At 73.3% G+C, this 56,193-nt stretch carries 56 protein-coding genes (1 of these 56 only partly in view); 15 read left to right on the forward strand and 41 right to left on the reverse strand.

Annotated features, from left to right (window positions below; genetic code table 11):
- On the forward strand, positions 1-1,075 hold a 1,075-nt coding region (locus D7044_RS31505; RefSeq protein ID WP_147434751.1), incomplete at its 5' end, for a glycosyltransferase family 4 protein.
- 524 nt (positions 1,076-1,599) lie between these two features.
- On the opposite strand, the gene D7044_RS31510 is transcribed toward D7044_RS31505, so the two are convergent.
- The 4 genes from D7044_RS31510 to D7044_RS32780 form a co-directional block, all read right to left on the reverse strand.
- Complete coding sequence (locus D7044_RS31510; protein WP_120682365.1) at positions 1,600-2,883, reverse strand: citrate synthase; 1,284 nt, start codon at positions 2,881-2,883, stop codon at positions 1,600-1,602.
- A gap of 158 nt (positions 2,884-3,041) precedes the next feature.
- Positions 3,042-5,087, reverse strand: a complete 2,046-nt coding sequence (locus D7044_RS31515; protein WP_407663390.1) for a sulfatase-like hydrolase/transferase — start codon at positions 5,085-5,087, stop codon at positions 3,042-3,044.
- Positions 5,080-6,504, reverse strand: coding sequence for a class I SAM-dependent methyltransferase (locus D7044_RS31520; protein WP_120682367.1), 1,425 nt, complete (start codon positions 6,502-6,504; stop codon positions 5,080-5,082). Before D7044_RS31520 ends, D7044_RS31515 begins: the two co-directional genes overlap by 8 nt.
- Positions 6,505-6,516: 12 nt before the next feature.
- On the reverse strand, positions 6,517-6,666 hold the full coding sequence (locus tag D7044_RS32780) for a hypothetical protein (RefSeq protein ID WP_187399016.1): 150 nt from the start codon (positions 6,664-6,666) through the stop codon (positions 6,517-6,519).
- A gap of 188 nt (positions 6,667-6,854) precedes the next feature.
- On the opposite strand from D7044_RS32780, the gene D7044_RS31525 reads away from it, so the two are divergent.
- Positions 6,855-7,256, forward strand: a complete 402-nt coding sequence (locus D7044_RS31525) for a VOC family protein (RefSeq protein ID WP_120682368.1) — start codon at positions 6,855-6,857, stop codon at positions 7,254-7,256.
- A 23-nt stretch (positions 7,257-7,279) separates the two neighbouring features.
- Here the strand turns inward: D7044_RS31525 and D7044_RS31530 are convergent, their stop codons facing one another.
- Positions 7,280-7,969, reverse strand: a complete 690-nt coding sequence (locus tag D7044_RS31530) for a helix-turn-helix domain-containing protein (protein ID WP_120682370.1) — start codon at positions 7,967-7,969, stop codon at positions 7,280-7,282.
- Positions 7,970-8,046: 77 nt separating this feature from the next.
- Between D7044_RS31530 and D7044_RS31535 the strand changes: the two genes are divergently transcribed.
- The gene (locus tag D7044_RS31535) at positions 8,047-8,901 is read left to right on the forward strand and encodes an arginase family protein (RefSeq protein ID WP_147434752.1); all 855 of its coding nucleotides are present in this window, start codon (positions 8,047-8,049) and stop codon (positions 8,899-8,901) included.
- A 43-nt stretch (positions 8,902-8,944) separates the two neighbouring features.
- Here D7044_RS31535 and D7044_RS31540 read toward each other — a convergent pair whose 3' ends face one another.
- From D7044_RS31540 to D7044_RS31550, 3 genes are all read right to left on the reverse strand, one after another.
- Positions 8,945-10,450: a sensor histidine kinase gene (locus tag D7044_RS31540; RefSeq protein ID WP_120691077.1), complete on the reverse strand. Its 1,506-nt coding sequence runs from the start codon at positions 10,448-10,450 to the stop codon at positions 8,945-8,947.
- Complete coding sequence (locus D7044_RS31545; protein WP_305069456.1) at positions 10,428-11,174, reverse strand: response regulator transcription factor; 747 nt, start codon at positions 11,172-11,174, stop codon at positions 10,428-10,430. Before D7044_RS31545 ends, D7044_RS31540 begins: the two co-directional genes overlap by 23 nt.
- 72 nt (positions 11,175-11,246) lie before the next feature.
- Positions 11,247-11,477 (reverse strand): hypothetical protein, encoded by a 231-nt coding sequence (locus D7044_RS31550; protein ID WP_120682376.1) that lies wholly within the window; start codon positions 11,475-11,477, stop codon positions 11,247-11,249.
- A 200-nt stretch (positions 11,478-11,677) separates the two neighbouring features.
- On the opposite strand from D7044_RS31550, the gene D7044_RS31555 reads away from it, so the two are divergent.
- Both D7044_RS31555 and D7044_RS31560 read left to right on the forward strand, forming a co-directional pair.
- Positions 11,678-12,622 (forward strand): serine/threonine-protein kinase, encoded by a 945-nt coding sequence (locus D7044_RS31555; protein WP_120682378.1) that lies wholly within the window; start codon positions 11,678-11,680, stop codon positions 12,620-12,622.
- A gap of 181 nt (positions 12,623-12,803) precedes the next feature.
- Positions 12,804-13,229, forward strand: coding sequence for an OsmC family protein (locus tag D7044_RS31560; RefSeq protein ID WP_120682380.1), 426 nt, complete (start codon positions 12,804-12,806; stop codon positions 13,227-13,229).
- Between the two features lie 11 nt (positions 13,230-13,240).
- Here the strand turns inward: D7044_RS31560 and D7044_RS31565 are convergent, their stop codons facing one another.
- A complete protein-coding gene (locus D7044_RS31565; RefSeq protein ID WP_233563481.1) occupies positions 13,241-14,185 on the reverse strand; it encodes an endonuclease/exonuclease/phosphatase family protein in 945 nt (314 codons plus the stop codon).
- 261 nt (positions 14,186-14,446) lie between these two features.
- Here D7044_RS31565 and D7044_RS31570 point away from each other — a divergent pair, with 261 nt between their 5' ends.
- A complete protein-coding gene (locus D7044_RS31570) occupies positions 14,447-15,295 on the forward strand; it encodes a hypothetical protein (RefSeq protein ID WP_120682384.1) in 849 nt (282 codons plus the stop codon).
- 5 nt (positions 15,296-15,300) lie between these two features.
- Here D7044_RS31570 and D7044_RS31575 read toward each other — a convergent pair whose 3' ends face one another.
- The 3 genes from D7044_RS31575 to D7044_RS31585 all read right to left on the reverse strand — a co-directional run bounded on the left by D7044_RS31575 (position 15,301) and on the right by D7044_RS31585 (position 17,040).
- Positions 15,301-15,825, reverse strand: coding sequence for an ATPase (locus tag D7044_RS31575; protein ID WP_120691078.1), 525 nt, complete (start codon positions 15,823-15,825; stop codon positions 15,301-15,303).
- A gap of 145 nt (positions 15,826-15,970) precedes the next feature.
- On the reverse strand, positions 15,971-16,417 hold the full coding sequence (locus D7044_RS31580; protein WP_120682388.1) for a response regulator: 447 nt from the start codon (positions 16,415-16,417) through the stop codon (positions 15,971-15,973).
- A 305-nt stretch (positions 16,418-16,722) separates the two neighbouring features.
- Positions 16,723-17,040, reverse strand: a complete 318-nt coding sequence (locus D7044_RS31585; protein ID WP_120682390.1) for a hypothetical protein — start codon at positions 17,038-17,040, stop codon at positions 16,723-16,725.
- Between the two features lie 204 nt (positions 17,041-17,244).
- On the opposite strand from D7044_RS31585, the gene D7044_RS31590 reads away from it, so the two are divergent.
- The 3 genes from D7044_RS31590 (at position 17,245) to D7044_RS31600 (ending at position 20,235) form a co-directional block, all read left to right on the forward strand.
- Positions 17,245-18,225: a DUF2267 domain-containing protein gene (locus D7044_RS31590; RefSeq protein ID WP_120691079.1), complete on the forward strand. Its 981-nt coding sequence runs from the start codon at positions 17,245-17,247 to the stop codon at positions 18,223-18,225.
- A gap of 78 nt (positions 18,226-18,303) precedes the next feature.
- The gene (locus D7044_RS31595; RefSeq protein WP_120691080.1) at positions 18,304-19,080 is read left to right on the forward strand and encodes a spermidine synthase; all 777 of its coding nucleotides are present in this window, start codon (positions 18,304-18,306) and stop codon (positions 19,078-19,080) included.
- A 90-nt stretch (positions 19,081-19,170) separates the two neighbouring features.
- Positions 19,171-20,235, forward strand: coding sequence for an AI-2E family transporter (locus tag D7044_RS31600; protein WP_120691081.1), 1,065 nt, complete (start codon positions 19,171-19,173; stop codon positions 20,233-20,235).
- A gap of 109 nt (positions 20,236-20,344) precedes the next feature.
- Here D7044_RS31600 and D7044_RS31605 read toward each other — a convergent pair whose 3' ends face one another.
- On the reverse strand, positions 20,345-21,646 hold the full coding sequence (locus D7044_RS31605) for an NAD(P)/FAD-dependent oxidoreductase (protein WP_120682399.1): 1,302 nt from the start codon (positions 21,644-21,646) through the stop codon (positions 20,345-20,347).
- Between the two features lie 135 nt (positions 21,647-21,781).
- Between D7044_RS31605 and D7044_RS31610 the strand changes: the two genes are divergently transcribed.
- Positions 21,782-23,227, forward strand: coding sequence for a M20/M25/M40 family metallo-hydrolase (locus D7044_RS31610; RefSeq protein WP_120691082.1), 1,446 nt, complete (start codon positions 21,782-21,784; stop codon positions 23,225-23,227).
- A 109-nt stretch (positions 23,228-23,336) separates the two neighbouring features.
- The gene (locus tag D7044_RS32520) at positions 23,337-23,498 is read left to right on the forward strand and encodes a hypothetical protein (protein ID WP_158609395.1); all 162 of its coding nucleotides are present in this window, start codon (positions 23,337-23,339) and stop codon (positions 23,496-23,498) included.
- Between the two features lie 59 nt (positions 23,499-23,557).
- Here the strand turns inward: D7044_RS32520 and D7044_RS31615 are convergent, their stop codons facing one another.
- The 6 genes from D7044_RS31615 to D7044_RS31640 all read right to left on the reverse strand — a co-directional run bounded on the left by D7044_RS31615 (position 23,558) and on the right by D7044_RS31640 (position 27,654).
- Entirely contained in the window at positions 23,558-24,079 is a 522-nt protein-coding gene (locus D7044_RS31615; RefSeq protein ID WP_120682403.1) for a GNAT family N-acetyltransferase, read from the reverse strand.
- A 146-nt stretch (positions 24,080-24,225) separates the two neighbouring features.
- Positions 24,226-24,519, reverse strand: a complete 294-nt coding sequence (locus tag D7044_RS31620; RefSeq protein WP_120682405.1) for a DUF6510 family protein — start codon at positions 24,517-24,519, stop codon at positions 24,226-24,228.
- 16 nt (positions 24,520-24,535) lie between these two features.
- Positions 24,536-25,315 (reverse strand): ferredoxin reductase, encoded by a 780-nt coding sequence (locus D7044_RS31625; RefSeq protein ID WP_120682408.1) that lies wholly within the window; start codon positions 25,313-25,315, stop codon positions 24,536-24,538.
- The gene (locus tag D7044_RS31630; protein WP_199716855.1) at positions 25,308-25,898 is read right to left on the reverse strand and encodes a sulfite oxidase-like oxidoreductase; all 591 of its coding nucleotides are present in this window, start codon (positions 25,896-25,898) and stop codon (positions 25,308-25,310) included. The genes D7044_RS31625 and D7044_RS31630 overlap by 8 nt, the downstream gene beginning before the upstream one ends.
- A gap of 94 nt (positions 25,899-25,992) precedes the next feature.
- Positions 25,993-27,009 carry a TerC family protein gene (locus D7044_RS31635; protein WP_120682413.1) on the reverse strand — a complete coding sequence of 339 codons (1,017 nt, stop codon included), beginning with the start codon at positions 27,007-27,009 and terminating at the stop codon, positions 25,993-25,995.
- Between the two features lie 228 nt (positions 27,010-27,237).
- A complete protein-coding gene (locus tag D7044_RS31640) occupies positions 27,238-27,654 on the reverse strand; it encodes a DUF2267 domain-containing protein (protein ID WP_120682415.1) in 417 nt (138 codons plus the stop codon).
- Between the two features lie 256 nt (positions 27,655-27,910).
- On the opposite strand from D7044_RS31640, the gene D7044_RS31645 reads away from it, so the two are divergent.
- Positions 27,911-28,180 carry a DUF2795 domain-containing protein gene (locus tag D7044_RS31645; protein WP_120691083.1) on the forward strand — a complete coding sequence of 90 codons (270 nt, stop codon included), beginning with the start codon at positions 27,911-27,913 and terminating at the stop codon, positions 28,178-28,180.
- A 271-nt stretch (positions 28,181-28,451) separates the two neighbouring features.
- Here D7044_RS31645 and D7044_RS31650 read toward each other — a convergent pair whose 3' ends face one another.
- The 6 genes from D7044_RS31650 to D7044_RS31680 form a co-directional block, all read right to left on the reverse strand.
- A complete protein-coding gene (locus D7044_RS31650; protein WP_120682419.1) occupies positions 28,452-29,108 on the reverse strand; it encodes a hypothetical protein in 657 nt (218 codons plus the stop codon).
- 149 nt (positions 29,109-29,257) lie between these two features.
- Positions 29,258-30,229, reverse strand: coding sequence for a pirin family protein (locus D7044_RS31655; RefSeq protein ID WP_120691084.1), 972 nt, complete (start codon positions 30,227-30,229; stop codon positions 29,258-29,260).
- 249 nt (positions 30,230-30,478) lie between these two features.
- Positions 30,479-31,072, reverse strand: coding sequence for a hypothetical protein (locus D7044_RS31660; RefSeq protein ID WP_120691085.1), 594 nt, complete (start codon positions 31,070-31,072; stop codon positions 30,479-30,481).
- A 1,081-nt stretch (positions 31,073-32,153) separates the two neighbouring features.
- Complete coding sequence (locus D7044_RS31670) at positions 32,154-32,786, reverse strand: hypothetical protein (RefSeq protein ID WP_120691087.1); 633 nt, start codon at positions 32,784-32,786, stop codon at positions 32,154-32,156.
- A 13-nt stretch (positions 32,787-32,799) separates the two neighbouring features.
- Positions 32,800-34,587, reverse strand: a complete 1,788-nt coding sequence (locus tag D7044_RS31675; RefSeq protein ID WP_233563471.1) for a DUF4012 domain-containing protein — start codon at positions 34,585-34,587, stop codon at positions 32,800-32,802.
- Between the two features lie 124 nt (positions 34,588-34,711).
- On the reverse strand, positions 34,712-35,929 hold the full coding sequence (locus tag D7044_RS31680) for a glycosyltransferase family 4 protein (protein WP_120682255.1): 1,218 nt from the start codon (positions 35,927-35,929) through the stop codon (positions 34,712-34,714).
- A 165-nt stretch (positions 35,930-36,094) separates the two neighbouring features.
- On the opposite strand from D7044_RS31680, the gene D7044_RS31685 reads away from it, so the two are divergent.
- The gene (locus tag D7044_RS31685) at positions 36,095-36,649 is read left to right on the forward strand and encodes an arsenate reductase/protein-tyrosine-phosphatase family protein (RefSeq protein WP_120682253.1); all 555 of its coding nucleotides are present in this window, start codon (positions 36,095-36,097) and stop codon (positions 36,647-36,649) included.
- On the opposite strand, the gene D7044_RS31690 is transcribed toward D7044_RS31685, so the two are convergent.
- The 11 genes from D7044_RS31690 to D7044_RS31740 form a co-directional block, all read right to left on the reverse strand.
- Positions 36,630-38,090 (reverse strand): tyrosine-protein kinase domain-containing protein, encoded by a 1,461-nt coding sequence (locus D7044_RS31690; RefSeq protein ID WP_120682251.1) that lies wholly within the window; start codon positions 38,088-38,090, stop codon positions 36,630-36,632. The genes D7044_RS31685 and D7044_RS31690 overlap by 20 nt on opposite strands.
- A 673-nt stretch (positions 38,091-38,763) precedes the next feature.
- A complete protein-coding gene (locus D7044_RS31695; RefSeq protein WP_120682249.1) occupies positions 38,764-38,961 on the reverse strand; it encodes a hypothetical protein in 198 nt (65 codons plus the stop codon).
- Between the two features lie 4 nt (positions 38,962-38,965).
- On the reverse strand, positions 38,966-39,289 hold the full coding sequence (locus D7044_RS31700; protein WP_199716852.1) for a hypothetical protein: 324 nt from the start codon (positions 39,287-39,289) through the stop codon (positions 38,966-38,968).
- On the reverse strand, positions 39,286-39,645 hold the full coding sequence (locus D7044_RS31705) for a DUF1622 domain-containing protein (protein ID WP_120691088.1): 360 nt from the start codon (positions 39,643-39,645) through the stop codon (positions 39,286-39,288). The genes D7044_RS31700 and D7044_RS31705 overlap by 4 nt, the downstream gene beginning before the upstream one ends.
- 39 nt (positions 39,646-39,684) lie before the next feature.
- Positions 39,685-40,272, reverse strand: coding sequence for a TMEM165/GDT1 family protein (locus D7044_RS31710; RefSeq protein ID WP_120682245.1), 588 nt, complete (start codon positions 40,270-40,272; stop codon positions 39,685-39,687).
- Between the two features lie 316 nt (positions 40,273-40,588).
- Positions 40,589-41,560 carry an L-histidine N(alpha)-methyltransferase gene (gene egtD, locus D7044_RS31715; RefSeq protein WP_120691089.1) on the reverse strand — a complete coding sequence of 324 codons (972 nt, stop codon included), beginning with the start codon at positions 41,558-41,560 and terminating at the stop codon, positions 40,589-40,591.
- 54 nt (positions 41,561-41,614) lie between these two features.
- Positions 41,615-42,355, reverse strand: a complete 741-nt coding sequence (gene egtC, locus D7044_RS31720; protein ID WP_120682241.1) for an ergothioneine biosynthesis protein EgtC — start codon at positions 42,353-42,355, stop codon at positions 41,615-41,617.
- Positions 42,356-42,476: 121 nt separating this feature from the next.
- Entirely contained in the window at positions 42,477-43,814 is a 1,338-nt protein-coding gene (gene egtB, locus D7044_RS31725; protein ID WP_120682239.1) for an ergothioneine biosynthesis protein EgtB, read from the reverse strand.
- Positions 43,811-45,046 (reverse strand): ergothioneine biosynthesis glutamate--cysteine ligase EgtA, encoded by a 1,236-nt coding sequence (gene egtA, locus D7044_RS31730; protein ID WP_120691090.1) that lies wholly within the window; start codon positions 45,044-45,046, stop codon positions 43,811-43,813. Before egtA ends, egtB begins: the two co-directional genes overlap by 4 nt.
- A 251-nt stretch (positions 45,047-45,297) precedes the next feature.
- Positions 45,298-46,158: a hypothetical protein gene (locus D7044_RS31735; RefSeq protein WP_199716853.1), complete on the reverse strand. Its 861-nt coding sequence runs from the start codon at positions 46,156-46,158 to the stop codon at positions 45,298-45,300.
- A 16-nt stretch (positions 46,159-46,174) separates the two neighbouring features.
- Complete coding sequence (locus D7044_RS31740; RefSeq protein WP_120682235.1) at positions 46,175-46,807, reverse strand: RNA polymerase sigma factor; 633 nt, start codon at positions 46,805-46,807, stop codon at positions 46,175-46,177.
- 518 nt (positions 46,808-47,325) lie between these two features.
- On the opposite strand from D7044_RS31740, the gene D7044_RS31745 reads away from it, so the two are divergent.
- Complete coding sequence (locus D7044_RS31745; protein ID WP_199716854.1) at positions 47,326-48,687, forward strand: serine/threonine-protein kinase; 1,362 nt, start codon at positions 47,326-47,328, stop codon at positions 48,685-48,687.
- A 155-nt stretch (positions 48,688-48,842) separates the two neighbouring features.
- The gene (locus D7044_RS31750) at positions 48,843-50,105 is read left to right on the forward strand and encodes a nucleotide sugar dehydrogenase (protein ID WP_120682231.1); all 1,263 of its coding nucleotides are present in this window, start codon (positions 48,843-48,845) and stop codon (positions 50,103-50,105) included.
- 54 nt (positions 50,106-50,159) lie between these two features.
- On the opposite strand, the gene D7044_RS31755 is transcribed toward D7044_RS31750, so the two are convergent.
- The 5 genes from D7044_RS31755 to D7044_RS31775 all read right to left on the reverse strand — a co-directional run.
- Entirely contained in the window at positions 50,160-52,634 is a 2,475-nt protein-coding gene (locus D7044_RS31755; RefSeq protein ID WP_120691095.1) for an ABC transporter permease, read from the reverse strand.
- A gap of 5 nt (positions 52,635-52,639) precedes the next feature.
- The gene (locus D7044_RS31760; RefSeq protein ID WP_120691091.1) at positions 52,640-53,449 is read right to left on the reverse strand and encodes an ABC transporter ATP-binding protein; all 810 of its coding nucleotides are present in this window, start codon (positions 53,447-53,449) and stop codon (positions 52,640-52,642) included.
- Positions 53,450-53,580: 131 nt separating this feature from the next.
- Positions 53,581-54,261: a response regulator gene (locus tag D7044_RS31765; protein WP_120682225.1), complete on the reverse strand. Its 681-nt coding sequence runs from the start codon at positions 54,259-54,261 to the stop codon at positions 53,581-53,583.
- A complete protein-coding gene (locus tag D7044_RS31770; RefSeq protein WP_120682223.1) occupies positions 54,258-55,502 on the reverse strand; it encodes a sensor histidine kinase in 1,245 nt (414 codons plus the stop codon). Before D7044_RS31770 ends, D7044_RS31765 begins: the two co-directional genes overlap by 4 nt.
- A 55-nt stretch (positions 55,503-55,557) precedes the next feature.
- Positions 55,558-56,193, reverse strand: partial view of a DUF305 domain-containing protein gene (locus D7044_RS31775; RefSeq protein ID WP_120691092.1) — the 3' portion only. Its footprint extends 60 nt past the window's final position; the window shows 636 of its 696 coding nt (coding positions 61-696); the start codon falls outside the window, past its right edge; the stop codon is at positions 55,558-55,560.

Raw genomic sequence — 56,193 nt, forward strand, 5'->3', positions numbered from 1 at the left:
CACCAACAGCCTCCTCGCCTGGACCATGGCCTTCAACCACACCCTCACCCGCGCCGCCCTACGCGCCACCGAAGCCGGCGACTACGACGTCATCCACGCCCACGACTGGCTCGTCGCCCACACCGCGATCACGCTGCGCGAGCACCTCGACATCCCACTGGTCGCCACCATCCACGCCACCGAGGCCGGCCGACACCAGGGCTGGCTCCCCGAGGAGATGAACCGCACCATCCACGGCGTCGAACAGTGGCTGGCGAGCGAGTCCGGCCGGGTGATCGTCTGCTCGGGGTACATGTCAAACGAGGTGAATGCGCTCTTCGGGGTGCCGTCCGCCCGGGTCGACGTGGTGGCCAACGGGGTCGAGCCGCACCGCTGGCGGGCGCCGCGCACCGCGGTCGCCGCGGCGCGAGCCCGGTTCGCCGGGGACGGGCCGCTCGTCACCTTCGCCGGCCGGCTGGTCTACGAGAAGGGCGTGCAGCACCTGCTCGCCGGGGTTCCCCGGCTGCGGGAGCGGCACCCGGGGCTGCGGGTGGTGATCGCCGGCGACGGCCCCTACCGCGCCGAGCTGGAGGCCGACGTGCACCGGCTGGGGCTGGCCGGCGTGGTGCAGATGCCGGGCTTCCTCGGCGGCGGGGAGCTGCCGGCGCTGATGGCCGCGTCGGACTGCTTCGTGGTGCCGAGCATCTACGAGCCGTTCGGCATGGTGGCCCTGGAGGGCGCGGCGGCCGGGGCGCCGATCGCGGTCTCGGCCACCGGCGGGCTCGCCGAGATCGTCGAGCCGGGCGTCACCGGCATGACGTTCCGGCCGCACGACCCGGACGGACTGGTCGAGGCGGTGCATGCGCTGCTCGCCGACCCGGACACTGCGCGTGCCCTGGCCCGGCGGGCCGGCACCCTGGTGCGCGAGCAGTACGGCTGGTCGGCGATCGCCCGGCGCACCGCCGCCTCGTACGCGGCCGCGATCTCCGGCGCTCCGGCGTTCGCCGCCGAGCGGGCCGAGCAGCGCATGGCGGCGGGCCGCGCGCTGCCGCCGGTCGCCGCCGGCAACCTGCTCGCCGCCGCCGGCCTGCGCTGAGACCCACCCGACCCGACGCCGCGACCGCCCCGACCCCGATCTGACCCCAGCCCGGCCACCCGGTTGCGAGTGGCGGGCGGGGCCTGCGGCGGCGCGGGGGCGTGCGGCAACCTACCGCTGCGGCATGCGGCATGCGGCGACGGGCGGTGGCCGGCGGTCGGCATGCGGTGGGGTCTGGCGGCCTGCTGCGGTGCGCGGCGTGGAGCGGCGTGCGGCGGCGTGTCTCCGGGGTCTCGGTACCGCTGCGCGGCCCCTTTGGAGCTGAGTCGCTTACGACATCGGAGCCGATGCGTTTACGACATCAGCTCTAAAGGCTGCCGACCCCGAACCCCGAACCCGGCGGATCCCCGCCGGCCGCACGAAGTCCAGCGCCGCGCCCAAGGTCCGGGTCCAGCCCCGCGACCGAGGCCCAGGCACTGCGCGGCGCCCGAGGTCCCGCACCGCGACCGTGGTCCGGTACGACAGGCGACAGGCCGCCGACCCCTCGCGGGGTCGGCGGCCTGTCGGTGGTGCCGGCGGGCGGATCAGCGCTCGGTGAGCGGTACGAACGCGCGCTCGGGAGAGCCGGTGTAGACCTGCCGCGGACGGCCGATCTTGGTCTCCGGGTCGTTGATCATCTCGCGCCACTGGGCGATCCAGCCGGGGAGGCGGCCCAGGGCGAAGAGCACCGTGAACATCTTGGTCGGGAAACCCATGGCCTTGTAGATCAGGCCGGTGTAGAAGTCCACGTTCGGGTACAGCCGGCGCGACACGAAGAAGTCGTCGGCGAGGGCGATCTCCTCCAGCTGCATCGCGATGTCCAGCAGCGGGTCCGGCTTGGCCATCCGGCCGAGCACGTCCTGGGCGGCCTTCTTCACGATGGCGGCGCGCGGGTCGTAGTTCTTGTAGACCCGGTGACCGAAGCCCATCAGCTTCACGCCGTCCTGCTTGTCCTTGACCTTCTGCACGAAGGAGCGGACGTCGCCACCGTCGGCCTTGATCTTCTGGAGCATCTCCAGCACGGCCTGGTTGGCGCCGCCGTGCAGCGGGCCGAAGAGGGCGTTCACGCCGGCCGAGACCGAGGCGAACAGGTTGGCGTTGCTGGAGCCCACCAGCCGGACCGTCGACGTCGAGCAGTTCTGCTCGTGGTCGGCGTGCAGGATGAAGAGCATGTCCAGCACGCGGGCCATCACCGGGTCGACCTCGTACTGCTCCGCCGGCACGCCGAAGGTCATCCGCAGGAAGTTCTCCACGTAGCCCAGCGAGTTGTCCGGGTAGAGCAGCGGCTGCCCGATCGACTTCTTGTAGGCGTACGAGGCGATGGTCGGCACCTTCGCCATCAGCCGGACCGTCGAGATCTCCACGTGCTCGGAGTCGAACGGGTCCAGGCTGTCCTGGTAGAAGGTCGAGATCGCGCTCACCGCGGAGGAGAGCACGGCCATCGGGTGTGCGTCACGCGGGAAGCCGTCGAAGAACCGACGCATCTCCTCGTGCAGCAGCGAGTGCCGCCGGATCCACTCGGTGAACTCGGTCAGCTGCTGCTCGGTCGGCAGCTCGCCGTAGATCAGCAGGTAGGAGACCTCCAGGAAGGAGGACTTCTCGGCCAGCTGCTCGATCGGGTAGCCGCGGTAACGCAGGATCCCCGCGTCGCCGTCGATGTAGGTGATCTCGGACGAGCACGCCGCGGTGTTCACGAAACCGGGGTCGTACGTGGTCAACCCGGTCTCTTTCAACAGCTTGCTCACCCCGATACCGGCGGGGCCTTCGACCGCGGTGTGCACCGGCATCGACAGCTGCCCGCCGGGGTGATCGAGCTTGACTTCCGTCATCTGGTTCCTCGCTTCGCCGGCAGATCTTCTTTGAATTGCCTTCGCTTTTACCGTAATCGCGGTTCCGGGGACACCACCTGCGGTGGTTCTGCGGTGAGGTATGCGTCACCCGATTCCCGACCGTCCGGATCGGGAAACCGTCGAAACGAGCGGGCGGATCAGGAGAGGGCGAGCAGGCGCAACCCACCGTCGGTGGTGATCTGGTAGACGTCGAGCCGGTTCTGCCCGGCGTGGAAGAGCTGGTCGTCGGCGAGCAGGGCGGCGAACCGGCGGCCGCCCGGGTCGGGCGGCACCACCGGCACGACCGCCCCTACGCGCCCGTTGACCGCCACCGCTAGCAGCGTGCCGTCGGGTACGCCCTCCGGGACGGTCCCCCAGATCAGCGCCGGCAGCGTACCCGTGTCGGGGTCGATGGCGCGGAACCCGGCCAGGTCGGCGACGCGGGCCGAGCCGCCCGACGGCCGCTCCCCCACCGTCGTGCCGACCAGCGGATGCACCGCCGGCAGGGGTGGCGGCTTCGGCACCCCGTCGGGGATGGGCGTCGGCTCTCCCGGCCGGTCGTAGAAGTGCTTCTGCCCGGCGGCTCTCGGGGTGTCCCGCGCGGAGCGCCCGTCGACCCGCCACGGGATCCGGATGCCCGCCTCGTCGGCCACCGTCGGCAGCAGGTCGACGTGCTCCCAGTTGCGGTCGTCGACCCGGCCGGCGCGCTGGCCGGGCGTCTTCACGAAGAGCGGCACCCAGGCCACCTCGCCGGGCGCCGCCTTGATCGCATCCATGCCGCGCCCCTGGTACCCCTTGCTGAAGCTCACCCCGTGGTCGGCGGTGACCACCACCGTCGCCTGGTCGTAGAGCCCGGTGGCGCGCAGCGTCCGCAGCGTCTCACCGATCAACCGGTCGGTGTAGCCGAGCTGCGCCAGGTGCCGCTGCCGGGCCAGCTCGACCCAGCCGGCGCCCTCGTTCGGCAGATCCTCCGGACCGTCGTAGCGGGCCCCCGACGGGAGGAACTGCCACGGCGAGTGCGGCATCAGCAGGTGCAGGAAGTGCAGGGTGGGGCGGGGCGTCGGCTTCAGACCGGCCAGGAAGCTGGTGAACCGGGCAGGCTGGTTGTCGTCGAGGTTGTCCCACCGGAACTTCGGGTCGTCCGGGATCGGCTCCGCCGCGTCCAGCCCCGCCTCGGCCGCGGTCTGCTCCCGGTAGGAGTCCTCCGGGTCGATCCGGCTCTCGTGCGGCGCGGTGATCTGCCCGAGCAGGCCACGGGTCTCCCGCACCAGCACGCCGAGCCCCTGCTCGGGTGAGACCGGCTGTTCGCAACGGCTGGGCGGGCAGAGCCGGGTGATGCTCTCCTCGGCGCGGATGTCGTACAGCCCACCGAAGGCGGTGAAGAGGTTGTCCGGGTACTGCGCGTAGTGCGGCGCGGCGTCACGGGCCGGATAGCGGCCGGTGAGCATGGCCGGCAGCGCGTACGGCGTCCAGCCGCTGACCCCGGTGGCGTTGCGGTACCAGGTCGAGCCCGCGGCCAGCTCCGCGAAGTGCGGGAAGCGCGTCGCGTCGATCCGGCCGTCCGGACCGAGCAGGGAGACCAGCGGCAGTTCGTCGAGGATCAGCATCACCACCGGCGGGTGCACGGTGGTCGCCGCGGTGCCGGTCGCGCCGTCGGCCGACCGGGGCAGCACCAGCACCGAGCTGGGTGAGAGGAGCAGGAAGATCCCCACGAACGCCAGCGGGCCGGCGGCGGCCACCCGCAGCACCCGGCCCGGCGTGCGCCACCGCCGATGGGCGACCGCCGCGGCGACGCCGACCACCCCGGCCACCAACAGCAGCGGTACGCCCCGCAGCGGTGTGCCGTGCCGGCCGATCTGCACGGCCAGCGCGGCGATCAGCAGCCCGACGAGCAGCGTATGGGTCACCGACCGGGCCATCCGCCCGCCGAGCCGGGTGAGCGCGCCGAGCAGCAGCAGCGCGCCGGTGGGCGCCACCGCGATCAGCCCGACCAGCAGCAGCACCTGCTCCCGGTCGGCGCGGTGGAACAGGAAGAAGTCGGGGCTGCGGCCGAGCACGTCCAGCAGTGGTTGGGTGACCACCAGCCCGACCAGTGCGACGATCTCCAGCATCCGGCCCAGCTCGGATCGCAGGCCCGCCGCCCAGCGGCCCCGACGCGCGCCCGCCCCGGCACCTTCGGCCGTGACGGTCGGCGGCTCAGTCACCCACCACCGCCGTGTAGAGCGTACGGGTGCCCGAGGGCAGTTCCTCCCGCCCGGCGATGTCGCAGCGCGCCGCGAGCAGCCGCTCGAACTCCGCCCGCCGGTAGTCGGGGAAGGTCCCCTCGGGCTTGTTGGCCAGCAGCCGTTGAGCCATCGGGTCCTCGGGGTGGACGAACTCCACGACGATCCGCGCGCCGGGGGCGCAGAGGTCGGCGAGCCAGGCCACCACCTCGGGCAGTGGCACGTTGCGCCCGATCGCCAGGTGGTGCACCACGGCCAGGGCGAGCACCACGTCGGCGGCGGCCCGGTCGGCGAAGGAGGCCCGTTCGACGCCCCGCCACCCGCCGCCGGGCGAGGGGTCGGCGAGGTCCATCACCAGGGGCAGGATCCGCCGCTGGCCCTCCGCCCGCAGCGCCCGGTAGAGCGTGTCCACCACTGCCGGGTCCTGCTCCACGGCGACCACCTGGTCGGCGTGGCGGGCGGCGAGACGCGCGTACCGGCCGTCGTTGGCGCCGAGGTCGAGCACGAGGCGGGGGCGGGGGCCGCCGGCCAACGCGTTCGTGACGAACCGCTCCTTGCCGGCTCGGTCCTGCTCCGTGTAGCCGCAGGTGCGCTGGTAGTCGGCCCAGTGGCTGGTCGCCGGCGGACGGTCCAGCCGGCGGACCAGCTTCTCGATGCCGCGTACGGTGGCCAGGGCGAGTTCGCCGGAGTATCCGGCGGCGCGCAGCTCGGCGCGGACGTCGGTGGTGGTGGCCGCCGCGTGCCGGTTCTGCATGGCGGCGTGCAGGTGCAGGTGGGTCGGTACGCCGGGGGACAGTCGCCGGAAGCCGCGGAACAGCGGCCGCAGCGCGTCGGCCTCGATGCCGTCCACCCGGGCGCGCAACCAGGGTTGGAAGTCCACGCCGAGGTGCGCGCCGAGCAGCAGCGGATAGAGCATCGTCTGGCAGAACTGTCGGTAGCCCGCCCAGGGCTCCCCGTCGCGGACCGGCTCGAACGAGCCCACGTCGATGAAGACCGGCTCGGTGCCGCGCCACTGGAGGTTGTACGCCGACCCGTCCTTGGTGGTGAAGCCGGCGGGCAGCGCCGCGCGCAGGATCTCCAGGTGCAGCAGCGCGGCGTCGCGCAGCATGGTGAAGGACCACTCGTAGGGGTGCGAGACGAACGGGATGCGTTCGTGGCGCAGCACGGTGGCCCAGCGGGTGGCGCCGGGCAGCCGGGCGGGCTCGACCGCCTCGGTGCCGCAGACCTTGCCGGCGGCGAGCAGGGCGGTGAAGAAGTCGCTGGCGGCCAGCGCCCGCCAGTGCTCGGCGGCCTGCGCGTCGAGCCCGCGCAGCACGTCGTCACCGTCGTGGAAGACCCGGTTGGCCGGGTCACGGAACGAGCCGGGTTCGGGCCGGAGGCCCGCCGGGGAGATCGCCATCGTCGGCCGGGGTCAGCTCTGGTCGGTGGGCTGCCGCCGGAACCGGTCGACGAGTCTGCGCCAGTACAGCTTGGCGGCGACGGCCGCGCCGGCCACCCCGCCGACCACCGCCTGCACGATGAGGCTGCCGGATCCCGCGTCCAGATAGGCCAGATGGGACACCAACCGCTCCTTTTCCTCGCCGTCACGAAACCGGCTGTCCCGGAGGAGGCGCCATGGGGCTTTTGATCCGGAAAGCCGCTTTGCAGCCACCGTACGCCGATCATTCATCTCGCGCGGCCACACCGGCTACACCCGGGCGTCCGTTTCGTTCAAGACACCCGACGGGGGGACTCCCTATCGTCGGTGCCATGACGCCTCGCTTCGACCTGATCGGCATGGCCACCACCGACATGGCCCGGACCCTGGACTTCTACCGCCGCCTCGGGCTGGACATCCCGCCCGGCGCCGAATCCCAGCCGCACGTGGAGGTGACCCTGCCCGGTGGGATCCGGCTCGCGTGGGACGACGCGGAGATGGTCCGCTCCTTCGATCCGGACTGGACGCCACCCACCGGCAGCCCCCGACACAGCCTGGCCTTCCGCTGCGCGGACCCGGCCGAGGTCGACAGGTGGTACGCCGAGCTGACCGAGGCCGGCTACGAGGGCCACCTGAAGCCGTGGGACGCGTTCTGGGGGCAGCGCTACGCCGTGCTGCACGACCCGGACGGCAACGGCGTCGACCTCTTCGCCCCGCTACCCGAGGCCGACTGAGCGCACCACCCTGCTCGCCCCGGTCAGCCGGCGGCGAGCAGGGTCGACGGCGGCACCCCGGCGAGGTCCCGTACGTCCCGGGTCAGGTGCGCCTGGTCGGCGTAGCCGCAGACGGCGGCCACCTCGGCCAGCGGCGTACCGGTCCGGGCCACGGCCAGCGCCCGGTGCATCCGCAGGATCCGGGCGAGGGTCTTCGGGCCGTACCCGAACAGGTGTCGGCTGCGGCGGTGCAGGGTTCGCGCGTCGAGCCCGACCTCGGCGGCGATCGCGCCCACCGGCACGCCGCCGGCCGCCGCGGCCGCCACCTGGGCGCCCAGCGGATCGGCTCCGCCGACCTCACGCAGCCGTCGCGCCACGAGTCGCGGCAGCACCGACGCCGGGGCTTCGGCTGCCCGCTGCGCCAGCTCGGCGACGGCCCGGTCACCCCAGAGCGCGGCGAGCGGCACCCGCACGTCGCGCAGCTCGTCCGCGGGCACGCCGAGCACCGCGGGGCCGACACCGGGCGGCAGCCGCAGCCCCACCCACCGGTCCCCCGGCGCGGCCACGCTCAGGAAGGCCGTCCGGTCCGGACCGGCCACGACCAGGCCGGCGCGGCTGGACCAGAGCAGGTCGACGCAGCCGTCCGGAAGCACCCGGCTCGTCCGGGCGTCGCCCGGATTGACGCTGGTCCAGAGGGTGCCGCCGGCGACGCCGGCAGGACGTTCCCGGTACACGGATCCCAGGCTGCCACGCCGTCGGCGTGAGCGGCGAACCGCCGCGCCGGTCGGGCCGGCGCCGGTACCGTGCGGGTGTGCGGTGGACGGTGGTCGACGCGCCGATGGACTCGTCCGGCACCGGGCGGGGCGAGCAACGGGCGCCCGAGGCGTTGCGCCGAGCCGGGCTGTTGGCCGCGCTCGACGCCGACGACGGGGGCGCCGTGGACGCGCGCGTCGAGGACGCCGCCCGGGACCCGGCGAGCGGCCTGATCGGCGCCGAGGCGGTGCGACGGGCCGGCGCGGCCATCGCCGCACGCGTCGCCGACCTGCTCGCCGCCGGGCGGCGCCCGCTCGTGGTCGGCGGCGACTGCGCCATCCTGCCGGGGGTCTGCCGGGCGCTGCCGGCCGGCAGCGACCTGTGGTTCGTCGACGCGCACCCGGATTTCTACGACGGCGCCACCTCCGAGACGGGCGAGGGCGCCGACATGGACCTCAGCGTGGTCACCGGGCACGGACCGGCCGTCGCGGCGGGGGTCGAGGGCGCGCTGGTCGACCCGAACCGGGTTCACCTGCTCGGGCACCGCCCGGCCGTCGAGGAGGCGGGGCGCGTCGAAGCGGCGCGGATCGACCCGCGGATCCACCAGGTGCCCGCCGCCGAGCTGCGCCGACGCGACCCGGGCCGGGTCGGCGCGGCGCTGGCCGAGGAAGGTTCGGCGCCCGCGTGGCTGCACCTCGACCTGGACGCCGTCGACCCGCTCGACCTGCCGGCGGTGACCTACCCCGAGCCGGACGGGCTGCGCCGGCCGGAGCTGGTCGCGTTGGTCGCGCCGCTGAGCCGCGCCGACCGGCTGCTCGGCATGAGCGTGACGGACCTGAACGTCGACCGGGACCCCGACGGGCGGCACGCGCGCCGCGTCGTCGAGCTCCTCGTCGAGCTGCTGCGCCCCTGAGTCATTTCGGCGGCCTCGGTTCGGGGTCAGCCGGGGAGGCCGGCTAGGCGTCCGCCACCGGCAGCCGCACCGCGAAGACGGTCCGGCCCTGGCGGCTCTCCACCGCGACCGTGCCGTGGTGCGCCTCCACCACGGCGGCCACGATGGCCAGGCCGAGGCCAGTGCTGCCGTGGGCGCGCGACCGGGAGCTGTCCCCGCGGGCGAACCGCTCGAAGACCTCCTCCTGCAGCGGCTGCGGAATGCCCGGTCCGTCGTCGGCGACGCTGAGCACCGCCGCGCTCCCCTCGGCCCGCAGCGTGGTGGTGACGGTGGTGCCGGCCGGGGTGTGCACCCGCGCGTTGGCCAGCAGGTTCGCCACCACCTGGTGCAGCCGGGCGGCGTCACCGGTCACCCGGACCACCTCGTCGGGCAGATCGAGCTGCCACCGGTGCTCCGCCCCGGCGACGTGGGCGTCGCTGACCGCGTCCACCACCAACGCGGAGAGGTCCACCGGCTCCACCGCGAGCGGGCGGCCGGAGTCCAGCCGGGCGAGCAGCAACAGGTCCTCGACGAGACTCGTCATCCGGGTGCTCTCGGACTCGACCCGGCCCAGCGCGTGGGCCACGTCGGGCGGCACCTGGGCGTGCCCGCGGCGGGCCAGCTCGGCGTACCCACGGATGGCGGCCAACGGAGTGCGCAGCTCGTGGCTGGCGTCGGCGACGAACTGGCGTACCCGCGTCTCGCTGGCCTGCCGGGCGGCGAGGGCGGCGGCGACGTGACCCAGCATCCGGTCGAGCGCGGCCCCAACCTGCCCCACCTCCGTACGCGGGTCGGTGTCGGCCACCGGGACCCGCACCGACAACGCCACGTCGCCGCGGTCCAGGGGCAGCTCGGTGACCCGCGCGGCGGTCGCAGCGACGCGGTCGAGGGGACGCAGCGCGCCTCGGACGATGAGCACCCCCAGACCGCCGGCGATCAGCAGTCCCGCGGTGACCAGCCCGACCTGGGCGAGCACCATCCACATCACGGCGTGGTTGACCCGGGCGAGCGGGATGGCGACGGCGAGCACGTCCCCGTCCGGGAACTGGCGGGCCACCGCCCGGTGCGCGCCCCGGTCGCCGAGGTCCACGGTGCGTGGCGTGCCGTCGGGACGCAACCGGGCCAGCGCCGCGACCTCACCGGCGGGGAGCTGCTCGGTTCCGCCGCTCACCGTCCGGGTGGACGCGGTGGTGACGCCGTCGGCCACCCGCACCGCGATCGAGCCCGGCGGGAAGCCGCGGGGCGGCTCCGGCACCAGCGGCGTCGCGTCGCGGCCGGCGGTCCAGCCCGGCTCGCCGCCCTGGCGGAACCAGGGTGGCACCTGGTCGGAGCGGCGGTTGCCCTGGGCGAGCTCGTCGTCGACCTCGGCGACGAGGAAGTGGCGCAGCGCGACAGTGGTCACCCCGCCGCTGCCGATGCCGACCACCGCGAGCAGCGCCACCACCGAGACCACCAGCCGGCGACGCAGCGGCCAGCCGGCCAGCCGCCCGGATCGCCGCGGTCGCGGGTCAGTCCGCGGGCCGGAGGACATACCCCGCGCCGCGCAGCGTGTGGATCATCGGCTGCCGACCGACGTCGATCTTCTTCCGGAGGTACGAGATGTAGAGCTCGACGACGTTGGCCTGCCCGCCGAAGTCGTAGTTCCAGACCCGGTCGAGGATCTGCGCCTTGCTCAGCACCCGGCGCGGGTTGCGCATCAGGTAGCGCAGCAGCTCGAACTCGGTCGCGGTGAGGTTGATCGACCGGTCGCCGCGACGTACCTCGTGGCTGTCCTCGTTCAGGCTCAGGTCACCGACGGTGAGCACCGCCGCCTCCCGCGCGGCGACGGCGAGGCCGGCTCGGCGCAGCAGCGCCCGCAGCCGGGCGATCACCTCCTCCAGGCTGAACGGCTTGGTGACGTAGTCGTCCCCGCCGACGGTGAGGCCGGCGATCCGCTCCTCCACGGCGTCGCGCGCGGTGAGGAAGAGCACCGGGACGGTGGGCGCATGCTCCCGCAGCCGGCGCAGCACCTGGAGGCCGTCGAGGTCGGGCAGCATCACGTCGAGGACCACCGCGTCCGGCTCGAACTCGCGGGCGGTGGAGACCGCCGTCATCCCGTTGTTGGCGCTGCGCACCTGCCAGCCCTCGTAGCGCAGCGCCATACCGAGCAGGTCGGTCAGCGTCGGTTCGTCGTCGACCACCAGCACCCGGACCGGCTCGCCGTCCGGGCGGTGCAGCTCGATGCGGCTAGCGGCCGCCTGCCCGTTCATGACCATGCCCCCATCGTGGAGGGGTTTCCTGTGCCCCACTTCTGCGGAACCTGTGTGCCGGCTGTGGGCCACCGGCGGTCACTCGGTGACGCCCAGCGGATCGGTACGCACGTAGCGCATGGTCCACGCGTCGGTGCCGTCGGGCTGCTCGCGTTCGTAGAGGTGGTCCGCGATGCCCTCGACGGGTTCGTCGCCCCGCGGGTGTCGCATGATCCAGCGCTCGGGTGGGCCGCCGTCCGGCCCGGCCGGCAACGCCCGGACCAGGTCGTGGGCGGGTCCGCCGATGAACCGTACGCTCACCTCACCCATCGCCGCTCCCCTCGGTGTCCGTGCCGGCACGCAGGGTGACGCCGGCTCCGGCTCGGAAGCTACCGCAGATGCCACGGCGACCGCAGCCGGCTCGCGGCGGTGAGGGTCGGCTACCGCGGGGCCACGGTTTGCCCCGCTCGGCGGTCGGGTACCGCGATCGGAGGCGCCTACGGGCGGGCAGATACGAGGGCGGGGAGCCGATGCGCACGCTGGACGGGCGGTACGAGCTCGAGCAGCGCATCGGCGTGGGCGGCATGTCCGAGGTGTGGCGCGCCCACGACACGGTGCTGGACCGGCCGGTCGCGGTGAAGGTGATGTCCCCGGGGCAGGACTCCTCGGTGGAGCGGATCCGCGCGGAGGCCCGGTCAGCGGCCCGGCTGGTCCACCCGAACGTGGCGAGCGTGCACGACTTCGGCACCTGCGCGACGCCGCTGGGTCGCCGCACGCCCTACCTCGTGATGGAGCTGGCGGAGGGCGAGACGCTCGCCGCGCACCTGCGCGCGGGCCCGCTGGACTGGCGGATCACCGTCCGGGTCTGCGCGGAGGTCTGCGCCGCGCTGGCGGCCGCGCACGCCCACGGGATCGTGCACCGCGACGTCAAGCCGGCGAACGTCATCCTCACCCCGGCCGGCGCGAAGGTGCTCGACTTCGGCATCGCCACGCCGACGGGAGCGACGGACCCGACGCCCGACGGGATGGTGGTCGGCACGCCCGCGTACCTCGCCCCGGAGCAGCTGGACCGGGCACCGGCCACCCCGGCCGCCGACATGTACGCCCTCGGCGTCCTGCTCTACTACTGCCTCACCGGCCGGTTGCCGTACGACGCGGACAGCGCCACCCAGCTCTTCGACTCGCGGCGCCGCCGGCCACCGAGGCCGCTGCCGGAGATCGAGGGGTTGCCGCCCGAGGTGGCGGAGCTCTGCCGGAGCTGCCTGACCGACGACCCGGCCCAGCGGCCGACCAGTCTCGTCGCCGCGCTGGTCCTGGCCGAGGCGGTGGACGCCCGCGTGTACGTGCCGATGCACCTGTCCCGGGCGCCCGCGCCGCGACACACGGTGGTCTCGCCGTGGAGTGACCGCGCCGCGGCGCAGGTGACCGAGGCGGCCGTGGCGGTCGACCGCACCGGCCAGCTCGCCGAGCACTGAACTCCCGCCAGGCCGGCGCGCCCGACGGCTCGGGCGATCGGCTCGGCGCGCCCGACGGCTCGGGCGATCGGCTCGGGCGGTCGGCTCGCCCGAGCGCTGCCGGTCCGCCCGTCGGCGTGTCAGCAACGGTTTCACCGGTCGAGGGCCGGGTAGCCGGGCGCTGAGGAACGGGAGGAACGCCATGCCGGATCCGAGTTCATGGCTGCACGAAGCCGCCGCGACCGCCGAGGGCGGTCACGTACGCACCGACGACGGCGGGCTCTCGACCGCGCTGGCGTCCCCACTGGCCGCGCACTGCACCGGGCTGCGGCCCGAGCAGCTGCTGGCGGCGGCGTTCGCGTCCTGCCTGCACCACGCGGCGGTGGAGGCGGCCGGCCAGATCACCGACGAGGCGCACACGGTGCAGGTACGGGCCGAGGCGAAGCTCGGACGCGACGACGACGGGCGCTACCGCGCGGACGTCCACGCCTCGATCGCGTCGGCGGGGCTGACCCGCCAGCAGTTGGCCGCCCTGGTCGAGCACGCCGACGAGCTCTGGCCGTTCTCCAGCGGCGACAACAGCCGGCACCGGCTCACCGTCACCCCGGCGGAGAACGGCCGCCACTGAGCCGTCGGGGGTCAGCGGAAGCCGGCCGTCACCGCGCGGTGGTCGCTGTCGGGCGTGCGCAGCACCCCGGCCGCGGTGGCGGTCAGACCCCGGTAGAGGACGTGGTCCGGGCGGGCCACCGGAACGGCGGCGGGCCAGGTGAAGCCGAAGCCGCGGCCGGCGTCGGCCTGCGCGTCGCCGAGCAGCCGGGCGAGCGGGGCGAAGATCCGGTCGGTGCTGGCGGTGTTCAGGTCGCCGAGGACGAGCAGGCGTCGGGCCGGGTCGGCGCGCAGCCGGGTGGCGAGTGCGCTGACCGTCTGGTCCCGGGTCGCGGTGTCTCCGGCCCGTACCGAGCCGAGGTGCGCCACGTAGACCGTCAGGTCACCGCCCGGGGCGGCGACGACGGCCCGTAGCGCCCTGGTCCAGCCGAGGCCGGTGTCGACCCCGACGCGTTCGCGGATCGGGTACCGGCTGTAGAGCGAGACCGTGGAGACTGTCGCCCGGTGCGGGTAGCCCGGGCTCAGGACCTCGTCCACCCGGTCGTCCGAGGTGACCTCCTGGAGCGCGATCAGGTCGGCGCCGGCCGAGGCGAGGGCGCGTACGGTCGCCGCCGGGTCCGGATTGCCGGCCCGTAGGTTCTGGCTGACGACGCGGAGGGTCGTCGCGCTCTGCGCCGGGGTGGGCCGGAGCCAGGCGCCGGCGTAGAGCGCCGCCCAGACGGTGGCGGGCAGCAGCACGGCGAGCAGCGCGATCCGGGAGCGGCGCAGCAGGGCGCCGAGGGCGAGCAGTGGGACGCCCACGCCGAGCAGCGGGGTGACGCTGTCGACGAGGCTGCCGACGCCCCGGATGTTCGGTATCGCCCGATGCCCGATCAGGACGGCGGCGAGCAGGGCCGCCACGCCGGCGAGCAGCCGTCCGCGCCGGCGACCGCGCGACGGCCGGGTTCTCCACCACCGGGTGCCGGATCGTTCCCCCAACCCATCCCCTGATCGGCCGTCCGGGGGATCAGTGCCTCGCCTGTTCAGGGGAGGCGTGGCGGGATCGCGCCCGACTTTGCCAAGATCACCCATCCGCCCTACTTATCTCGCCGTTTCGGTCATAGCCGTAATACCCGGAATAGGTGGTTCATCACCTTCGTGGCCCGCCGACCGCAATGACCCCCCGGAAGGTGGCAAATTGTGGCGCATGCCACCAAGCAGGCAGGTGGCAGCGGAGCCTCGACTTTCTAGCCTCGGCGAGTGCATCCCGACGACCCCTCCGCGCAGGAATTGACCAAGGGCGACCCGGCGACCCGTCCGGCCGATAGCGCATCCACCGAACGGACGAATGGACGACATAGGGTGCCGGAGCTGCCGCGACGCGGCCGCACCCTGCTGGCTTCGATGCCGATGCGGATCGCCCTCGCCACCGGCGTCAGCTGCTGCCTCGGCCTCGCCACGTACGCCGGCACCCGGGTCGAGGTGAACGACCGGAGCGAACCGTCGGCCGAGGCCGTGGCCGAGCGGGCGGCGCTCGCCGACGAGCGCGCCTCCCGATCCCTGGAGCGCACCGCCCCCACCACCCCCGTCAGCCCCACCCCCACCGCGTCGCCCACCCCCACCCCCACCGCCACCGCGAAGAAGGCGCCGAAGAAGCCGGCGAAGCCGCGCCGCCCACGACCCGTCGCCGGGCTGACGCAGGCCCAGATGGACAACGCGAAGATCATCGTAGACGTGGGCCGTAAGCTCGACGTCCCCAAGCGCGGCCTGATCATCGCGGTGGCCACCGCCATGCAGGAGAGCAACCTCTACAACTACGCCAGCGGCGTGTTGCCCGAGTCCCAGAACTACCCGCACCAGGCCATCGGCTGGGACCACGACTCCGTCGGGCTCTTCCAGCAACGGCCCAGCAGCGGCTGGGGCACCGTACGGGAGCTGATGCGCCCCGCGCTCGCGGCCGAGGCGTTCTACCTGGCCCTGCTCAAGGTGCCCGGCTGGCAGGACATGGCGCTCACCTACGCGGCCCAGTCCGTGCAGGTCTCCGGGTTCCCCGACGCCTACGCCCAGCACGAGCAGCGCGCGACGACAGTCGTCAACGCGCTCACCTGAGGGCCTCAGCGCGCCGCGGCACCGCCCGGCGACTCGATCGCACCCACCCGGGTGGCGGGAACCCCGGCACCGGTCGCCCCGGCCGCCGCGGTCGGGGTGTCGACGGGCACCGGCTCCACGCCCGCCCCGTCGAGCAGTTCGTCCACCCGCGTCACCCGCCGCCGGCGGGCGTGCAGCGCGGCCTCGAACTCCCGGCGCGCCCGCACCGCGTCGGCGTACGCCCGCTCGCGCACCTGCCGAGCCTCCTCGCGGGCCGCGTCCAGCTCGGTCCGCGCCAGCGCCAGGATCTCGGCCGCCTCCCGCTGCACCTGCCCGACGGCGAGGCCGACCACCGCCGCGTCGTCCGGATCGAGCCGGCGCAGCAGGGCGCAGAGCCCGCTCGCCTCCTGCCGGATCCGGTCCCACTCCCGACCGGCCCCCGCGGCGCTCTCCGCCCACGCCGCGAGCCGGGTCAGCCGGACGGCCAGCTCGTCGAGGCAGGAGTCCACCTGCCGCTGGTCGTAACCGATCTCAACGACGGGAAACCTCATGCTGTCGCCCCCCAGGCAGCTGGAAATACGTTCCCACCTGGATCCTCGGCGCTGCCGCGCGTCCTCGCGGCGGTTCCGGAAAATTGTTCGGCGGGCGAGGGAGAGCGGCGTACGACCCGCCGCCGACGAAGCCGCCCGAGTGCGGTCAGGGACGCTTGGGCAGCACCACCACCCGGCCGAAGAACTCGTCGATCCGGTGCACCACACCGTTGAAGTCGTCCAGGTCGATCGGCTTCGTGACGTACGCGTTCGCCTGCAGGGTGTAGCTGCCGATCACGTCCGTGTCCGCGTTGGAGGTGGTCAGCACCACGATCGGGATCGTCCGCAGGTCCTCGTCCTGCTTCACCGCGCCGAGCACCTGCCGCCCGTCCATCCGCGGCATGTTCAGGTCCAGCAGGATCACGTCCGGTCGCAGGGCGTCGGGGTGCCGCCCCTCACCCCGGAGGAACTCCATCGCCTCCTCGCCGTCCCCCACCACGTCGATGACCTTCTCGACGTCGGACTCCCGCAGGGCCTCCTCGATCATGAGCACGTCGCCCGGGTCGTCGTCCACCACGAGGATGCGGACCGGGTGCGGGCTGTCTACGCCCATGAGCTACCTGCCTCTGTCTGGCGGGAACGGAAGATCGCGGCCACGCACGTGCTGGCGGGGAAATCTAGCCCATCGCGGGACGATCCACGCCGCCGGGTCGATCGGCTCCGGCTCCCCGCCGGCACAACGCTTGCCACGGGGCAAGCATAGGCGGCGGCCCGGGCGGGCCCGCTCGCCGCGATCGCCGTTCGCGGCGCGCGCGACCGGCGGGCGAGGCCGGCGCGGGCCGCCCCGCTGTGGGGGCGGCCCGCGCGGGGTGGCCCGGCCACCCTGGGACCAAGGGTCGCCGGGCCGGAGGAGGGCTCTCAGGTCGCGGTGACCGGTTGCAGCCGTGGGCCGCCGGATCGTTGCTCGGCAGCGGAGAGCGGTGGCTCGGCGTCCTCGGGTGGGCCGGAATCGGGCGTCTGGAACAGGTAGCGGACGAACTCCGCACCCGCCTCGTTGTCCTCCGCGCCCGGCCACTGGCCGATGCAGTCGACCCCGATGACCTCACGGCCGGTGCCGTCGGCCTCTTCCAGCAGAGCCCACAGGCTCACGGGGTAGCAGCGGGTGGCTTCGGGTGCGAGCTGCCAGCGGGCGTACCAACCCGGCCGGGCCGGGACGATCTCGACGATCCGCTTCATGACGACCTTCCCTTCCGCGTACCTCGGAAGAACTCCAGGTCCTGGCCCGATCGTGCGGCCCGGACGGGTGATCGCCCCTCACCCCCGCCGGATGAAGCCGCCGCCGCGCCGGACCGCGCCGGGCCGGTCGCCTCCGTTTCCTGGTCGGCGGGGCCGGGAAGGCGAGGAGGCGGAACCACGATCCCCAGGGGAAGGGGCATCACCATGCGCAAGCAGATGGAGGGCGACAACCAGCGCCGCCGGACCCTCGCCCGGCAGGCCCGCGAACAGGGCCGACAGCCGAGCGAGACCGGGGTCAGCCTGAGCGCCTCCAAGCAGCTCACCAGCCTCGACCGGGGCAAGCGCGCCGGGCCGCCGCCCGCCGGGAGCCGGCACAAGCAGGACAGCAGCCGGGGCGGTCCTTCGCCGCCGTCGGCCGGCGTGCCGGCGACTCCCCCGGCCCGGCCGGCGACCGGCGTGGACACCGGTGGTACGTCGACGATGGGTTACCACACGCTCGTCGACGATGTCCGCCGGCGGGCCGGCGTCGACTTCCGTACCGCCAAGGTGGGCGCCGAGGCGACCGTCCTGGTGCTGGCGTTCGCCCTGGACGAGGCGGAGCGGCGTCGGCTGCTCGCCGCCGTGCCCGCGTCGCTGCGCGACGTGCTGCCGGTGGACGGGATCGAGCGACACCGCGACCTCTCCGGCTTCCTGGCCGAGGTGGGGCGGATCAGCGGCAACACCCCGGAGGCGGCCCGTTACCAGGCGGAGGCGACGCTCGCCGCGCTCGCCGACGCCGACGGTGACCTGATCGAGTCGTTGCACGTCCCGGACGGCCTACGGGAACTGCTGGAGCCGACTCCGGTCGGCGGTGGGGTGGTCGGCGCGAACACCTCGACGCCTCCGCTCACCGAGGCGGACCTGACCGCGGTGCTCGCCGACATGCCGTACTGGTCGGGCGGGCGCGAGGGGCTGCACCGGGTGGTGGCGCTGCCCGCGGAGAACCTCGACCGCGTGCTGGCGCGCATCGAGCGACTCCAGCAGGAGACCGGGCGCGCGCCGTCGATCGCCCGGCCCGGCCCGACCGCGGCCGTGCTGACCGTGCGGTCCCGGCAGGCCGGCGCGGTGACCGCGCAGGACGTCGATCTCGCCCGGCGGGTCGACGCCGCCATCGACGAGGCGGGCGCCGGGATGGCCACCGGCTGACGGCGTGGACCGGCGGACCGACCCCGGTCCGCCGGTCCCGTCGCCCCCGGTGCTCCGGTCTCGGCTACCGTGCCCCGCATGGACCGCGCCGCCGACCGGCTGGAGTTGGCCGCAGACCCGGTGCGGCGCACCGGACGCCTGCTGCTCGCCGCCGGCGTCGAGCAGTCGTACGTCGACGTCGACGATCCTCGGTACCTGCACTTCGAGTACGTCCGCCGGATGGCCGCGGTGGCGGACGTCGCCGCTCCTGCCGGCGCCACGCTCGACGCGCTGCACCTCGGCGGTGGGGCGCTCACCCTCCCCCGGTACCTGGCCGCCACCCGGCCGGGCTCGACGCAGCTGGTGATCGAGCGGAACCCGGCGGTGGTCGAACTGGTCGCCCGGGAGCTGCCCGCGCTCCCGCCGGAGGTGCGCGTCCGGGTCGACGACGCACGGGCCGCGGTCGCCGCCGAGGCTCCGGCCGGCTACGACCTGGTCTTCGCCGACATCTTCCGGGGCGCCCGGATGCCGGCGCACGTGCGTACCGTCGAGTTCGTCGCCGAGGTGGCCCGGGCCCTGCGTCCGGACGGCATCTACCTCGTCAACGTCACCGACCTGCCGCCGCTGGTGGCGACCCGGGTGCACGTCGCCACGCTGCGCGCGGTCTTCGCCGACGTGTGCCTGATCGCCGACCGCCGGATGATGCGCGGCCGCCGGTACGGCAACCTGGTGCTCGCCGCCGCCGCGCGCCCCGGCCGGCTGCCGGTGGCGAGGCTCTCCGCCGTCGCCGCCCGCGACCCCCTGCCGGGCCTCGTGCTGCACGGCACGGCGCTCGACACCTTCGTCGCGGGGGCCCGGCCCGCCAACGACGACTAGGGTCTGTTTCACAGGACCATGCCCGGGCCTTACGAAACAGACCCTGAGCCTCCCGGGTTTCCGGCTGGCCGGCCCGGGTAGCCGCGCCGGATGAGGGACGCCGACGACCGCAGGACCGCCCGCCGGGCGCTGGTCGTCATCGGGTTGCTGCTGGGCACCACGCTCGCGCTGGCGTTCCTGTGGTCCACCCGCCGGATCCTGATCTGGGCCGTCATCGCGGCCTTCTTCGCGGTGGCGCTCAAGCCCCTCGTCGACCTGGTGCAGCGCCGACTGCTCCGGCGCCGGGCGTTGGCCACGCTGCTGGTCTTCACGATCACCTTCGTCGTCCTCGCCGCGCTGGCGGCGCTGATCGTGGTGCCGCTCGTCGACGACCTGGTCCGGTTCACCGAGCGGGCCCCCGAGCTGCTGCGCGAGGCGCGCGCCGGGCGGGGCGTGGTGGGGCGGATGCTGGACCGCATCGGGCTGCGCGACTACCTGGCCAACCACTCCGACCAGATCCGACAGTACGGCGAACGGCTGCGCCAGCCGGCGGTCGGGGTCATCCGCGGCGTCGCGGAGGGCGTCTTCGGGCTGACCACCGTGATCGTCCTCGCGTACCTCATGGTGCTGGAGGCCCCGCGGATCATCCGCACCACCTTCTCGGCAGCCGGTGACGCGCGCGGCGCGCGGTGGCAGCGCATCGGCCGGGAGGTCTCCCGCACCGTCAGCGGATACCTGACCGGCAACCTGGTGATCAGCCTGATCTGCGGCCTGGCGACGTTCCTGGTGCTGCTGCTGGCCGGCGTGCCGTTCGCCGCGGTGATCGCCCTGCTGGTGGCGATCGCTGACCTCATCCCCCTGGTCGGCGCCACCATCGGCGCGATCATCGCGATCGGCGCGGCGTTCCTGCACTCCACCACCGCCGGCATCATCGTGCTGGTCTTCTTCGTGATCTACCAGCAGATCGAGAACCACCTGCTGCAGCCGGTCATCCTGTCCCGGTCGGTGCGGCTGAACCCGCTGACCGTGCTCATCAGCGTCCTGCTCGCCGCCGAGTTGGCCGGGCTCGTCGGCGCGCTGCTGGCCATCCCCGCCGCCGGCATCGTGCGGATCCTGCTCCGCGAGTACCTGCCCCTGCGCCGGGTCCCGCCGGAGCCCACCCGCCCAGACGGCTGACCCGGCGGCACTCCCTCCCCGCGCCCCCCGCGAGTGCGCCCTCGTTCACGGAAAGAGTGGCCATTCCGCGTGGAACAGCCACTCTTTCCGCGAAAGTGCACCCGCGTCGTCAGCGGGGGCGGGTGGGGACCTCAGGGGTGGTGCTCTCCAGCGGCACGGCGTTCGCCGGGATCAGCCCGAGCTGCACCGCCGGGCGGGGCAGGGTCGCGTCGAGCAGCCAGTCCGCACTGATCCGGGTGCGGTTGGCGGGCATCGCCAGCAGGTGGTAGCCGCGGGTGACGGCCTTCGCCGGCAGGCCGGCCAGGTTGACCTTCAAGGGGTTCGCCGCCGCGTCCTTGCCGCCGAGGTCGACCACCCAGCCGAGATCGTGGTGCCGGTACGGCCGGCGTCGCCCCTGCCCGTACGAGGCGGCGATGTTGTGGGCGACCAGCTTCCCCTGCCGCTGGGCGTGCTGCGCCGTCATGGCGCAGATCTGCCCCGGCTTCGTGATGTCCGGCACCGCCGCCGCGTCCCCGCAGGCGTACACCTCCGGAAAGCCCGGCACGTTGAGGTACTCGTCGGTCACCAGCCGGCCCCGCTCGGTCCGCAGTCCCAGCTCGGCGACGAACGGATCCGGCCGGACCCCGACGCACCAGACCAGCGTGCACGTCGGCACGTACTCGCCGTCGGTGAGCTTCACCCCGTCCGCGGTCGCCTCGGCGACCGAGGTGCCCATCCGCACGTCGACACCGCGACGCTGAAGCACCCGGTGCGCGGTCACCGACATCCGCTTGTCCAGCTCCGGCAGCACGCGCGGGGCCACGTCGAGCAGCATCCACCGGGGGCGTTGGGTGAGCCGGGGGCGCTGGGCGTGCAGCGCGTCGGTGAAGAGCTGGCCGTGGGCGGCCACCTCCGTCCCGGTGTAGCCGGCGCCGACGACCACGAAGGTGGCCCGCGCCAGCTGCTCGGCCGGATCCTCGGCCTGCTCCGCCAGCTCGATCTGCCGGATCACGTGGTCGTGCAGGTAGAGCGCCTCGGGCAGGCCACGGAAGCCGTGCGCGTACTCGGTCACCCCGGGGATCGGCAGAAGCTTGTTGACGCTGCCGACGGCGAGCACCAGCCGGTCGTACGCGACGCGGTTGCGGTCCCCCTCCGGCTGGGTGAACCCCACCCAGCGGTTCTGCAGGTCCACCTCGTCGGCCTCGCCGATGATGACGCGGACGCCGTCGAGGTTGCCGGTGAGCGGCACCGCGATCCGGGTGGGCTCCACCACGCCGGCCGCGACCTCGGGCAGCAGCGGAAGGTAGAGGAAGTAGTCGGTCGAGTTCAGCAACACGATCTCGGCCCGGCTGCCGGCCAGCCGATTCAAGGTCTTCGCCGCGTGGTAACCGGCGAACCCGGCCCCCACGATCACCACACGAGGCTTCGTCATTGCGATCACGTTCCCGCCGACACGCGGGACAAACGTGGCGTGACCCGGGTAGGTCGGACGAGTCCCACCGGAACCCCGGCGCATCCACGCCCGACGATATAGACAGACACCGCCGTCGATGGCGAGGATGCGGTCATGGGAATTGACGACAGCGGCACCCGGTCCACGAGGCCCACCCGCCGCACCTTCCTGTCCGCCGCCACCGCCGCCACCGCCGCCGCCGTGGCCGTACCCGCGCTCGCCGAGCCGGCCGCCGCCTCCGGCGGCGACAATCCGTCCGGTCCGGGGCACCCGGCACGCCCGCAGTCCCCGGACCGCGAGCTGCGCGACCTGCTCCGCGCGGTCGACCAACGTCGGATCGAGGCGATCGTCCGCCGGCTCGCCGAGTTCGGGACCCGGCACACCCTCTCCGCGCAGAACGACCCCGAGCGCGGCATCGGTGCGGCCCGGGACTGGATCTACGACCGGATGCGGGAGTACGCCGCCGCCTCCGGCGGCCGGATGACCGTCGAACTCCAGTCGTACATCCAGCAGCCGGCGTCGCGGATCCCGGTGCCGACCCGGATCACCAACGTGGTGGCGACCCTGCGCGGCGACTCCTCGCCGAACCGGACGTACGTGGTGACCGGCCACTACGACTCTCGGGCCAGCGACGTGATGGACGGGGTCAGTGACGCCCCGGGCGCGGACGACGACGCGTCCGGCGTGGCCGTGGTCATGGAGTTGGCGCGGTTGATGGCGACCCGCCCCACGGCGGCGACGATCGTCTTCGCGGCGGTCGCCGCCGAGGAGCAGGGCCTCTACGGCTCGGCTCACCTGGCGCAGCAGCTCAAGGCGGCCGGGGCGGACGTGCAGGGCATGTTCAGCGACGACATCGTGGGCAGCAGCAGGGCCGACGACGGCACCCGCGACCCGCGCGTCGTACGGCTCTTCGCCGAGGGTGTGCCGACCGCGGAGACGCCGGGCGAGGCGAACACCCGCCGGTCGGTCGGTGGGGAGAACGACTCCGCGTCGCGACAGCTCGCCCGCTTCGTCAAGGACGTCGCCGAGAACAGCGCGACCGGCATGGAGGTCCGGGTCATCTACCGCCGGGACCGTTACCTGCGCGGCAGCGACCACATCTCGTTCCTGGAGCAGGGCTGGCCGGCGGGGCGGTTCACCGAGCCGCACGAGGACTTCGCCCACCAGCACCAGGACGTACGGGTGGTGGACGGCAAGCAGTACGGCGACCTGCCCGAGTTCTGCGACTTCGGCTACATCACCCGGGTGGCCCGGGTGAACGGGGCCGCGCTCTGGTCGCTCGCCCAGGCGCCCGGCACGCCGAAGGGCACGATCATCGTCACCACCGACCTGACCAACAACACCACCCTGCGCTGGCAACGTGGCACCGAGCCCGACCTGGTCGGCTACGAGGTGCTCTGGCGGGAGACCACGGCGGCGGAGTGGCAGAAGGTGATCCCGGTCGGCGACGTCACGCAGGTGACCATCGACCTGTCCAAGGACAACGTCTTCTTCGGGGTACGGGCGGTGGGCCGGGACGGCCTGCGCAGTCCGGTGGCGTTCCCCCGCCCCGGCAGCTGAGCGGCACGCACGCGGCGGGGCCGGCCTCACCCGTTCCGGGTGGGGCCGGCTCACCCGGACGCGCGCGACGATGGTGGTCGCGGACCGGCCGACGGGAAGGGGCGGCGTGATGAGCATGCCGATGTCCAACGACCAGCGGCAGCCGAACTACCTGCGACAGAGCGGACGTAAGCAGCTCACGGCACGGCAGCGGCGACGGGTCGAGCAGAAGCAGGGCCGCTTCGAACGCCTCACCGTGCAGGCGAAGGAGGCACGCGGACCGGGTCGCTGAACCGGCCGACGACCGAGCCGCCCAGGTCGGGCCCACCACGGGCCGGTGGCCGGGGCGGCTCAGCCCTTCGCGGTGATCGCCCAGCGTTCGTGGTCGCGCCACGCCCCTTCGATGAAGAGGTAGTCGGGCGAGTAGCCCTCCATGCGGAAGCCGAGCTTGCGGGCCACCCGCCGGGACGGCTCGTTACCGGGCTGGATGTTCGCCTCGAGCCGGTGCAGGCCGAGCGTCGTGAACGCGTGCTCGATCACCAGCCGGATGCCGGCGGACGCGTGCCCGCTGCCGCTGTACGGCAGGAACGCGGCGTAGCCCAGGTAGCCGCCGCGCAGCGCGCCCAGCACGATTCCGCTGATGTTCGCGTACCCGGCGATCGCGCCGCTGGCCCGGTCGCAGAGCAGGTACCCGTCGTTCTCCCGGCGCCGGTTCTTACGCAGGTACGCCGCGTACTCCTGCGGCGTGTCGGGGGCGGCGAGCCAGGGCCGGTGCAGTCCGCGGCTGCGTCGGGCCGCGGCGATGAACTCCTCCTCGTCGGCGGGCCGGGGCCGGCGGATGCCGACGAGTGGGTCGGTGCGCAGGTATCTCACGGCGGATCACTCTGACGAGCCGCCGTCGCCGCGTCCACCGGTTTCCCCGCGTCGAACGCGACGCTGTGACGGACGTCTCCAGGGCGTCGGGCCGGACGGCGTTCCCGGGCCGCGGCGTACGGCCCGCACGATTCCCGCCGGTCCGGTCACATGGGTCCGGGATGCGGTTGGTCGAGCGGCATGGGCACCTGGAGGAAGGTGGTGCCGCGCAGGTCGAGCCGGGCCCAGGCGGGCGAGCGGACGAACCGGAGCATGACCTGGGAGCAGGTGGGGCAGCGTCCGACCAGCCCGGGTGCGTGGCTGTAGACGCGCAGGCCGCCCACCGGGCCGACCACTCCGCAGTTCTCGCACCGGCCCATGGCCCCGCTGAGGTCGACGGCGAAGAGCTCGCGCAGGGGCGCGTCGAGCATGTTGCCGTCCAGGTAGGACATGTCGGTCATGGTGTCTCCTCGCCGGTCAGCCGGTCGGCCCGAACCGTTCGGTCTTCACGCGCCGCGTCTGGTGTCCCAACCCGACGAGCAGGTCGGCCACGGTCTCCACGAACCCGGTCGGGCCGCAGACGAAGTTCAGCGGTTCCAGGTCGGCCGGCCACCCGTGGTTGTTGACGTCGGCCAACCCGATCCGGTGCGGCTCGCCCCGCCAGCCCTCGGGCGCGCTGCGGGTGTAGACGTACGCCACGTCCAGGCCGAGGTCGTCGCGGCCGCGTCGGCGCAGCTCGTCGGCGTAGATGGCGTCCTCCGGGCTGCGTACGGAGTAGAGCAGCCGGAACGGCACCCGGCTGCCGGCCGCTCGGCGGGCCCGCAGCATCGCCATCAGCGGCACGATCCCCGAGCCGCCGCCGACCAGCAGGACGGGCGCGGTCTCCTGCTGACGCCACACGAACCAGCCGCCGACCGGGCCGCGTACCTCCACCGGGTCGCCCTCGCCGTAGACGTCGATGAGGTACGGGGACACCTCGCCGTCGTGGACCCGCTGCACGGTCAGCTCGATGCGGGGCCCGCCCGGGCCGTCGACGACGGGCCCGGCGATCGAGTACGAGCGGGCGGTCTGATAGCCGTCGGCGGCGGTGAGCCGGACGTCGAGGTGCTGGCCCGGCAGGTGCCCCGGCCAGCCCGGCACCTCGAGCACGATGGTGTGCGCGGTCGGGGTCTCCACCCGACGCTCGACCAGCCGGGCGATCCGCCAGGTGAGCGGCGTGCGGGCGGGCGCGCTGACCGCGGCGTCGCGCTCAGTCACCCTGGTACCGCTGTTCGCGCCACGGGTCGCCGTAGTCGTGGTAGCCGGCGGTCTCCCAGAAGCCCTGCTGGTCCGTGGACATCAGCCGCAGGCCGCGCACCCACTTCGCGGACTTCCAGAAGTAGAGGTGGGGCACGAGCAGCCGGGCCGGCCCGCCGTGCTCCGCCGGCAGGTCCCCGCCCTCGAAGGTGTGCGCGACCCAGGCGCGCCCGCCGCGCAGGTCGTCGAGGGGAAGGTTGGTGGAGTAACCGCCGTACGAGTGCGCCAGCACGTACGCCGCGTCGGTGTCGATGCCGTCGAGCAGGGTGTCCAGCGAGACGCCCTGCCAGGTGGTGCCGAGCTTGGACCACCGGGTGACGCAGTGGATGTCCACCTTCGGGGTCTCCTGTGGCAGCGACATCAGCTCCGACCAGGACCAGCGGTACTCGGCGCCGGTCTCGGTGGTGATGACGAATTCCCAGCTGTCCAGGGGGACCTTCGGCGTCGGCCCGGCGGAGAGCACCGGAAAGTCCTGCGTCAGGTACTGCCCTGGCGGCAGGGCCGGCTCCGACGAACGGGGGCGGCCCTGGAAGCCTGGCGACACGATTCCCACGAGACAGTCCTACCACCTACGCCGATCGGCGCGGGACGGTTCCCTCGTACGGTGTGACCAACCGGCGGGGCGTGACCCGCGGTGGTCACCGCGACTCGACGACCTCGCGCTCCGGTAACTCCTGCGACCGGGTGGCGCGCAGGCTGGTGATGGTGACGATCGCGAGGACGGCGATGATGACGCCGAGCGAGGCCAGCGTCGGGATCTCCGGCACGCCCTTCCAGATACCGTGCGCCCAGTGCAGGCCGAGCTTGACGCCGATGAAGGCCAGAATGATCGCCAGGCCGTAGCTGAGGTGGACCAGCCGGCTGAGCGCGGCGTGCAGGACGAAGTAGAGCGCACGCAGCCCCAGGAGCGCGAAGGCGTTGGTGGCGAAGACCAGGTACGGGTCCTCGGTGATGCCGTAGACGGCCGGCACCGAGTCGACGGCGAAGAGAATGTCGGTGGCGAGGACCGCCACCACGACCAGCGCGAACGGCGTGAGCGCGCGCCGCCCCGCCTCCCGTACGGTCATCCGGGTGCCGCGGTAGTCGTCGGTGACCGGCATGAACCGTCGCAGCAGGCGGACCGAGCGCATCTTGTTGATGTCCACCTCCTGCTCGTGCCCGGTGAGGGCGTCGCGGAGCAGCTTCACCGCGGTAGCGATGAGGATGATCGCGAAGAGCAGGAAGGCGAAGTCGAGCGTCTCCAGGGCGGCCGCGCCGAGCGCGATGAAGACGGCCCGCAGCACCAGGGCGCCGGCGATGCCGTAGAGCAACACCCGCTGGGCGAGCACGGCCGGCACGGCGAACGCGGCCAGCAGCAGCATGAAGACGAAGAGATTGTCGACGGAGAGCGACTTCTCCACGAGGTAACCGGTGAGGTACTGCACGCCGAGTTCGGAGTCGTAGCGGTTCCAGATCCAGGCGCCGAAGGCCAGCGGCAGCGCAATGTAGAACGTCGACCAGGCGATCGCCTCGCGGAGGGAGACCTCGTGCGGGCGACGGGTGACGAGGAAGTCGAGCACCAGCAGGGCCAGTACGCCACCGATCGTCACCGCCCAGAGAGTGGGCGTGCCGATCGTCGTCAGCTCCGCGGCGGACAGGTACGACAGCTCGGACATGGGACCTCCTCGAACACCGTGCCATGTTCGAGGTCTCCTTCACCCACTTATGTGGGCAACCACCCGAGGCGTGCCCGGCACGCCGTACTGACCGGAATGGTTCGTGGGAAGTACTCCCCTCGCCGATTCAAGGTTAGGTCAGGGTCAATCGTCACGCCAGCCGGGGTCTCGCCGCGTGTCGATGGTTGCCCAGGTCAACCGGGTGCCGCCCCGCCGTGCACCGACGGCTCAGAGACCGCTGCGACGCAGCGTCGCGCCGGGCGCCATGGCCGGCTCCACCATCTCCCGGTAGTCCCGTGGCAGCTGGGTGATCACGTCGTCGAACTCGCCTCCGGTGATCGCCTCGCGCAAGGTGGTGAAGACCGCGCGGGCGCCGTTGCGCGCGGCGGTCTCGTCGACACCGGCGCGCAGCGCGACCCGGGCGACGAACTCGGCCGCCCCGAACCGGTCGGCCGCCTCGGTACGCGGGCTGGGCTTCAGCACCACCTGCAACGGCTTGGGCAGCTGCGCCGCCAGGTCCAGCACCTCGCCCCCGGTCAGCCGCTCGGCCAACGTCTCGAGGGTGGCCGAGCTCAGGGCGACGGCGTCCTCGGAGGATCCCCTCGTCCGCTGTGCCACCTGGTCGATGAAGGTGTCGTAGTTCATCGGTTGCTCCTCGCCGGGCTACGTCGCAGACCACGTACCCGGGGAGCGGCTCCGGAAACGACAGTGGATTCGCCCTCCGGGCGACCCGCGCGGCGGGTCTTCGACCTGCCTCGCCGACCGAGCGTGCCTGGGCCGGTTCGGCGGTTTCCCGGCCGCGCCTCGCCGGGTGATTTTCCCGCAGCACCGGCGTGACGGTCGGGCAGGTGGGTAACCGCCGCCGGTCGTGACCGGATCTATGCCCCGAGGAGCCGACACCATGGCGAGTTACGCCGACGTCCTGCAGTACCTGTCGAGCCTGGACTACCCGGCCGAGAAGGACGAGGTGATCCGGGAGGCCGAGCGGGAGGGGGCACCGCCGGACGTACTGAAGGCGCTACGGGCGCTGCCGCCGGTGGACTACGCCAACGGCAACGAGGTGGCCCGCTCCGCCGGGATCGAGGCCGCGCCGGAGCTCAGCCGCGCCCAGCGCGCGGCACAGGCCCGCGATCCGCACCCGCGGGTGTCCCAGCACCTGCGCGGCATCTGACGATCGCCGCCCGCCGCCACTTCGCCGTCAGGCGACGGCGCACCGCGGGAGCCAAGCTCGCTATCCGAGCAGGCGGGCGCCCCGGGTCACGAACCGCGACCTGGGGCGCCCAGCAGCACCTGCCCGGAGGGCCGGGGCCCGAACCGGGCCCCGCCACCAGACAGTCAGTACGCCCGAACCGGGCGCGGCATGACTGCCTCGATCATCATACAGACCGCATCATCCGAATGGTCAAAAAGCCTGCGACTGTGGGACAGCACACGTCGTCGGTTCAGCTCATTACCTCGGCGTAACGCTTCTCCAGGTCCACTCGGGCCAGCGCACCGACCAGCCAGGCGAACCGTTCGGATTCGCCGCTGCCGGCGAGTCCGGCCAGCTCACCGGCGGAACGGCCGAGCCCGAGCCGGCGGGCCGCGGCCAACGCCCGCCGATCGGCCACCGGAGCCACCTCACGCCAGAGCACCTGCGCCTCGCGAAGGAACAACTCCACGACCTGACCATCCACCCCGGGCAGTTCGGCGAGCAGCTTCCGCTCGACGCGCGGATCGTAGTGCGCCTTGCCGCGCAGCCGGCGCAGATCACCCCGGTACTCGTCGACGACGGTGCGGGCGAGGTCCCCGAGCATGTTCGCGAGCGCGTCGACGTCCCCGCGCTGACCGGCGTCGCGCAACACGCGTACCCGACTCTCGTGCAGTGAGCGGGCCAGCCGGGCGGCGCTGTCCCATCCGGTGTCCCGCAGTGCCTGCGCGCTCTCCACCGCACGGCGGAAGTCGCCGCGCCGGGACAGCAGCAACGACAGGTAGAGCAGCTGGAAGAGGCTGGACGGATTGTTGGTGACCTGGAAGCCGTACTGTTCGGCGAAGCCGCGTCCGCTGCCGGCGAGCCGCCGTACCAGGCGCTTCTTGTCCTCGATGCTGGAGATCGGCATGGCTGCGACTACCCGCGCCGCCACCGGTCACACTCGCCCGGCGACGACGCGGGGCGGGGCGGGGCGACCGGAGACGGCGCGGACGGGGTGGGGCGGCGACTGCGCGGCGCGGGGCGGACTCCGAGCAGGCCGGAGCGTCGCGGGGCGGATCAGCCGTGCACGTCACCGCTGCGGTCGCGGGCCTTGAGCCGGGTGGTCGGCAGCTCCGGCGCCGGCAGCGGCGGCGCCGAATCGTCGGCGACCACGCCGAAGCGGCGGCCGGCCGACCAGTCCTCACGAGCGGCCACCACCTCCTCGTGCGAGCGCCCGACGAAGTTCCACCACATGACGAGCGGCTCCTCGAAGGGCGCGCCGCCGAGCAGCATCAGCTGGCTGCCGGCCGTGCCACGCAGGTTGAGCTGGTTGTGCCCCAGGCCGAGATAGAGCAGGGCCCCCGGCTCGACGGACACCCCGTCGACCTCCGCCGCGCCGGACATCGCCAGCAGCCCGTACTCGAAGTCGGGCCGCAGCGGCATGGCGACCGGCGCCGAGCCGCTCAACTCCAACTGCGCGCCGACGAGCGGCGTGTGCACCACCGCCGGCGACCGCTCCCCCGCGATCTCGCCGACCAGCAGGGTCGTCTCCAACTCGCCGTCGCGCCAGCGCGGCAGGTCGGCGTGGTGGGCGAAGTCGGCCGCGCCGGCCCGCGCGGGGTCCGGCAGCGCCACCCAGAGTTGGACGCCGTGCATCACCGGCGGGTGCGCCTCGGGTGACCGCTCCGAGTGCGCGATGCCGTGACCCGAGGTCATCACGTTCAACTGACCGGGCCGGATCGGCTGGACGCTACCGAGGCTGTCCCGGTGCACGATCTCGCCGTCGAGCAGCCAGGTGACCGTCTGCAGGCCGGTGTGCGGGTGCGGCGGCACCTCCATGCCGGGCCGCTGCGCCACGTCGTCCGGCCCGAAGTGGTCGACGAAGCACCAGGCGCCCACCATCCGCCGCTGCCGCTGCGGCAGCAGTCGCCGCACCGTCGTGTATCGCCCCAGCGGCACGTCGTGACCGGGCAACAGCACGCTGCCGGGATCGACCGCGGCCACTCCAGGTGATCGGGTCTCCGCCGGCCAGGTTTCCGTACGCTTCACCGCCCGACTGTACGCTCCGCCGCCGCGCAGCCGAGCGTCTTCCCCTGCCCGTCGATGGCACGCCCCATACCGTCCGGGCTCTGTGCCGTCCAGTCCTCGCCGGCGGCCGGACGGATACCGGGCGGCGGCAGTCGACGGGCCGCGGCGGCGCGACACCGGCTCGGCCGGGGGTCGCGGGGATGCCGCTGGCCGGCACCCGTGTTGGGTGCCGGCCAGCGGTCAGGTCCTGCTCTGCGGTTGTTGTAGTCGTCAGCTGTTCCAGTACTGGCCCACCAGGTCGGCGGCCTGCTGCTCCCACTGCGCGTACGCGTCGGGGTAGGCGGAGACCTGCACGGTCTGGGCGGCGTCGGTCAGCGGCATGTCCTGCCAGCCGTCAACCTGCTTCAGACCCTTCAGGAACGCGGTGGTCGAGTACTGCGGGTCGGTGATCTGCTCCGGCGTGCCCCAACCCGAGGTCGGGCGCTGCTGGAACAGGCCCAGCGAGTCGTGGTCGTTGGCGTCACCCAGGTGACCCAGGTTGTGCAGCTTCGACTCCTGCAGGCTCGTCGCGATCGAGATGACCGCGGCCCGCTCGTTCATGTCCGACTTCTTCGTGGCGGCGATGATCGCCTTCACGTTGGCGGTCTGCTCGTCGTCGAGGTTGATGCGGGACTGGGTGCCGTGGGTGCCGTTGGGCATCAGCTTGCCCTTGTCCACACCCGGCTTGTCAGCCTGCACGACAGCGACGGGCTTGGCATCCACCGCCGGGGTGGCGGCGTGGGCGGCGACGGGGCCACCGATGACACCACCGGCGAACGCGAGACCAGCGATACCGAGAACGCTCTTACGCATGATCGTGTTCATGTCAAAGCTCCTTCGGGGGTGATGACCCACACCCGGGGGGGGTGTGCAGGTCAGCGCCACGCTCGGGCGCTTCAAAAAAGGGGAAAAGTCTGTGGTCGGTCGGCGCCTGCGCGAACCGGGGGTGTTCGCGGGGCCGGGGTCTCGGGGTGAGGCGGGGGGCTTCACCACGCCGGGACGGTGTGCAACGACCGGCGGCCCGCCACCATTCCCGGCGACCCACACCCTCAGAACCGGGCCACACGCCGAGCGGCGGGCCTGCTACCTCGGCCGTCGCGGGTGTTCAACGCCCCCGACCCCGCCACGATTCCACCCCCAGGGTGCCACCGGTCACACCCCACACCCGCCCAAACCACCCACCAACCCACAGCCACACCCCGACCCGGCCTCCCACAAACCGAACAACCAGCCCGATTCACCCCCGACGACCGATGGTCCACACGAGCTCCATGAAGTCGCGGCATCCACCCACCCCGGACACCCCGACCTCACGGAAACCGAGTCGATCAACCGCGAACGCGTACGACGGAGGCGCGACGTCGCCCCGGAGACTCCCCGGCCACCGGCGAGACCCGCCCAAGGTCCACTCGAGGTCCATGAAGTCGCCGCATCCACGCACGCCGGACACCCCGACATCACGGAAGCCGAGTCGATCACCCGCCCCACGACGGTGACCGAACCAGACACCGCACCCCGGGACTCCCCCATGCCCAGGAACCTCCCGCGCCCGGCCAAACCTCGACGAAGGTCCGTCAAGATCAATGGAGTCTCGGCATCCACCCACCCTGGACACCCGGACCTCACGGAAACCGAGTCGATCGCCCGCCCCACGACGGTGACGGAGCACGACACCACACCCGCGTGACCCCCACCCAGCGACCCCCCACCCAAGGTCCACTCGACCTCCATGAAGTCGCCGCATCCACCCACCCCGGACACCCCGGACCTCAAGGGAGCCGAGTCGATCATCCGGGTGGGCGGCGCGGGGTCGAGTCGGCCGGCGGGCATGAGCTGGCGCCCGCCGGAGGAGTCCGACGGGCGCCAGCTTCAATTCATGCCCGGGCTTCGCCCGGACGGTCCTGCATCAGTGCGACCCCATGAAGCGCTGACGGCGGCGCCACGCGAAGGTCAGGAGCAGGAGCACCGCACCGGCGCCGACCAGGCCACCACCGACCTTCATCGGGGTGCCGAGGCTGTCACCCGTGACGGGCAGCGGCGGCGGCTGGACGGGGTCGTCCACCCGCAGCTGCGTGGTGGCGACGCGGCGGGAGGTGGCACCCGTCGCGGTGAAGGTCAGCAGACCGGTCACCGACGGCTTGTACTTCCGGGTGAACTTGCCGTTCCCGTCCGTGTAGGCGCTGAAGGTCAGCGGCGCGGCGGCCTGGTAGGCGACCGGTGCCATCGCGACGGTGGTGCCGTCGCTGCGGCGGGCCGGCGCCTGGTTCGCGGCGGGGGCCGCGAGCGGCCTCACCGTGACGACGATGTTCACCGTCTCCGTGGCACCGAAGCCCAGTCCGGTGAGCAGGACCGTCTGACCGAGGTTGATGGCCGGTCGGTTGACGGTCAGCGTCGGCTGCGGCGTGTACGGCGGTGGCTGCGGTGGGTCGGTGGTGACGCCTGGCGCCGGCGGCTGCGGCTGTGCCGCCCCCGCTGCCGTCGGCACGGTCACCACGGCCAGACCGACCGTGAGTGCCATGATGATGCGGGATAGCCGCATGGTTGGTTCCCTCCTACTGGTCACAGCTTGGTGCGGTATCTACTTGGGTGGTCCATGGGGTGGCCATGGGCGTGAGCCACAGCTCGGCCTCGCCGGTCGCGGTCTTCTTTCCGGTCAGGACGGTGACCTCCAACGTCCGACTCGTACCGGGCCGGACGTCGACGCTCGCCGTCGCGGCCTGGCGACTGCGTTCGGTGCCGCTGCCGACCGCCGTCTCGGCACCGTCGAGCCGGGCGTCGAGCACCGCCCCACCCGTTGGTGTGAAGATCGAGACAAGCGTGCGGACCGTGTACGGGTCACCCGCCATGCCGAGGCCGAGAACCGACTCACTGAGACCGGTTTTCGGCGCCGTGGACTGGAGCGTGACCCGCAGTCGGAGCTCGCGGCGCCCGTCGGATCGGCATTCGCCGACCGTCAGGGTGGCCGCCGGCCGCAGGTAGTAGCCGAGCTTCGCGCCGCTGCCGTCGTTGAGGAACACGCCGACCGTCGGCACGGTGTCCTGTTCCGGAAGGGCGCCGGCCAGCCGGCTGTCGCCGAACTGTCGTTGCTCCTCCGGGCGGGCACTCCAGAACAATATCCGGCGTTCCGTGACAGCACGGTCAAATGCGGACAACAACGCCTTCGGGTCCACATTCTTCGTGAAGAAGGCGTCGAACACCGCAGCCGCCGCCGCCGAGAAGAAGCCGTCCTGTTTCTCCGGTTCGAGACGCTGGTACGACTCGTTGAGCAGCGTCCGCACCACCGTGTCGGAGGCGAGCGGCACCCCGCCCGGGACCATCACCGGCCCGGTCGCCTTGAGCAGGTAGGAGAGCACGACGGGGTCCACGGCGAGCACCCCGTCGACCTTCGTACCGGTCTTGCGGCGGAACATCTCGCCGTAGAGGGCCGCGGCGGTCGGGAAGTGCGGCGTCAGGTTCACGTCCGCCGGATACATGCCCGGCAGATCGGCCCAGAGCGCGTGGACCTCCTTCGGCACGGGCAGCGGCGGGTTGAACCGCCCCAGCGAGGAGCTGCTGCCCTGCCGTCCCATCTGGACCCGGCCGTTCTTCGCCTCGATCACGGCGTACGCGCCGAACATGCCGCCGGTGGCGCGCAGCTCGGCCGGGTTCTGCGAGACCAGCAGGTAGCGTCGCGAACCGTCGGCGCCGAGCAGCGTCGGCAGCAGGCGCGCGCCCTGGTCGGCCGCCGCGGTCATCGTGGCCAGACGGTCGATCTCGTCCCGCAGGTCGGTGAGGGCCTGGCGCACCTGGCTGACCAGGCCGCCGGCGGAGACCTCGGCCAGGTCCTGCCGGGTCTGCTGGATCGTCTGGTTGACGGCGGTGAGGTCGGCGGAGACGGCACGCAGCCGACCGACGTCCAGCCGCCCCTCGTTCGGGACCAGGTTGGCGAGGTCGACGCGGAGCAGGGCCGGAAAGGCCTTCCGGGCCAGATCGTCGACGCCCACCGCGATCTGCCGGACCGCGCCGAGGTCGTCGCCCGCGAACGGCGTGTGCCGGCCGAGCGCCCACCCGGGGTCGCCGGTCGCCGACCGGGCCGCGCCGGCCTGCTCCTGGAGAGCGGCGAGAGTGCGCTGGGCACGTTCGGCGTCGCCGCCGACGACCTGGGCGCTGAGCTCCCGCGCCAGTCCGGCGGCGTTGAGCAGGTGGGCCCGCGCCTGCCAGCCACGGAAGCCGACCCAGCCGCCGGTCAGCAGCAGCAGGGATCCGGCCACGAGTGCGGCGAGCAGTGCCCGGCGCAGGCGGGCTCGCCTGCGCCGGCGGGACCGGCTGCGCCGTCGCCGCGGTCGTTCGCTCTCCGTCACTCCACACTCCCCGTTGCCGGAATCGGACAGAAGTCCCATTACTCCGCTGTTCTTAACACCCGTCGCACACGAATCGTGACGTTTCGACGGATCTTCATCGATAGGCGAGGTTCGTTCGGGTGACTCAGGCTGTCGCGCGGTTTCGCGCCACCTCACGCAGCAGCCGCTCCATCCGGTCCACGCCGGCCGGCAACGACATCTCGCGCAGGTACGCCTCGCGCCCCCGCCGTCCCATGTCGACCCGGGCGGACGGCGGGATAGTGGCGGCCAGCCAGAAGCGGTCGGCGAGGCTCGCCCAGTCCTCGGGTTGGCAGGAGAGCCCGGCCCGCGTCCGCTCCACCAGCTCGGCGGTGTCCCCACCTGCGGAGACGACCACGGGCGCGGCGCAGGAGAGCGCGGCCTGCAGCTTGCCGGGGACGGTGCCGCGCAGCTCGGGCAGGTCGCGCAGCATGACCAACTGGTAGTCCGCCGCGGCGTAGAGGTCCGGCATGTCCAGCGGCGAACGCCGCTCGACGAACCGGACGTTCTCCGCCCGCAGCTCCGCGGCGAGCCCCCGCACCCGCGGTTCGTCCGCGCCGGAGCCGACCAGGACCAGGTCCATGGAGCGGTCCAGCTCCGCCGCGGCCCGTACCGCGGTCTCCAGCCCCTGCCGGGCGCCGATCGTGCCGGCGTGCATCACCACGCAGCGCCCGTCGCGGCGCACCAGCCGGTTGGCCTCCGCACTCGGGCGCGCCGGCTGGAAGATCCGCTCGTCGGTCCAGTTGAGCACCACCGAGACCCGCTCCGGGTCGGCGCCCGCGGCGACCACGAGGTCCCGCATCGACGGCGCGACCACGGCGATCCGGTCCGCGGCGCGGAAGGCCCGGGTCATCGCGGCGGTGAGCCGGGCCGTCCACCGCCCGTCACCCCCCGCGGCGTCCTCCGGCCAGACGTCCTGTACGTGCAGCACCGTGGGTACCCGACCGATCAGTCGGGACACGCTGACGGCCGCGAAGCTGGTGGCAGGGAGCTGGAAGACGTAGAGCACGTCGATGCCGGCGAGGAAGCGCCGAGCCACCAGCGCCGCGCTACCGGCGAAGGTGAGGTAGCTCGCCATCCGGGCGCCGGTGGAGGGTTCCCCGGTGGCTACGTACTTCGGCACCCGGCGTACGGAGAGCCGATCGTCGCGGGTCCGGTGCCGCCATCGCTGCCGCCAGCCCGGGTACACCTGCCCGCCCGGGTAGTCCGGGAAGCCGGTCAGGACGCGCACCTCGTGCCCCCGGGCCGCCAGCTCCTCGGCGAGGCTGCCGGGGATGAAGGCCGGCTCCGGCGGGAAGTGGTACGACAGGATCCCGATCTTCATCCGCTCGTCACCGCCCTCCGGTTCCTCCGCCCCGGCGCGGCAGCAGGACCGGCGGCCACGGGACGCGCGTACGATTCGGGCAACCCCTCCGCGTCCGGCAGCGACCGCCGGCGCTGTCCCGTCGTGGTCCCACCGGCTGCGGCGGTACCGACGAGAGGGGTTCTGATGACCGACCGGGTGCTCTTCGTCTGCCACGCCAACCTGTGCCGCTCCCCGATGGCCGAGTACCTGGCCCGCAAGGTGCTGGCCGGACGACCGGTGACCGTGCAGAGCGTGGGTACGGACGCGGTGGCGGGTCTGCCGATGCACCCGTACGCCGCCGACCTCGCGGCGGAGACCGGTGCGGATCCGACGGACTTCCGCAGCCGGCGGCTGAACGCCGAGCACCTGGCCGACGCCACGCTGGTGCTCACGGCGACGCGACGCCAGCGCTCGGTCTGCACGGCGTTGGCGCCGTCGGCGCTGCACCGGACGTTCACGCTGCGCCAGTTCGGCAGACTCGCCGCCGCGGCGGAGCCGCCCGAGGACCCGGCCGGCGACCCCCTGCGCGCCGCCGTCCAGGCCGCCGCCCTGGCGCGGGGGCGGCTGCAACCCGCCGCCCCCGGCACTGACGACCTTCGGGACCCGATCGGCGGCACCGCCGCCGACTTCCGCCGTTGCGCCGAGGAGATCGAACGGTCCATACGACCCCTCGCCGCGCTCATCGTGGCAGCCGGGTGAGTTCCTGTGTGTGATCGCTGACGGCGTTCGGCTCACCGCTGTCGCTGTGTCGCGCGGTCTTGGGCCGCTCGGCGGGCGCCTCGGCCAACTCCGTCGTGGCGACCACCCGGTACGCCTCGTACTGGTACGCCTCGGCCTTCGGCATCTTGGCCATGTTGAGCACGCAGCCGAGGAGCCGCACCGAGACGGCGTGCAGCGCGCGGGACGCGGCGGCGACCTGAGTTCGCGAGGTCCGCCCCTGCTGGCTCACCAGCAGGGCGCCGTCCGCCTGGACCGCCACGACGACGCCGTCGGTCACCGCGAGCAGCGGCGCGGTGTCGATGATGACGATGTCCGCGGACTCGCGGAGGGCGAGCAGCAGGTCCGCCATCGCCTTCGAGCCGAGCAGCTCGCTCGGGTTGGGCGGGGCGGAGCCGCTGGGCAGCACCAGCAGCGACTTGTCGCCCCAGCGCTGCACGACGTCGCCCACCTGGACGTCGCCGACGAGCACGTCGGTGAGACCGACGCCGGCGTCGATGCCCAGGTAGTCGTCGACCTTGGGTCGGCGCAGGTCGGCGTCGACGAGCAGGACCCGCCAGCCCGCCTCGGCCAGGGCGATCGCCAGGTTGCAGGAGAGAGTCGTCTTCCCCTCTCCCTGGAGCGCGCTGGTGACGGCGATGACCCGGGCCGGCTCGTGCACGTCGACGAAGCGCAGGTTGGTACGCAGCTTGCGGATCGCCTCGGCGCGGGACGAGTTGGCCGCTTCGCCGACGATCAGCGGTGCGGACCTGGCGCCGGTCTCGAACGGGATCTCACCGAGCAGCGGGCTGCCGGTGGTCCGCTGGAGGCCGGCCGCGTCGCGCAGCCGCACGTCCGCCACGCCGCGCAGGATGGCCAGGCCGACCCCGAGCACCAGGCCGATGAGCCCGCCGAGGGTCAGGTTGCGCACCGGCTGCGGCGACACGGGGCTGGAGCTGACCCGGGGACCGCTCACGATCTCGATCTTGATGGGGGCCTTGCCCTCCGGCGGCGTCTCGACCGTCTGCACGAGTTCGACGAACTTGGCCGCGAGCGTCTCGGTCACCTTCAGCGCCCGGGCCTGGTCGGTGTCGGTCACCGCCGCCCGCAGCAGGACGGTGCCGGCCTCGGTCGAGGTGCTGACGCTCCGCTGCACCTCCTCGGCGGTCCGGCCCACGGGGTTCTCGGCCACCACGGTCTGCGCGAGCCGGTCGCTGGTCAGCAGGTCCGCGTAGGACTTGACGCGCTGCTGGAGGAAGAGGCCACCCTGGTAGGCGTCGGTGACTCCCTGGTTGGGCGTGGTGACGAAGAAGGTCACCGAGGCTTCGTACCGGGGCTGGGCCCGGACGGTGAGGAACGCACTGGCGCCCAGGGCCACCATCACGGTGACCAGCGCGACCCACCAGTGCCGACGCACGTGGCGAAGTTGGCGGAGCAGGTCCATCAGGTGCGCCTCCGTACCGGACCGGTATCGCCAAAGAACTTCACGAAAACCCCCAAGGTCGTCCGTAACTCGTGAAACCATTAAAGCGGCTCATGCGGCTTATGTCCGGAGTTATGTGTTTTCTGTGACGAGCCGTGTGCCCGAATTACCAACCCGGGAAAGACCCATTCGGCATCGGGCGCGCTGGTGGAAAAGTCGGTGACCGCCCGACAGCGGCTGCGGGACGACCCGCATCGCCCCTCCGGCGCCGCTGGGTGACGAATCCGCGACGGGGGTCGTCGGGGCCTCCGCACCTCCTGGCCGGAGCGACACCCGGACGAACTTCCAGGCAGGCGGACGCCGCGACACGCGACGCCTGTCGGCCGTCACGACAGCGCGGAGCGGATGAGAGACCGGAGCCGCCCGGCTGCTCGGCCTCATCTCGATCGATCTCGCCGCAGGCGGCGACAGATCGCGAGAATGGTCGTGCACCGCGGTCGACCGGCGTCGGGACGGCGTTCTTTCACTCCCCGGAGAGTCCCGCCAGGCCGCCAACCCCCGGGGGATCACGGCAATCGCGCAAGGCGCCCGAAATCACCGCGCCGCACGACGTGCCGAAGTCGACTCGCCTCAGGGAAAGTCGGGGCGTCCCCGACTTCGATGAACTCGAAAACGATCAAGCCGCGGGTACGGCTCAGCGGCGCCGCTCGGTCCCGTGCTCGTCGTCGGTCTCCTCGTAGAGGGCCTCGGCGGCCGGCTCCGTGAGATCGTCGCCCGGGACCGCCACCTGTTCGACCCGGTCCTGCTCGTCCTGCTGCCCGCGCGGCGGCGGTTCGGGCGCGGTGGGGTCGCCGGCGAAGCCGTACTCGTTGGGCTCGTCGTGCCTGCTCATCCGGTCACCCTCCCGATTTCTCCCGCTTCGCCTCTACCGCCAACCGTAAGTGGTGATCGTTGCTCCCGCAGCGAGGCGGGGATTGTCGGCGGGGCCACGGGCCGGCGACGTTGAGCGAGGCCCACACCAGCTGGCGCAGCACGATGATGATCGCGGCCGCGGCCAGGGCGGTCCAGCTACGGCCGGTGGCGAGCCGCAGCAATCCGGCGGCGGTCAGCAGGTCCAGCAGCACCCGTACCGCCAGCAGCGCCCGACCGGTTCCGACCAGCACGACCGCCGCGCAGAGCAGCGCCAGCCCGGTCACCACGCCGACCAGCAGCGTCGTCACGCGCTCTCCCCATCGCTCACCTGCTGCTTCTCCTTGCGGATCTCCCGCCCGAGGAAGTAGTTGAGCAGGGTCCGAATGGTGGCGATCGCGGCCAGCTGACCGACCTGTTCGAAGGTCGGCGACACCGCCGTACGCAGAATGTCCGCGGCGAGCTGGAACTCCAGGCCGAGCGTGAGGAACCGGCCGAGGCTGAGCCGGATCGGGGTGAAGATGGCGGCGGTGCGGTGCCGTAGCCCCTCGACCACGAACCGCACCGCCGCGAGGACCGCCCCGACGAAGATGATCAGAGCGCCCGCCACCTCCACCACGCCGACCAGGACCTCGTCGGCGTGGCGCAGGAACCCCTCCACGTCCATCCCGGGCCGTTACCCGGCCATGGCAGGGGTAGTCGATCCTCAGGTCAGCTCGGCGACGGCCTCGAGGATGAGCCAGAGGCCGGAGATCGCGAAGAGCGCGGCCGCACCGTACTGGATGGCCTTCTCGGGAAGCCGACGACCGAGCATCCGCCCGACCAGGATCGCCAGCGCGTCGGCGACGACCATGCCGATCGTGGAGCCGATCCACGTACCGACCCAGCCGTGCTGGGTCGCCAGGGTGATGGTGGCGAGCATCGTCTTGTCCCCCAGCTCGGCGAGGAAGAACGCCACGCCGACCGTCAGGATCGCCGACTTGGTCGCCTTCTCCGCCTTACGCCGCTCCTCCTCGGTCAGGGAGTCGCCCCGCAGGGTCCAGGCGGCGAAGCCGAGGAACGCGACACCGGCGATCAGCGAGATCCAGTCCGTCGGCAGCACCGAACCGAGGCCGACGCCGATGGCCACCGACGCGAGGTGCACCACCGCGGTGGCGACCGTGATGCCGATCAGCACCGGCACCGGCTTGTATCGCGTGGCGAACGCCAGCGCCATCAGCTGGCTCTTGTCCCCCAACTCGGCGACGAAGATGACGCCGAAGCTGATGACCAGCGCGGCGAGAAATCCCTCCATGACATCCTTCCCGATCATGCCGGGAGGAGGTACAGGGGTGCCCTCGACCCGGCTGTCACAGCCTGAGTCGAAGGTCTCGCCCGCCCCACCGGAAGCAGGGCCGCCTGGCCGGATGCGCGAGGCACCAGTATGTCGACCACGACGTTGGGGGCTACTCCCCTTCGCGGGACCGAGCTTAACCGACCGGCGCTGCCGCCTGCGGCACGGGTCATCGCGTCCGGTCGAAACGCCCTGGCCCGGTCGGGCGATCGCCGACCACTGCTGCGGACGACCGAGCCGCGCCGGCCGACGGCGATCGCCGCGCCGCGCGGGCGGATCACACCGCTCGGGCCAGCGTGACGCCGAAGAGCCCGTTCGGGTCGGTCCAGAACGCCCGACCGGCGAACTCCGCGGCGTCGAGCTCCGCCGCCACACCCTCCGGACGGAACTTCGCCGAGATCTCGGTACGCAGCTCCTCTCCGGCGGCGAACGCCACCTCCAGGTCGAGGCCGGGGATCCGCACCCGCATCGGCCGGTCCGCGCGCAACCGCATCTCGATCCACTCGCACGCCGCGTCCCAGCGCGCCACGTGGGTGAACGCGGCAGGGTCGAAGTCCGCCCCGAGCTCACGGTTGATCACCCGCAGCACGTTGCGGTTGAACTCGGCGGTCAGTCCGGCGGCGTCGTCGTACGCGGGAACGATGATCGACGGGTCCTTGACCAGGTCCGTGCCGAGCAGGAGCCAGTCGCCGGCCTCCAGGGCGGCCCGCATCGCGCTTAGAAACGCCGCCCGCTCGTCGGGGAGCAGGTTGCCGATCGTGCCGCCGAGAAACAGCACGAGTCGCCGCCCACCGGTGGGCAGTCGGTCCAGGTGCCGGGTGAAGTCCCCGACGATGCCGCGTACCCGCAGGCCCGGATAGTCGGCGGCGATCCGTGCGGTCGAGGCGCGCAAGGCGCTGGCCGAGACGTCCAACGCGACGAAGGTGCCCAGCCCGCCCCGGTCGGTGAGGGCGTCCAGCAGGAGCCGGGTCTTCTCCGACGAGCCGGATCCCAGCTCGATGAGCGTCTTGGCGCCGGTCAAAGCCGCGACGGCCGACGCCCGGCGCGCCAGCACGGCACGCTCGGCCCGGGTCGGGTAGTACTCGGGCAGCCGGGTGATCCCCTCGAAGAGCTCGCTGCCCCGGGCGTCGTAGAACCACTTCGGCGGCAGCCACTTCGCGTCGGCGGTGAGCCCGAGGCGGACGTCCTCACGCAGCCCCCGTGCCAGGTCCTGCTCCTCGAGGTGGATCTCCAGCGGCTCGGCGCTCATCTGACGGCACTTCCCTTCCCATGGATGGACCTTGCACAGGCACCGGGGGCGTGCTCAGGTGAGCGGGCGCAGCCGCACCCGGCCGGGGACGGCGCTCACCAGTTGACCGTCGGGCAGTTCGCGCCAGCCGGGCTCCTCGTCGTGCGGCTCGGAGGCGAGCAGCACCGCGTCCGGGCTCTCGCGCACCGACAGCGCGTGCCCGAGGACGCTGGCGACCACGGCACGGCCATCGGTGAGCAGCACGTTGAGTCGGGATCCGGGGGCGGCCTCGGCGACCGCTCGCACCGTCGCGGCCACCGCGTCGGCCGCGTCCGCGCCACCGCGCAACCGGTGCCGTACCAACGCCCAGAGCAGCGCCGAGTCGGTGGTGGCGTCCAGGGTGAGCAGGTCGCGTACGGGCAGCTCGGCGGCGAGCGGCACGACCGTGTCCGGCCAGCCCCGGATCACGCCGTTGTGGCTGAACAGCCAGCGCCCCTCGGAGAACGGCGCCGCCGCGTCGTCGAGCACCGCCATGCCGACGGTGGCGGAGCGGACGGCGGCCAGCACCGCGCCGGCCGAGGTCACTTCGGCCAGCTGCGCGATCGTCGGGTCGCTCCAGATCGGCTGGGCCCGCCGGTAACGCACCGGCGCACCGTCACCGGGGTACCAGCCGATCCCGAAGCCGTCGGCGTTGATGGTGCCCCCGCCCCGCATGTCGCGCGGCGCCCACGCCTGGCGGACCAGGGAGAACGGCGGCTCGAACAGCAACCGCGCGAGGGTGACCGGCGGCCCGAGATAGACGAGGTGTCGGCACATCAGGCGGCTCCGCCACGGGCCTCGGCCGGGCCCGTACCCACGGCCGGGCCCGTACCCGCGGTCGGAGCCGGGCCCACCGCCGACCGCTCCGGCGAGGCCGGCCGAGGCCGTCGGAGCCCCGTCACGACCGCGACTCCTCCGGCCGAGCGTCCCGGGCGCAGCGGAACCCGCTGAAGATCTGCCGGCGGATCGGGAGGTCCCAGTTGCGGAAGGTCCCCCGGCACGCCACCCGGTCGGTACCGAACGAGCCGCCGCGCAGCACCCGGTAGTCGTCGCCGAAGAACACCTCGGAGTATTCCCGGTACGGGAAGGCGGTGAACCCCGGATGCCCTCGGAAGTTGGTGGACGTCCACTCCCAGACGTCCCCGATCAGCTGGTGAACGCCGAGCGGTGACGCCCCGTCCGGATACGCGCCCACCGGGGCGGGCCACAGGTGCCGCTGGCCGAGGTTGGCGTGCGCGGCGGCCGGGTCGTCGTCGCCCCACGGGTACCGGCGGGAGCGTCCGGTCGCCGGGTCCCACCGGGCGGCCTTCTCCCACTCCGCCTCGGTGGGCAGGCGCTTTCCCGCCCAGCTCGCGTACGCCTGCGCCTCGTACCAGCAGACGTGCACCACCGGCTCGTCGTCACGCACCGGCGCCCACCGCCCGAACCGCCGGTAGGCCCAGCCGTCGCCGTCACGACGCCAGTGCAGCGGTGCGGAAAGCCCGGCCGCCATCCGGTGCGCCCAGCCGGCGCTGCTCCACCAGCGCGAATCGTCGTACCCCCCGGCGGCGACGAACCGCTGGTACTGGCCGTTGGTCACCGGGGCCGCGTCGATGACGTACGCGGGCAGCTCCACCGGGTGGGCCGGGCGCTCGTTGTCCAGCGCCCACGGGTCGGTGTCGGTGCCCATGGTGAACGGGCCCGCCGGGATCAGCACCTCACCGCCGACCGGTGCCCGCGGTTCGGGCGGCGGCGGCGCGTGCAGCACGGCCGGGCCGGCGCGCAGCTGATGGGTGGCGAGCATCGTCTCGTCGTGCTGCTGCTCGTGCTGCACGATCATCCCGAACGCGAAGCCCTCGGCCACCAGCCGCCCGTGCGTGAACCGAACCCCGTCGAGCAGGTCGTAGACCTTGTTCCGGACGGTCGACACGTAGGCCCGGGCCTCGGCCGGAGGCAGCAGCGGCAGGGACGGGCGGTCCTTGCGCGGCTGCTTGAACGCGTCGTAGAGGTCGTCGATGTCCTGCCGCACGGGTGGCCGGCCACCCACGTCGCGGACCAGCCACAACTCCTCCTGGTTGCCGACGTGCGCGAGGTCCCAGACCAGCGGGGACATCAGCGGCGAGTGCTGCCGCATCAGGTCGGCGTCGTCGACCACCTCGGTCAGCAGCGCGGTACGGGCCCGGGTGCGGTCCAGCTCGGCCGCGATGCGGGCCCGCAGCTGCTCCGTTCCGAGCCGGTCGATGCTCGTGTCGGTCACCGGTCTCCTCCCTCCGCGGCGGCTCGTCGCCGTCGTACGCCTCGGTGGATCTCGTCGGTCAGCTCGGCCGGCAGGTCGAGCCGGGGCAGCGCCGCGAGGGCCAGGTCGAGCAGGTGCGCCGCGGCGGTGGCGAGCGCCCGGTCGGCGAGTCCGGCGCGGGCCGCGTCGTGCCACCGGTGCGCCACCGGCGCGCTGACCAGGTATGCGGCGTGCAGGGTCGCCGGATCGGCGAAGAGGGCCGCCAGCACCGCCAGCGGGATCATCCAGTCCCGGCCCGGCTGCGCGTCGAGGTAGCGCAGTTCGAGGTAGCCGCGCGGTCGTACCGGCGGGAAGAGGGTGCTCACGTGGTAGTCGAGGTCGTCGGTGGTCGGCGGCCTCGGTAGCGCACCGGCGAGCCAGTCGGCGAAGGTGACGTCGGGCGGGGGTGTCCAGTCGGGCCCGGCGGTGCGCAGGCACAGCAGCGGCGCGGCGAGCACGTAGCGGGTCCACGCCGTCACCGGGTCGTCGTCGGGTCTTGCCGGGGACCAGACCGGGCCGGTGCGGGCCGGGTCGGTCGAGAGCCAGGCCGCCATGCGGAAGGAGGCCCAGCCGGTGCCGCGCCCGGCGTGTCGATCGGCCGTGGCGAAGGCCGCGACCAGCGGCGGCCCGACGGCGTGCGCCACGGCCCAGCGCAGCGGCACCTGCTCGGGTTCACCCGCGTCGAGGCAGACCTGCAGGCCGGCGGTGCAGTACATCATCGTGCGGCCGGCTGCGCCGCCGCGGTCGAACACCCGGCGCATCGCCCGGTAGCGGGGCGTCTCCAGGACGGACTGCGGCTGCCGGTAGGGGTCGATGCCGGTGCCGCCGAGGGTCAGCCCGGCGCGTTCCAGCAGGCCGGTCACCTGCGCGATGTCGGTCTCGGTGGCGCGGATGAGCGCGCCGATCGAGGTGTGCGGCGGAGTCGAGAGCTCCACCTGGCCGCCCGGTTCGAGGCTGACCGCGCTGCCGCGCCGCAGCGGCTGCGCCGGGCTCGCCTCGTCGAGCGTCACCGGGCTGTGCCGCCCCAGCGCCGCCCGCAGCCGTGCGGGGTCGACCGGGCGGGCGGGGTCGGCGACGTCGTGCACGGTCCATTCCAGCTCCACGCCGGTGCGGACCGGCGGGCCGGTCTTGAAGCAGATGCGGGCGAGGTGACGGGCCGCCGCCCCGGACTCGTGCAGGATCGCTCCGCGATCGAGCTCGGGTGGCGTCGTCATCGGTCGGCCCCCTCCCGCACCGGCATCCGGACCGGGTGTCACCGTAGCGGCACCCACCGACACCGCGGGCCGGTCTGCGGGCCCGTCAACCCCTGTCTAGCAGACCGTGGCGGAACGGCCGGTGCGAACAACCGCGCCGGACACCACGGTCGCGGGCGTACGCCGCGACCACGGCGCTGGGCGACGACGACGACGGACGACGGACGGTCCGCACGACACCGGCGCGGCCCGGCGCCGCCGACCCGCCCTGCTCAGCCCACCGGCAGGGCCGACGCCGGGCCGCTCCCGTTGCCCTTGCCGTCGCCCTTGTCCTTGACCTTGCCCTGGTCGTCGCCCTGGTCCTTGTCCTTGTCCTTGACCTGGTCGTCGCCCTGGTCCTTGTCCTTGTCCTTGACCTGGTCGTCGCCCTGGTCCTTGTCCTTGTCCTTGACCTTGCCCTGCCCGTTTCCGGGCTCGGCGGGGACGGGCGGCGGGGACGGCCTCCCGGCCCGTGCCGGTTCCTGGCAGTACGCCTCGACCTCGCCGACCCCGCCGGCCGCCTCGACCAGCGGGCGGAACGAGGGAGTGGTGAGCGCCTTCTCCCGCTGGGCCGGCTTCTTGGCCAGGTACGCCGCGCACAACCGGACCGCCGGCTCGTCCTGCTCGGGGCCGCCGGAGGACCGCTCGGGGTCGGCGCTCGGCGCCACGTCGGGCCGTGCGTCGGTGGAGGTGCTCTCGGCGGGGCGGGACTCCGGGCGGCCGGTGACGGGCGCCGGGCTCACCGGGACGGGCGGCGCCGGCGGTTGCTCCAGGGTGACCGCGGCGAAGGCGACCCCGGCCGTCGCGGTGACGAGCAGGCCGGCGGCCCAGGCCAGCGCGCCCGCGGTGAGTCGGCGCCGCCGTGGCGGGCGGAGGGTCGCCGGCGTCGCGCGGGCCGCCCGAAAGGCCGCCAGCGCGGCCTGCTCCCCGTCGAGTTCGTGTGCACGGGCCGGCGCCGCCGCGGCGGCGAGCAGCTCCGCGAGCGGATCCGGCGGGCCGTCCGCCTCGGCCGGCTCGCCCGCCCGGGCCGCGTCGAGAAGCCGATCGGCCTCCGCGCGGTCGGCGAGCCGATCCGGCTCGCGACCGTCACTCATCCTGAATTCCCCCACGTCAACCATCCGCCGGTTCGGCACGCGGCGCTCGCGGACGCAACTCGCCGCGCGAGCGGGGCGGCGTCGCCCGCTCCGACATCACCGGGAACGGCTCCGTGCCGTGCTGCTCCAGCAGCGCGGCGAGCCGCCGCAACCCCCGGTGCGCGGCGGTACGCACCGCGCCCGCCCGACGACCGAGCACCCGGCCGGCGGTCTCGGCGTCGAGCCCGACCACCGCCCGCAGCAGGACGGCCTCCGCCTCCCGGGGCGGCAGGGTGGCGATCAGCGCGAGCGCGGCCTCGGTGCCGAGGCTCTCCCCGGCCCGCTCGGCGGTGTCCGCGTCCCCGGCCAGCTCGTTGAGCGCCTGCACCGGCACCGGTAGCGACGGGCGGCGACGCTGCCGACGCAGGTGGTCCATGGCCCGGTTGCGGGCGATGGTGATGGCCCAGGCACGGAACTCGCCGCCGGTGAAGCTGGGCAGATCCCGCGAGATCTGCAGCCAGGTCTCCGACGCGACGTCCTCCGCGTCCGCGCCCACCAGCGCCGTCACGTAGCGCAACAGTCCAGGTTGGATGCTCCGGTAGAGGAATCGGAAGGCCTCCTCGTCGCCGGAGCGCGCCTTCGCCACCGCCTCGCTCAGCTCCGCCGTCATGCCGTCGCCGGCCCTGGAGCAGCCGGTGGGCGGCATCGGTCCCCGCAGGCCGGCGAACGCCGTACCGGCCGGCTCTTGGACCGGGCCTCTCCCCGCACCTCTTCCCAGACCTCCGCTGCCCCTTGTTCCCGCGACCGCGGCGGCGCGGGCGACCTCTCCGGGCACCCCCCGGCGCTCGACGCCGACCCAAAGCCACACCGGCGTAGTCAGCGGGCCAACGCTAGGATCAGGCAACCGGAGCGACAAGCTAACGGCACGTCACAGAAGAGTGACAATTATCAACAGCCCTGCGCCGCGTGTCGGCGTAACGCTTCGACGACCTCGGGCGCTGCACCTCCTCCACCCCCGTCGGCGCGGCCGCCGGGCGGGTTCCCGGCACGAAACGGACGCGCAGGGTGATCGATGCGTCACGCAGCGACGACGAACCGGGGGTACGGCACCGGCCGCACGGCGGCGAACGCCCCACGCGCGGGACTGCGCCGTGCGTGCCCACCGACCCCTCTGGGTACGGTAACCCCGTGTTGTCATCGGAGGTCGTGCTCAGCGGTCGCTACCGCCTGGACGAACGCGTCGCCACCGGCGGCATGGGCGACGTCTGGCGGGGCACAGACCAGGTCCTCGGCCGGCAGGTCGCGGTCAAGGTGCTGCTGCCGTCGCTGGTCTCCGACCCCGATTTCATCGCCCGGTTCCGGGCCGAGGCGCGGATCATGGCCGCCCTGCGGCACCCCGGCATCGTGCAGGTCTTCGACTGCGGCGAGGACGAGCTCGCCGACGGTGGTCGGGCCGACTACCTGGTCATGGAGTTCGTCGACGGCGAGCCGCTCTCCAAGCGGATCGAGGCCGCCGGGAAGCTCGGCGTGGCCGAGACGATGTCGATCGTGGCGCAGGCGGCGCAGGCGCTGGCCGCCGCGCACCGCGGAGGCATCGTGCACCGCGACGTCAAGCCGAGCAACCTGCTCGTGCAGGAGGACGGCTCCGTCGTCCTGGTCGACTTCGGGGTGGCCCGGTCGACGAACGTCACGAGCATCACCAGCACGAACGCGGTGCCCGGCACGGCGCTCTACATGGCGCCCGAGCAGGCGGCCGGGCGACCGGTCAGTGGCGCCACCGACATCTACGCCCTCGGCGCGGTCACCTACTGCTGCCTCACCGGCACGCCCCCGTTCACCGGGGACAACCCGCTCCAGGTGGCGGTGCGGCACCTGGACGACGAGCCACCGGAGCTGCCGCACGACATCCCCGAGGCGGTCCGCGCCCTGGTCTCGCGCGCCCTGGCCAAGGATCCGGCCGAGCGGTTCAGCAGCGGCGCGGCGATGGCCGAGGCGGCGCGTACCGCGGTGACCGGTGACGCCGGGCCGACCGCCATGGTCTCGGTGACTCCGCTGCGCGGCGCCGGCCCGGACACCCAGCCGGAGCTCACCCCCGGCGCGCTGGTGGCCGATGGCCCGGCCCGGCGCGGGCGACCGGCGCTGCTGGGCGCCGCCGCGGCCGTGCTGGTCGGGCTGGTCGGGCTGGCCGCCGCGCTCGGCGCCACCAAGTACGCGGGGGACGCCCCGGCGGTGGAGCTCACCCCGACCACCCCGGCGGTCACACCGACCCAGAACACCGACCTGTCGATCGGCAACGAGGTGAAGCCCACCGACCCGGACCGGCCGGTGCGGCCGACCGCTCCCCGCACGAGCGCACCGGCCTCGACCAGCCCGAGCCAGAGCGCCCAGCCGAGCGACTCCGCCAGCCCGGAGTCGCCGAGCCCGACGCCGAGCGCTTCGGCGACCGGATCCCCTTCGACCAGCGTGTCGCCGGAGCCCACGGCCACGGATCCGAGCACCACGCCGACCACCCCGGACGGCGGGGACCCGCCGCTGGGTGGGAGGGAGTGACCGACCGGAGGCGGCCGACGGCCGGTTGACGGCGTCGGTTCGCCGGACGCACGACCAACCTCACCCGTCCCGATATCCCCAAACCGGACTTACGGCAGCAGACAGCGCCCTACGCTCCAAGCAGGTCTTTTCCCCCGTCTGCCCCAGGAGCTTGGGTGAGCGCTGAGAAGTTGGTCGTGATCGGCCAGGGTTACGTCGGACTACCACTCGCCATCCGGGCCGTCGAGGCCGGACTCGACGTGGTCGGGCTCGACGTCGACGGCGACCGGATCAAGCGGCTCGCCTCGGGTGAGTCCTTCGTGGAGGACATCAGCACCGACCGGCTCGGCCGCGCGCTGAGCACCGGGCGGTACCGGCCGAGCACCGAGTACCCGGACGCCGAGGGATTCGACATATGCGTGATCACGGTGCCCACTCCGCTGCGCGACGGCACGCCGGACCTCAGCTTCGTTGAGCAGGCCGGCATCGGCATCGGCCCGTACGTCCGGCCGGGCTGCACGGTCGTCCTGGAGTCCACCACCTACCCCGGCACGACCGAGGAGCTGCTGCGGCCGCTGCTCGAGTCGGCGAGCGGTCTGCGCAGCCCCGGCGACTTCCACCTGGGCTACAGCCCGGAGCGGATCGACCCGGGCAACCCCACCTGGCGCCTGGAGAACACCGCGAAGGTGGTCTCCGGCGTGGACGCCGAGTCGCTGGCCCGGGTCGACGACTTCTACCGGCGGATCGTCGAGCGTACGGTGCCCGTCGACTCGACCCGGGTGGCCGAGCTGACCAAGCTGATCGAGAACACCTTCCGCCAGGTCAACATCGCTCTGATCAACGAGCTGACCATGCTCTCGCACCACCTGGAGATCGACGTCTGGCAGGCGATCGAGGCCGCCGAGACGAAACCCTTCGGATTCATGCCGTTCCGGCCGGGCCCCGGAGTGGGCGGGCACTGCCTGCCGATCGACCCGTGTTACCTGTCCTGGCAGGTGAAGCGGCGGTTGGGCCGGCAGTTCCGCTTCATCGAGCTGGCCAACGACGTGAACCACGAGATGCCCGAGCACGTGACGCAGCGGGTGATGGCCGGGTTGAACCGGCGCGGCCGCGCGATCAGCGGATCCCGGCTGCTGCTGCTCGGGCTCGCGTACAAGCGGAACACCGGCGACATGCGCGACTCCCCCGCGGTCGACGTGGCCCAGCGGTTGCAGGCGCTGGGCGCGGAGGTGCGCGCCGTGGAGCCGTACGCCGAACCGCACCACATCCCCGGCGGGGTGGCCGTCGTGAGCCTCACCGAACGGGAGGTCCGGGAGGCGGACGCGGTGATCGTGGTGACCGACCACGACGTGTTCGACTACGACCTGGTCACCCGGCACGCCCGCTACGTCTTCGACTCCCGTAACCGCTGCGCCGGCGACGTGGTCGAGCGGTTGTAGACCGGCACCGCCGGTGCGGTCGGCGTCAACGACGACGGGACCGCACCGGCGCTGTCACAGGTCGGCGAGCGCCTCCACCACCGGCCGGGCCAGCGCCCGGCGTGCGGGCAGCACCGAGGCGAGCAACGCCGCCACCACCGCGACCGCGAGGATCAGGCCGAGCTGGCCGACCGGCAGGACCAGGTGGAAGTCCCCACCCAGGCGGTCCAGCATCGCCATCGCCGCGGCGCTCACCCCGGTGCCGAGCGCGAGCCCGAGCAGGGCCCCGACGGCCGCCATGAGCGTCGCCTCGACGGCGAGCATGACCCGCATCCGCCCCCGGGTGAGCCCCACCGCGCGCAGCACGGCGTTCTCCCGGGTGCGCTCCAGGACCGAGAGGCTCAGCGTGTTCGCGACGCCGACCAGGGCGATCACCACCGCCAACCCGAGCAGCGCGGTGACGAGCGCGAGCACCATGTCCACGGTGCCGGTGAGCATCTTCTTGTACGCGGCCTGGTCCATCAGGTTCACCGTCGGATACCCGGCGAGCACCGACTCGATCGCGCCCCGCGCCCGGCCGGCGTCCACACCGTCTGCCGGATCGATCTCCGCGAGGTAGCCGCGCTCGGCGGGGAAGATCGCACTGAAGTCGGCGTCGGTCATGTCGATCATGTGTCCGGCGGACGCCCCACTGCCGGCCGCGGGCCGACTCTCGTCGTCCACCACGGCCGCGACCCGGAACGTCCGGCTCCCGACGGTGACCTGGTCGCCCACGGTCCAACCGCGCGCCGCGGCCAACTCCCGGTGCACCAGCACCGTGCCCGGACCGAACGCGCTCAGCTCACCGGCCGTCGCGGTGAGCGTCCGGCCGACCAGCGCGGGGTGGGCGGCACGCACCTCGATTCCAGCGGTCACCTCGGCCCGCTGCTCGTGCACGACACCGAGCTCAGGACGGGCGGTCAGCGCCGCGGCGAGCCCGGCGGGCAGGTCTCCGCCGATCCCGGTGACCACGTAGTCCACCCCGATCTGGGCGTCCACGCTGCGCTCGATGCCGTCCTTGGTGCTGTGCGCGCCGACCACGAAGGCCGACACCAGGCCGATGCCGATCACCAGGGCGGTGCTGGTCGCCGCGATCCGTCGCGGGTTGCGCACGGCGTTCGCCACGGCCAGCCCGGCGGTCGCCCCGATCAGCCGGCGCAGCGGCCAGCCGACGACCCTCGCCAGCGCCGGCACCAGCAGCGGTCCGAAGAGGACGATGCCGAAGAAGGCGAGCACACCACCCAACGCCACCAGGACGAACTGGCCGGCGACGGCCGCACCGACAAGCGCGGCGATTCCCGCGAGCAGCACCAGCGCGCCGGCGGCGAGCCGGAGCCGACCGGCCCGCCGGGTGGACTGCACGGCGGCGTCAGTGAGCGCGGCGACCGGCAGGACCCGGGTGCCGTGCCAGGCCGGCAGCAACGACGCGCCGACAGTCAGCAGCACGCCGAGGAGCACACTGACCAGCACGGTTCCCGGGGCCAGGGTGATCGAAGCACCGATCGGGGCGGTCGTCCGGGACAGCAACGCCGCCAGCCCCGCGGCCAGGCCCGCGCCGAGCAGCACACCGAGCGCGGAGGCGACCAGGCCGACCACCGCCGACTCCAGCACGGCCGCCAGGAAGACCTGCCTCCGGGTGGCGCCGACCACCCGCAGCAGCGCCGTCTGACGGGTGCGCTGGGCCAGCACGATCGCGAAGGTGTTCGCGATGACGAAGCCGGCCACCACGACGGCGACGGCGGCGAAGGTGAGCAGCGCCATCGTGAACTGGCGGGCGTCGCGGACCGCGTCCTCGACCGCGTCGTCGAGGATCTGCTGGCGGGTCTTCACCGCCGCGCCCGGGCCGGCGGCGGCGGCCAGACGGCCGATCAACGCCGCCGCGTCGGTACCGGGACGGGTGGCCACCATGATCCTCCCGTACCCCTGCATCCCGGTCACCGCCAGCGCGTCCGAGCCGACCATCCCGATGAACGGCCCACCGACGTCGCGGGTGGTGCGCGCCACGTCGACCGTTCCGACCAGGGTGTACGGGCGGGCGGCAGCGACGCCGCCGATGCGTACCGGCGCGTCGAGGGCGAACCCCTCCCGCGCCACCGTCGGCGCGTCGAGCACCACCTCACCCGGTCGGTCCGGCAGCCGGCCGACGACCACGTCGTACGAACGCAGCGCCGGATCGGTGGGGACGGCGGCCAGGACGGCGTAGCCGAGCACGGGTCGGCCGTCCGAGCCGACGACCCCGCCGGTGCCCACCAACTCGCCCTCGGCGGCGATCACCCCGTCGACCGCGCGGACCCGGTCGACAGTGGCGGGCGAGAGGGTGTTCTTCTCCCCGTACACACCGGCGTCGGTGTGCCGGTCGAAGGTGCCGGCCCGCTCGTACGCGCCGTCGGTCATGGCGTCGTTGAGGATCAGCGTGCCGGCGATGAACGCGACGCCGAGCACGACGGCCAGCGTGGAGAGCAGCCTCCGCAGCGCCTCGGCGCGCAGTGAACGCAGGGTCAGACCCAACATCCCGGTCACCGCCCCACCGAGCGGGCCCGGACGGCGCCGGCCGGGTCGAGACCGGCGAGCGCGTCGAGCACCTGCTCGGCGGTGGGGGCCGCGAGGTCATGGACCAGACGGCCGTCGGCGAGCAGCACCACCCGGTCGGCGTGCCCGGCGGCCACCGGGTCGTGCGTCACCATGATCACGCTCTGACCGAGGGTGTCGACGGCCTCCCGGAGCAGGCGCAACACATCCGCGCCGGCACGGGAGTCGAGGTTGCCGGTCGGCTCGTCCGCGAAGATCACCCACGGGCGGGTGATCAGGGCGCGGGCGATCGCGACCCGCTGCTGCTGGCCGCCGGAGAGCTCGGCGGGCCGGTGCCGCAGGCGGTCGGTGAGTCCCACGGCCGCCACCACCTGGCGCAGCCAGGTCGCGTCGGGGCGCCGTCCGGCGATGGCCAGCGGCAGGACGATGTTCTCCTCGGCGGTCAGTGCGGGCAGCAGGTTGAACTTCTGGAAGACGAAGCCGACCCGGTCGCGGCGCAGCAGGGTGAGCCGCCGGTCGTCGAGGCGGTCGAGGTCGACGTCGCCGATCCGCACCGAGCCCGCGCTGGGCCGGTCCAGCCCGGCCAGGCAGTGCAGCAGCGTGGACTTGCCGGAGCCCGACGGGCCCATGATGGCGGTGAACCGGCCGGCGGCGAAGTCCAGGTCGACGCCGTCGAGGGCGACGACGGCGGACGGGCCGTCGCCGTACCGCTTGCTCAGGGCGCGGGCGCTGACCGCGGCGCCGCCGGAGCCGGACCGCTGGTCGGCGACGGCGGGTACGGGAGATGAGACGCGCAACGTGTTGCTCCCGGTGGAGAGGGACGTTCTGACCTCTCCGACGCTATGGACCGGGTGGCCGGAGCGGCTCCACCCGCACGCTCGACCTCGGTACGCCCCGGGTCGCCCCTGATCGGGGTGACCCGTACGACTCAGGTCGTACGGGTCTCTGCGCCCGGTACGACCAGCCCGCTCTCGTACGCGAGGACCACCGCCTGCACCCGGTCCCGGAGCTGGAGCTTGGCGAGGATGCGCCCCACGTGGGTCTTCACGGTGGCCTCCGCGACGTGCACCCGGCCGGCGATCTCCGCATTGGAGAGCCCCTGCGCGACCAGCAGCAGGATCTCCCGTTCCCGCTCGGTGAGCTGACTCATCCGGGGATCCTCGGTGGGTCCGGAGCCGAGCTGGTCGGCGAACCGGTCGAGCAGCCGCCGGGTGATCGACGGCGCGACCACCGAGTCGCCCTCGGCGACCACCCGGATCGCCGCGAGCAGCTCCTCCGGCGGCACGTTCTTGAGCAGGAAGCCGCTCGCGCCCGCCCGGAGCGCGGCGAAGGCGTCCGCCTCGGTGTCGAACGTCGTCAGCACGAGCACCCGTGGCGGGCCCGGCGGACGCCCGGCACAGAGCCGCCGGGTCGCCTCGACGCCGTCCATCGTCGGCATCCGGATGTCCATCACCACCACGTCGGCCGCGACCCGATCGAGCACCCGCAGCGCGTCCGCGCCGTCGATGGCCTCACCGACCACCTCCAGGTCGGGCTGCGAGTCGAGCACCATCCGGAATCCGGCGCGCACCAACGCCTGGTCGTCGACGATCACCACTCGAATCGTCATGCCGCGATCACCTCCGTCGTCCCGGCGCCCGACGGTAGCGGCAGTCGCACCTCGACCCGCCAGCCCCCGGCCAGCCGGGCCCCGGCGCTGAGGGTGCCGTCGTAGACCCCGACCCGCTCCCGCATGCCGATCAGCCCGTGACCGCCGGAGGGCGCCGGGTTCACGACCGGCCGGCCCTGCCCGTCGTCGACCACCCGGACGACCACGACGTCCGGGCCGTACTCGAGGGTCAGCTCCACCTCGGCCCCGACCCCGGCGTGCTTGAGCGCGTTGGTCAGCGCCTCCTGTGCGACCCGGTAGACGGTGAGCTCCAGCCCGGGCGGGAGCGCCGTCGGCTCGCCGCTGACGGTGTCGCGAACCCGCAGGCCGGCGGCGCGGAACCGGTCGAGCAGGGCGGGCAGCTCGGTGAGGGCGAGCCGTCTGCGCTCCGGGTCGCCGGCCACCGCCTCGCCGTCCGGGCCGGCCCGTCCGGCGAGCGCGGGCGCCGGCTCCGGCGGGTCGGTCTCCCGCAGCACGCCGACCAGGCGCCGCATCTCCTCCAGCGCCTGCCGGCCGGTGTCGGCGACCACCTTCACCGCCTGCCGGGCGGTCTCCGGGTCCCGGTCGAGCATGAACCGGGCGCCGTCCGCCTGGACGATCATGACGGCCATGCTGTGCGCCACCACGTCGTGCAGCTCCCGGGCGATCCGGGTGCGCTCGCCGGCGACCGCGGCGCGCGCCTCGGCCTCCCGTTCCCGCTCCAGGGTGGTGGCCCGCTCCTCGAGGCTGATCACATAGAGCCGGCGGGTACGCACGTTCAGCCCGACGAGCCAGGTCGCGGCGGTGACCAGCGTGAAGTAGACGGCGGCGGCCCACCAGGGCCCGCCGCCGCGCACCTGGAGCGATGCGAGTACCGCGCCGGTCGCGGCGGCGAGTCCGGCGAGCACCGCGTCCCGGAGCCGGTCGGCGTACTTGACGACGCTGTAGAGGGCGACGAGCACCGCGAAGTCGAACGGAAGCGGCCCCCAGTCGGCGATCAGCTGGACCACTCCGAGCGCGCCGACGACGACGGCCACGGCCGAGGGGTGCGACCGGCGGAACAGCAGTGCGACCGCCATCCCCGTGCCGAGCAGGGCCGCCGGCCAGCCGCCGGGCTGGGACGCCGCCGCCACGACCGCGATCAGCACGACCAGCCCGGCGACGAAGACGTCGAAGGCGATGGCGCGCAGCGGGCGGCCGAGGATCGTACTCGTCACGGTCACCCAGGGTACGCGTCCGAGCGCGCATCGACCGCCGTCGCGGCCCTGGCCCGGCCGGTCAACCGGCGAGGATCTCGCGCATCCGGCCGATCTCCACGGTCTGTTCGGTGGCCACGGAGTTGGCGAACTCGTTCAGCTGCTGGTCGGCTCCGACGGTGAGCAGGTTGGTGGCCATCTCGATGGCCCCCTCGTGGTGCTCGGTCATCATCTTCACGAAGAGCTGATCGAAGTCGGCGCCGCGGGCGTCAGTCAGCTGCCGCATCGCCTCCGGCGTCTGCATGCCGCGCATCGTCCCGTGGTCGTGGCCCGCGACGTCGGCGGAGAGGCCACGGTTCTGCAACCAGGCCCGCATGAGACCGATCTCCGGGTCCTGGCTCGCCCGGATCCGGTCGGCGATCGCGCGTACGCCCGGGTCGGCGGCCCGGTCGGGCGCGAGCCGGGCCATCTCCAGCGCCTGCGCGTGGTGCGGAATCATCATCCGGACGAACCAGACGTCCATCTCGTTGTGCGGGGTCGAGCCGACACCCCGGACCTCACCGGGGGCGCGGGTGACGGCCGGCTCCCCCGGCCGGCCGGGCATGATGACCGTCGCGTCGGTCGGCGCGGGGCTGCCCGGCGTCGAGCCGGTCGGCGCGGCGGCCGGGCGGGTGGCCGGGCCCGAGTCGTCGTTGGCGGCGAACACGACCCAGGCGAC

Origin of the sequence: Micromonospora musae (assembly GCF_003626635.1) — a bacterium.
In the GTDB taxonomy this organism is placed as follows: domain Bacteria; phylum Actinomycetota; class Actinomycetes; order Mycobacteriales; family Micromonosporaceae; genus Micromonospora; species Micromonospora musae.

Bases quoted from the DNA above. Each gene is read 5' to 3' on its own strand.
- D7044_RS31510 (WP_120682365.1), bottom strand. From the start codon at position 2,883: ATGACGGAAGTCAAGCTCGATCACCCCGGCGGGCAGCTGTCGATGCCG.
- D7044_RS31520 (WP_120682367.1), bottom strand. From the start codon at position 6,504: ATGGCGATCTCCCCGGCGGGCCTCCGGCCCGAACCCGGCTCGTTCCGT.
- D7044_RS31525 (WP_120682368.1), top strand. From the start codon at position 6,855: ATGACGCCTCGCTTCGACCTGATCGGCATGGCCACCACCGACATGGCC.
- D7044_RS31540 (WP_120691077.1), bottom strand. From the start codon at position 10,450: ATGTCCTCCGGCCCGCGGACTGACCCGCGACCGCGGCGATCCGGGCGG.
- D7044_RS31545 (WP_305069456.1), bottom strand. From the start codon at position 11,174: ATGGTCATGAACGGGCAGGCGGCCGCTAGCCGCATCGAGCTGCACCGC.
- D7044_RS31550 (WP_120682376.1), bottom strand. From the start codon at position 11,477: ATGGGTGAGGTGAGCGTACGGTTCATCGGCGGACCCGCCCACGACCTG.
- D7044_RS31555 (WP_120682378.1), top strand. From the start codon at position 11,678: ATGCGCACGCTGGACGGGCGGTACGAGCTCGAGCAGCGCATCGGCGTG.
- D7044_RS31560 (WP_120682380.1), top strand. From the start codon at position 12,804: ATGCCGGATCCGAGTTCATGGCTGCACGAAGCCGCCGCGACCGCCGAG.
- D7044_RS31575 (WP_120691078.1), bottom strand. From the start codon at position 15,825: ATGAGGTTTCCCGTCGTTGAGATCGGTTACGACCAGCGGCAGGTGGAC.
- D7044_RS31580 (WP_120682388.1), bottom strand. From the start codon at position 16,417: ATGGGCGTAGACAGCCCGCACCCGGTCCGCATCCTCGTGGTGGACGAC.
- D7044_RS31585 (WP_120682390.1), bottom strand. From the start codon at position 17,040: ATGAAGCGGATCGTCGAGATCGTCCCGGCCCGGCCGGGTTGGTACGCC.
- D7044_RS31590 (WP_120691079.1), top strand. From the start codon at position 17,245: ATGCGCAAGCAGATGGAGGGCGACAACCAGCGCCGCCGGACCCTCGCC.
- D7044_RS31595 (WP_120691080.1), top strand. From the start codon at position 18,304: ATGGACCGCGCCGCCGACCGGCTGGAGTTGGCCGCAGACCCGGTGCGG.
- D7044_RS31600 (WP_120691081.1), top strand. From the start codon at position 19,171: ATGAGGGACGCCGACGACCGCAGGACCGCCCGCCGGGCGCTGGTCGTC.
- D7044_RS31605 (WP_120682399.1), bottom strand. From the start codon at position 21,646: ATGACGAAGCCTCGTGTGGTGATCGTGGGGGCCGGGTTCGCCGGTTAC.
- D7044_RS31610 (WP_120691082.1), top strand. From the start codon at position 21,782: ATGGGAATTGACGACAGCGGCACCCGGTCCACGAGGCCCACCCGCCGC.
- D7044_RS32520 (WP_158609395.1), top strand. From the start codon at position 23,337: ATGAGCATGCCGATGTCCAACGACCAGCGGCAGCCGAACTACCTGCGA.
- D7044_RS31620 (WP_120682405.1), bottom strand. From the start codon at position 24,519: ATGACCGACATGTCCTACCTGGACGGCAACATGCTCGACGCGCCCCTG.
- D7044_RS31635 (WP_120682413.1), bottom strand. From the start codon at position 27,009: ATGTCCGAGCTGTCGTACCTGTCCGCCGCGGAGCTGACGACGATCGGC.
- D7044_RS31640 (WP_120682415.1), bottom strand. From the start codon at position 27,654: ATGAACTACGACACCTTCATCGACCAGGTGGCACAGCGGACGAGGGGA.
- D7044_RS31645 (WP_120691083.1), top strand. From the start codon at position 27,911: ATGGCGAGTTACGCCGACGTCCTGCAGTACCTGTCGAGCCTGGACTAC.
- D7044_RS31650 (WP_120682419.1), bottom strand. From the start codon at position 29,108: ATGCCGATCTCCAGCATCGAGGACAAGAAGCGCCTGGTACGGCGGCTC.
- D7044_RS31660 (WP_120691085.1), bottom strand. From the start codon at position 31,072: ATGAACACGATCATGCGTAAGAGCGTTCTCGGTATCGCTGGTCTCGCG.
- D7044_RS31670 (WP_120691087.1), bottom strand. From the start codon at position 32,786: ATGCGGCTATCCCGCATCATCATGGCACTCACGGTCGGTCTGGCCGTG.
- D7044_RS31680 (WP_120682255.1), bottom strand. From the start codon at position 35,929: ATGAAGATCGGGATCCTGTCGTACCACTTCCCGCCGGAGCCGGCCTTC.
- D7044_RS31685 (WP_120682253.1), top strand. From the start codon at position 36,095: ATGACCGACCGGGTGCTCTTCGTCTGCCACGCCAACCTGTGCCGCTCC.
- D7044_RS31690 (WP_120682251.1), bottom strand. From the start codon at position 38,090: ATGGACCTGCTCCGCCAACTTCGCCACGTGCGTCGGCACTGGTGGGTC.
- D7044_RS31695 (WP_120682249.1), bottom strand. From the start codon at position 38,961: ATGAGCAGGCACGACGAGCCCAACGAGTACGGCTTCGCCGGCGACCCC.
- D7044_RS31705 (WP_120691088.1), bottom strand. From the start codon at position 39,645: ATGGACGTGGAGGGGTTCCTGCGCCACGCCGACGAGGTCCTGGTCGGC.
- D7044_RS31710 (WP_120682245.1), bottom strand. From the start codon at position 40,272: ATGGAGGGATTTCTCGCCGCGCTGGTCATCAGCTTCGGCGTCATCTTC.
- egtD (WP_120691089.1), bottom strand. From the start codon at position 41,560: ATGAGCGCCGAGCCGCTGGAGATCCACCTCGAGGAGCAGGACCTGGCA.
- egtC (WP_120682241.1), bottom strand. From the start codon at position 42,355: ATGTGCCGACACCTCGTCTATCTCGGGCCGCCGGTCACCCTCGCGCGG.
- egtA (WP_120691090.1), bottom strand. From the start codon at position 45,046: ATGACGACGCCACCCGAGCTCGATCGCGGAGCGATCCTGCACGAGTCC.
- D7044_RS31735 (WP_199716853.1), bottom strand. From the start codon at position 46,158: ATGAGTGACGGTCGCGAGCCGGATCGGCTCGCCGACCGCGCGGAGGCC.
- D7044_RS31740 (WP_120682235.1), bottom strand. From the start codon at position 46,807: ATGACGGCGGAGCTGAGCGAGGCGGTGGCGAAGGCGCGCTCCGGCGAC.
- D7044_RS31755 (WP_120691095.1), bottom strand. From the start codon at position 52,634: ATGTTGGGTCTGACCCTGCGTTCACTGCGCGCCGAGGCGCTGCGGAGG.
- D7044_RS31765 (WP_120682225.1), bottom strand. From the start codon at position 54,261: ATGACGATTCGAGTGGTGATCGTCGACGACCAGGCGTTGGTGCGCGCC.